The 53,127-nt window shown below is 65.8% G+C and carries 61 protein-coding genes (2 of these 61 only partly in view); 26 read left to right on the forward strand and 35 right to left on the reverse strand.

What is annotated here, in order from left to right; all coding sequences use genetic code 11:
- The 10 genes from PD284_RS06570 to tauA form a co-directional block, all read right to left on the reverse strand.
- Positions 1-807, reverse strand: partial view of an FGGY-family carbohydrate kinase gene (locus PD284_RS06570; protein WP_274627414.1) — the 5' portion only. 693 nt of this gene lie to the left of the window's left edge; the window shows 807 of its 1,500 coding nt (coding positions 1-807); the start codon lies at positions 805-807; the stop codon falls past the left edge of the window.
- Between the two features lie 200 nt (positions 808-1,007).
- Positions 1,008-1,247: a DUF2188 domain-containing protein gene (locus PD284_RS06575; protein WP_274630557.1), complete on the reverse strand. Its 240-nt coding sequence runs from the start codon at positions 1,245-1,247 to the stop codon at positions 1,008-1,010.
- A 333-nt stretch (positions 1,248-1,580) separates the two neighbouring features.
- Positions 1,581-2,573, reverse strand: a complete 993-nt coding sequence (gene pta, locus PD284_RS06580; RefSeq protein ID WP_274627415.1) for a phosphate acetyltransferase — start codon at positions 2,571-2,573, stop codon at positions 1,581-1,583.
- Positions 2,573-2,716, reverse strand: coding sequence for a hypothetical protein (locus PD284_RS06585; protein WP_274627416.1), 144 nt, complete (start codon positions 2,714-2,716; stop codon positions 2,573-2,575). Before PD284_RS06585 ends, pta begins: the two co-directional genes overlap by 1 nt.
- A gap of 68 nt (positions 2,717-2,784) precedes the next feature.
- Positions 2,785-4,560, reverse strand: a complete 1,776-nt coding sequence (gene xsc / locus PD284_RS06590) for a sulfoacetaldehyde acetyltransferase (protein WP_274627417.1) — start codon at positions 4,558-4,560, stop codon at positions 2,785-2,787.
- Positions 4,561-4,603: 43 nt separating this feature from the next.
- A complete protein-coding gene (locus PD284_RS06595) occupies positions 4,604-6,004 on the reverse strand; it encodes an FAD-dependent oxidoreductase (protein WP_274627418.1) in 1,401 nt (466 codons plus the stop codon).
- Between the two features lie 25 nt (positions 6,005-6,029).
- A complete protein-coding gene (locus PD284_RS06600) occupies positions 6,030-6,416 on the reverse strand; it encodes a nuclear transport factor 2 family protein (RefSeq protein ID WP_274627419.1) in 387 nt (128 codons plus the stop codon).
- Positions 6,417-6,554: 138 nt separating this feature from the next.
- The gene (locus PD284_RS06605; RefSeq protein WP_274627420.1) at positions 6,555-7,382 is read right to left on the reverse strand and encodes an ABC transporter permease subunit; all 828 of its coding nucleotides are present in this window, start codon (positions 7,380-7,382) and stop codon (positions 6,555-6,557) included.
- Entirely contained in the window at positions 7,375-8,187 is an 813-nt protein-coding gene (locus tag PD284_RS06610; protein ID WP_274627421.1) for a taurine ABC transporter ATP-binding protein, read from the reverse strand. Before PD284_RS06610 ends, PD284_RS06605 begins: the two co-directional genes overlap by 8 nt.
- A gap of 77 nt (positions 8,188-8,264) precedes the next feature.
- The gene (gene tauA / locus PD284_RS06615) at positions 8,265-9,284 is read right to left on the reverse strand and encodes a taurine ABC transporter substrate-binding protein (protein WP_274627422.1); all 1,020 of its coding nucleotides are present in this window, start codon (positions 9,282-9,284) and stop codon (positions 8,265-8,267) included.
- 155 nt (positions 9,285-9,439) lie between these two features.
- Between tauA and pdxR the strand changes: the two genes are divergently transcribed.
- Positions 9,440-10,942 carry a MocR-like pyridoxine biosynthesis transcription factor PdxR gene (pdxR, locus tag PD284_RS06620; protein ID WP_274630558.1) on the forward strand — a complete coding sequence of 501 codons (1,503 nt, stop codon included), beginning with the start codon at positions 9,440-9,442 and terminating at the stop codon, positions 10,940-10,942.
- A gap of 180 nt (positions 10,943-11,122) precedes the next feature.
- On the opposite strand, the gene PD284_RS06625 is transcribed toward pdxR, so the two are convergent.
- Together PD284_RS06625 and PD284_RS06630 are read right to left on the reverse strand one after the other, a co-directional pair.
- Positions 11,123-11,392 (reverse strand): DUF2934 domain-containing protein, encoded by a 270-nt coding sequence (locus PD284_RS06625; RefSeq protein WP_274627423.1) that lies wholly within the window; start codon positions 11,390-11,392, stop codon positions 11,123-11,125.
- 77 nt (positions 11,393-11,469) lie between these two features.
- A complete protein-coding gene (locus PD284_RS06630) occupies positions 11,470-11,742 on the reverse strand; it encodes a DUF982 domain-containing protein (RefSeq protein ID WP_274627424.1) in 273 nt (90 codons plus the stop codon).
- A 131-nt stretch (positions 11,743-11,873) separates the two neighbouring features.
- Between PD284_RS06630 and ku the strand changes: the two genes are divergently transcribed.
- The 3 genes from ku (at position 11,874) to PD284_RS06645 (ending at position 14,527) form a co-directional block, all read left to right on the forward strand.
- Positions 11,874-12,695, forward strand: coding sequence for a non-homologous end joining protein Ku (ku, locus tag PD284_RS06635; protein WP_274627425.1), 822 nt, complete (start codon positions 11,874-11,876; stop codon positions 12,693-12,695).
- 117 nt (positions 12,696-12,812) lie between these two features.
- A complete protein-coding gene (locus tag PD284_RS06640) occupies positions 12,813-13,154 on the forward strand; it encodes a winged helix-turn-helix domain-containing protein (protein ID WP_274627426.1) in 342 nt (113 codons plus the stop codon).
- Positions 13,155-13,285: 131 nt separating this feature from the next.
- Positions 13,286-14,527, forward strand: coding sequence for an MFS transporter (locus tag PD284_RS06645; RefSeq protein ID WP_274630559.1), 1,242 nt, complete (start codon positions 13,286-13,288; stop codon positions 14,525-14,527).
- Between the two features lie 22 nt (positions 14,528-14,549).
- Here the strand turns inward: PD284_RS06645 and PD284_RS06650 are convergent, their stop codons facing one another.
- From PD284_RS06650 to hemC, 7 genes are all read right to left on the reverse strand, one after another.
- Positions 14,550-15,470, reverse strand: coding sequence for an adenylate/guanylate cyclase domain-containing protein (locus tag PD284_RS06650; protein ID WP_274627427.1), 921 nt, complete (start codon positions 15,468-15,470; stop codon positions 14,550-14,552).
- Positions 15,471-15,599: 129 nt separating this feature from the next.
- Positions 15,600-16,307: a glutamine amidotransferase gene (locus PD284_RS06655; protein ID WP_274627428.1), complete on the reverse strand. Its 708-nt coding sequence runs from the start codon at positions 16,305-16,307 to the stop codon at positions 15,600-15,602.
- 10 nt (positions 16,308-16,317) lie between these two features.
- Positions 16,318-16,782 (reverse strand): tellurite resistance TerB family protein, encoded by a 465-nt coding sequence (locus tag PD284_RS06660; protein ID WP_274627429.1) that lies wholly within the window; start codon positions 16,780-16,782, stop codon positions 16,318-16,320.
- A 99-nt stretch (positions 16,783-16,881) separates the two neighbouring features.
- Positions 16,882-18,543: a heme biosynthesis protein HemY gene (locus PD284_RS06665; protein ID WP_274627430.1), complete on the reverse strand. Its 1,662-nt coding sequence runs from the start codon at positions 18,541-18,543 to the stop codon at positions 16,882-16,884.
- Positions 18,544-18,553: 10 nt separating this feature from the next.
- Positions 18,554-20,080 (reverse strand): COG4223 family protein, encoded by a 1,527-nt coding sequence (locus PD284_RS06670; protein WP_274627431.1) that lies wholly within the window; start codon positions 20,078-20,080, stop codon positions 18,554-18,556.
- 85 nt (positions 20,081-20,165) lie between these two features.
- Positions 20,166-20,894, reverse strand: coding sequence for a uroporphyrinogen-III synthase (locus tag PD284_RS06675; protein WP_274627432.1), 729 nt, complete (start codon positions 20,892-20,894; stop codon positions 20,166-20,168).
- Entirely contained in the window at positions 20,894-21,835 is a 942-nt protein-coding gene (hemC, locus tag PD284_RS06680) for a hydroxymethylbilane synthase (protein ID WP_274627433.1), read from the reverse strand. Before hemC ends, PD284_RS06675 begins: the two co-directional genes overlap by 1 nt.
- Before the next feature lie 97 nt (positions 21,836-21,932).
- On the opposite strand from hemC, the gene tsaD reads away from it, so the two are divergent.
- Genes tsaD through PD284_RS06705 form a run of 5 tightly spaced genes read left to right on the forward strand, consistent with a single transcriptional unit; the run spans position 21,933 to position 25,453 of the window.
- Positions 21,933-23,027 carry a tRNA (adenosine(37)-N6)-threonylcarbamoyltransferase complex transferase subunit TsaD gene (gene tsaD / locus PD284_RS06685; RefSeq protein ID WP_274627434.1) on the forward strand — a complete coding sequence of 365 codons (1,095 nt, stop codon included), beginning with the start codon at positions 21,933-21,935 and terminating at the stop codon, positions 23,025-23,027.
- A complete protein-coding gene (locus tag PD284_RS06690; RefSeq protein WP_274627435.1) occupies positions 23,024-24,013 on the forward strand; it encodes an NAD(P)H-dependent glycerol-3-phosphate dehydrogenase in 990 nt (329 codons plus the stop codon). Before tsaD ends, PD284_RS06690 begins: the two co-directional genes overlap by 4 nt.
- 45 nt (positions 24,014-24,058) lie before the next feature.
- Positions 24,059-24,355, forward strand: coding sequence for a YciI-like protein (locus tag PD284_RS06695; RefSeq protein ID WP_274627436.1), 297 nt, complete (start codon positions 24,059-24,061; stop codon positions 24,353-24,355).
- Positions 24,356-24,368: 13 nt separating this feature from the next.
- Positions 24,369-24,800 carry an EVE domain-containing protein gene (locus PD284_RS06700; RefSeq protein WP_274627437.1) on the forward strand — a complete coding sequence of 144 codons (432 nt, stop codon included), beginning with the start codon at positions 24,369-24,371 and terminating at the stop codon, positions 24,798-24,800.
- A complete protein-coding gene (locus tag PD284_RS06705) occupies positions 24,797-25,453 on the forward strand; it encodes a class I SAM-dependent methyltransferase (protein ID WP_274627438.1) in 657 nt (218 codons plus the stop codon). Before PD284_RS06700 ends, PD284_RS06705 begins: the two co-directional genes overlap by 4 nt.
- A gap of 9 nt (positions 25,454-25,462) precedes the next feature.
- Here the strand turns inward: PD284_RS06705 and gcvA are convergent, their stop codons facing one another.
- A complete protein-coding gene (gene gcvA, locus PD284_RS06710) occupies positions 25,463-26,401 on the reverse strand; it encodes a transcriptional regulator GcvA (protein WP_274627439.1) in 939 nt (312 codons plus the stop codon).
- A gap of 150 nt (positions 26,402-26,551) precedes the next feature.
- On the opposite strand from gcvA, the gene PD284_RS06715 reads away from it, so the two are divergent.
- On the forward strand, positions 26,552-26,746 hold the full coding sequence (locus PD284_RS06715; protein ID WP_274627440.1) for a hypothetical protein: 195 nt from the start codon (positions 26,552-26,554) through the stop codon (positions 26,744-26,746).
- Positions 26,747-26,986: 240 nt separating this feature from the next.
- Here the strand turns inward: PD284_RS06715 and PD284_RS06720 are convergent, their stop codons facing one another.
- The gene (locus tag PD284_RS06720) at positions 26,987-27,508 is read right to left on the reverse strand and encodes a L,D-transpeptidase family protein (RefSeq protein ID WP_274627441.1); all 522 of its coding nucleotides are present in this window, start codon (positions 27,506-27,508) and stop codon (positions 26,987-26,989) included.
- 157 nt (positions 27,509-27,665) lie between these two features.
- Between PD284_RS06720 and PD284_RS06725 the strand changes: the two genes are divergently transcribed.
- Together PD284_RS06725 and PD284_RS06730 are read left to right on the forward strand one after the other, a co-directional pair.
- Complete coding sequence (locus PD284_RS06725) at positions 27,666-28,349, forward strand: response regulator transcription factor (protein ID WP_274627442.1); 684 nt, start codon at positions 27,666-27,668, stop codon at positions 28,347-28,349.
- Between the two features lie 316 nt (positions 28,350-28,665).
- Positions 28,666-29,121, forward strand: a complete 456-nt coding sequence (locus PD284_RS06730; protein ID WP_274627443.1) for a cyclic nucleotide-binding domain-containing protein — start codon at positions 28,666-28,668, stop codon at positions 29,119-29,121.
- A gap of 64 nt (positions 29,122-29,185) precedes the next feature.
- Here PD284_RS06730 and rpmE read toward each other — a convergent pair whose 3' ends face one another.
- Positions 29,186-29,407: a 50S ribosomal protein L31 gene (rpmE, locus tag PD284_RS06735; RefSeq protein WP_274627444.1), complete on the reverse strand. Its 222-nt coding sequence runs from the start codon at positions 29,405-29,407 to the stop codon at positions 29,186-29,188.
- Positions 29,408-29,601: 194 nt separating this feature from the next.
- Between rpmE and PD284_RS06740 the strand changes: the two genes are divergently transcribed.
- Positions 29,602-31,407, forward strand: a complete 1,806-nt coding sequence (locus PD284_RS06740) for an ABC transporter transmembrane domain-containing protein (RefSeq protein ID WP_274627445.1) — start codon at positions 29,602-29,604, stop codon at positions 31,405-31,407.
- On the opposite strand, the gene PD284_RS06745 is transcribed toward PD284_RS06740, so the two are convergent.
- The 6 genes from PD284_RS06745 to PD284_RS06770 form a co-directional block, all read right to left on the reverse strand.
- Complete coding sequence (locus PD284_RS06745; RefSeq protein ID WP_274627446.1) at positions 31,388-31,840, reverse strand: type II toxin-antitoxin system VapC family toxin; 453 nt, start codon at positions 31,838-31,840, stop codon at positions 31,388-31,390. The genes PD284_RS06740 and PD284_RS06745 overlap by 20 nt on opposite strands.
- A 6-nt stretch (positions 31,841-31,846) precedes the next feature.
- Entirely contained in the window at positions 31,847-32,116 is a 270-nt protein-coding gene (locus tag PD284_RS06750; RefSeq protein WP_274627447.1) for a hypothetical protein, read from the reverse strand.
- A 122-nt stretch (positions 32,117-32,238) separates the two neighbouring features.
- Entirely contained in the window at positions 32,239-33,387 is a 1,149-nt protein-coding gene (locus PD284_RS06755) for an amidohydrolase (protein ID WP_274627448.1), read from the reverse strand.
- Positions 33,388-33,389: 2 nt separating this feature from the next.
- The gene (locus PD284_RS06760) at positions 33,390-35,042 is read right to left on the reverse strand and encodes an FAD-binding dehydrogenase (protein WP_274627449.1); all 1,653 of its coding nucleotides are present in this window, start codon (positions 35,040-35,042) and stop codon (positions 33,390-33,392) included.
- Between the two features lie 38 nt (positions 35,043-35,080).
- Entirely contained in the window at positions 35,081-36,100 is a 1,020-nt protein-coding gene (locus PD284_RS06765; RefSeq protein ID WP_274627450.1) for a 2-dehydropantoate 2-reductase, read from the reverse strand.
- A 111-nt stretch (positions 36,101-36,211) separates the two neighbouring features.
- Entirely contained in the window at positions 36,212-37,699 is a 1,488-nt protein-coding gene (locus tag PD284_RS06770) for a carboxypeptidase M32 (RefSeq protein ID WP_274630560.1), read from the reverse strand.
- A gap of 268 nt (positions 37,700-37,967) precedes the next feature.
- Here PD284_RS06770 and msrB point away from each other — a divergent pair, with 268 nt between their 5' ends.
- Both msrB and msrA read left to right on the forward strand, forming a co-directional pair.
- Positions 37,968-38,459, forward strand: coding sequence for a peptide-methionine (R)-S-oxide reductase MsrB (gene msrB, locus PD284_RS06775; protein ID WP_274627451.1), 492 nt, complete (start codon positions 37,968-37,970; stop codon positions 38,457-38,459).
- A gap of 51 nt (positions 38,460-38,510) precedes the next feature.
- Positions 38,511-39,236, forward strand: coding sequence for a peptide-methionine (S)-S-oxide reductase MsrA (gene msrA / locus PD284_RS06780; protein WP_274627452.1), 726 nt, complete (start codon positions 38,511-38,513; stop codon positions 39,234-39,236).
- 23 nt (positions 39,237-39,259) lie between these two features.
- On the opposite strand, the gene PD284_RS06785 is transcribed toward msrA, so the two are convergent.
- The 7 genes from PD284_RS06785 to PD284_RS06815 all read right to left on the reverse strand — a co-directional run bounded on the left by PD284_RS06785 (position 39,260) and on the right by PD284_RS06815 (position 45,588).
- Positions 39,260-40,291, reverse strand: coding sequence for a peptidoglycan -binding protein (locus tag PD284_RS06785; RefSeq protein WP_274627453.1), 1,032 nt, complete (start codon positions 40,289-40,291; stop codon positions 39,260-39,262).
- Between the two features lies 1 nt (position 40,292).
- Positions 40,293-41,315, reverse strand: a complete 1,023-nt coding sequence (locus PD284_RS06790) for a MotA/TolQ/ExbB proton channel family protein (RefSeq protein ID WP_274627454.1) — start codon at positions 41,313-41,315, stop codon at positions 40,293-40,295.
- A 153-nt stretch (positions 41,316-41,468) separates the two neighbouring features.
- On the reverse strand, positions 41,469-42,158 hold the full coding sequence (gene trhA, locus PD284_RS06795) for a PAQR family membrane homeostasis protein TrhA (protein WP_274627455.1): 690 nt from the start codon (positions 42,156-42,158) through the stop codon (positions 41,469-41,471).
- Positions 42,159-42,326: 168 nt separating this feature from the next.
- Positions 42,327-43,127 (reverse strand): inositol monophosphatase family protein, encoded by an 801-nt coding sequence (locus PD284_RS06800; RefSeq protein WP_274627456.1) that lies wholly within the window; start codon positions 43,125-43,127, stop codon positions 42,327-42,329.
- A gap of 18 nt (positions 43,128-43,145) precedes the next feature.
- Positions 43,146-43,712 (reverse strand): elongation factor P, encoded by a 567-nt coding sequence (gene efp, locus PD284_RS06805; protein WP_274627457.1) that lies wholly within the window; start codon positions 43,710-43,712, stop codon positions 43,146-43,148.
- A gap of 91 nt (positions 43,713-43,803) precedes the next feature.
- Positions 43,804-44,904, reverse strand: a complete 1,101-nt coding sequence (locus PD284_RS06810; RefSeq protein WP_274627458.1) for a tetratricopeptide repeat protein — start codon at positions 44,902-44,904, stop codon at positions 43,804-43,806.
- Positions 44,905-44,931: 27 nt separating this feature from the next.
- Positions 44,932-45,588 (reverse strand): thiamine phosphate synthase, encoded by a 657-nt coding sequence (locus PD284_RS06815; RefSeq protein WP_274627459.1) that lies wholly within the window; start codon positions 45,586-45,588, stop codon positions 44,932-44,934.
- A 200-nt stretch (positions 45,589-45,788) separates the two neighbouring features.
- Between PD284_RS06815 and PD284_RS06820 the strand changes: the two genes are divergently transcribed.
- From PD284_RS06820 to ruvB, 11 genes are all read left to right on the forward strand, one after another.
- The gene (locus PD284_RS06820; protein ID WP_274627460.1) at positions 45,789-46,565 is read left to right on the forward strand and encodes a sulfite exporter TauE/SafE family protein; all 777 of its coding nucleotides are present in this window, start codon (positions 45,789-45,791) and stop codon (positions 46,563-46,565) included.
- 75 nt (positions 46,566-46,640) lie between these two features.
- Positions 46,641-48,281, forward strand: a complete 1,641-nt coding sequence (locus tag PD284_RS06825) for an acyl-CoA synthetase (RefSeq protein WP_274627461.1) — start codon at positions 46,641-46,643, stop codon at positions 48,279-48,281.
- 176 nt (positions 48,282-48,457) lie between these two features.
- A complete protein-coding gene (locus PD284_RS06830; RefSeq protein ID WP_274627462.1) occupies positions 48,458-48,907 on the forward strand; it encodes a heme-copper oxidase family protein in 450 nt (149 codons plus the stop codon).
- A 342-nt stretch (positions 48,908-49,249) separates the two neighbouring features.
- Positions 49,250-49,768, forward strand: coding sequence for a protease adaptor protein RcdA (rcdA, locus tag PD284_RS06835; protein ID WP_274627463.1), 519 nt, complete (start codon positions 49,250-49,252; stop codon positions 49,766-49,768).
- Between the two features lie 74 nt (positions 49,769-49,842).
- Entirely contained in the window at positions 49,843-50,349 is a 507-nt protein-coding gene (gene ruvC, locus PD284_RS06840; RefSeq protein ID WP_274627464.1) for a crossover junction endodeoxyribonuclease RuvC, read from the forward strand.
- A 71-nt stretch (positions 50,350-50,420) separates the two neighbouring features.
- Positions 50,421-50,669, forward strand: a complete 249-nt coding sequence (locus PD284_RS06845) for an AbrB/MazE/SpoVT family DNA-binding domain-containing protein (protein ID WP_274627465.1) — start codon at positions 50,421-50,423, stop codon at positions 50,667-50,669.
- Complete coding sequence (locus PD284_RS06850) at positions 50,669-51,082, forward strand: type II toxin-antitoxin system VapC family toxin (RefSeq protein WP_274627466.1); 414 nt, start codon at positions 50,669-50,671, stop codon at positions 51,080-51,082. The genes PD284_RS06845 and PD284_RS06850 overlap by 1 nt, the downstream gene beginning before the upstream one ends.
- A gap of 10 nt (positions 51,083-51,092) precedes the next feature.
- On the forward strand, positions 51,093-51,713 hold the full coding sequence (gene ruvA / locus PD284_RS06855; RefSeq protein ID WP_274627467.1) for a Holliday junction branch migration protein RuvA: 621 nt from the start codon (positions 51,093-51,095) through the stop codon (positions 51,711-51,713).
- Between the two features lie 70 nt (positions 51,714-51,783).
- The gene (locus tag PD284_RS06860) at positions 51,784-52,059 is read left to right on the forward strand and encodes an AbrB/MazE/SpoVT family DNA-binding domain-containing protein (protein ID WP_274627468.1); all 276 of its coding nucleotides are present in this window, start codon (positions 51,784-51,786) and stop codon (positions 52,057-52,059) included.
- Positions 52,060-52,064: 5 nt separating this feature from the next.
- Positions 52,065-52,454, forward strand: a complete 390-nt coding sequence (locus PD284_RS06865) for a PIN domain-containing protein (RefSeq protein WP_274627469.1) — start codon at positions 52,065-52,067, stop codon at positions 52,452-52,454.
- A gap of 103 nt (positions 52,455-52,557) precedes the next feature.
- A protein-coding gene (gene ruvB / locus PD284_RS06870; RefSeq protein ID WP_274627470.1) for a Holliday junction branch migration DNA helicase RuvB crosses the window boundary here: on the forward strand, positions 52,558-53,127 show its 5' portion. The gene runs 468 nt beyond the window's last position; the window shows 570 of its 1,038 coding nt (coding positions 1-570); its start codon is at positions 52,558-52,560; its stop codon lies beyond the right edge, outside the window.

A 53,127-nucleotide genomic window follows, 5' to 3' on the forward strand; every position in this document is an offset into this window, starting at 1 on the left:
GATGCAGGTGGTGCCGAGCACGATGAGGGCGGTTCCGGCCTGAAGGGCGCTGGCGCCGACGATGGTCGACGGCACGTCGCCGGCGCCGATGGCGACTGACGTGCCTTCCGCGAGGCCGAGTTCGGCCGCTGCGGCGGCGGTCAGATGGCCTGCAAGGGCCTCGGAATCCTCGGCCGGCGGCAGCTTGCCGGCGACGGCCGCCAGCCCGAACAGCTTCAGCATCTCGGCGCTGCGGTCGCGACGGCGCGCGTCACCGGGCGCGACGGCCGCCTCGGTCCGGTCCGCTGACGCGATGCCGGTCAGCTTCATGCGCAAAAAGTCCTTGTAGCTGAAGATGTGCGCGGCAGCGCCGAAGATGTCAGGTTCGTTCTCCCGCAGCCAGGCGGCGACGGGCAGCGTGCAACCCTGCTGCATGACGCAGCCGTCGGCGCGGAAGATGCGGCTGTAGAAGTCCGGGTCGGCAGCCAGCCGCTCGTCCAGCATCTCCTGCGTGCGGCTGTCCTCCCAGTTGATGCCGGGGCGAAGCGCATTGCCCTCGGCATCGACCAGCCATGCGCCGACCATCGCCGCGGATATGCCGATCGCCGCGATCTGGTCCGGGCGCACGCGGGCCTCGGCCATGACACCGCGGATGGCGGACCTCGCCGCGTGCCATGCGCCGTCCGGATCGACCTCGCACCAGCCTGTGCGCGGTCGGCTCAGTTCTACCCGCTCGGCAGCGCGAGCGGTTTCGGTTCCGTTGAAGTCGAAGAGCGCGGCCTTGGTCAGCGTCGAGCCGGCATCGATGCCGAGGAGATAGCGTTGCATGCGGATCCGTCAGGAGAAGGCCACCGACGGAGTGCCCGGTCCGATCCCATGCGATTTTCACGCGAACGGTGGAAGGCAGCCGCAGGAGGCGGGCAACAGAGAGGGCACTTCTGCCCAATCAGCGACATCGATGCAAGATCAGCAGACCGGAGGAGCGCAAGCCCAGTGCAATGGCGGAGCGCAGGTGGCCGCGGCCCCGATCAGCCCTTCACGTCCGTGGCGGGACGGTCGCCGCCGGGCGCGACCTCCTCGTGCCAGGAGCCGTCCTCCGTCTGAAACTCGATCTGCTCGGTAGCTCCGCCGAGCTGCTGCTCGGCAGCGGCTGCCTCCGCGGCACGGCGTGCTGCGTCGTGCGTGCCGAACGTCTCGGAAAAGACGTCGCCGACCTTGTAGGCCCATCCGCCGTCGTGCTCGACGATCTCGTAGGTGACTTCAGCCATGCTCACCTCCTGCATTGTCGTGGAAACGCCGAAACGCCGGTAGCGTTCCGCAAGGTCCACATGCCGGCTAGCGCCGAGCGCGATCACCCCGCCATTCGGTCGGCGCGCCAGCCGCTCCAAAAACGTGCCGTTCTTGCGGCGATTCCGATGCGGGAAGTCTGCGATCGTCTTGTCCGTCTTGTCGTTGCCGACACAGCCGCCGGATTCTCCAGTCACCATCGTTGTTCGATCAAGGGACGGATCGACAAGGATAGCATTCCGCGACCATCTGAGACACCCCGTCAAAGCGAGCCTCTGATAGTCAACGTCGCGGACTTGGCGCGACCTGGCGGTTCAGTTCGCCTGGACCACCGTAACCGCAATCATATGGAAGATGTCATCGGCGGTGCAGCCGCGGGAGAGATCGTTGGCCGGCTTGGCAAGGCCTTGCAGGATAGGTCCGATGGCCTCCGCCCCGCCGATCCGCTGGGCGATCTTATAGCCGATGTTGGCGGCGTCGAGATTGGGAAAGACGAAGACGTTGGCCTCGCCATGCAGCGCCGAGTTGGGGGCCTTGGCGGCGCTTACCGCCTCGACGAAGGCGGTGTCGAACTGCAACTCGCCGTCGATGACCAGATCAGGGTCCGCGCTACGCACCATGCGGGTTGCCTCGGCCACCTTCGAGACGCGCTCATGAGCGGCGCTGCCATTAGTCGAGAACGACAGCATCGCCACCTTCGCCGCGCCGCCGGCCAGCGCTTCGTAGGAACGGGCAGACATGCGGGCGATGTCGGCGAGGCCGGCGGCGTCGGGATCGACCACCAGACCGCAGTCGGCAAAGACGAAGGCGCCCTTCTTCACGTGGTGCGGCTGGCACAGCATCATCAGGAAGAAGCTCGACACCAGCCCGACGCCCGGGGCGCGGCCGATGCACTGCAACGCCGCACGCACCGTGTCGGCCGTGGTGGCGACCGCGCCGCCGACTGTGCCGTCGGCTTCGCCCTCGCGCACCATCATCGCGGCGAACATGAGCGGAGAGCGCACCGCCTCGGCAGCCGCAATCTCATCGACGCCCTTTGTCCTGCGCAGCTCGTGATAGGCCATGGCCAGGCGTGGCGTCAGCGGCGAGTTGACGGGGTCCTCGATGGCGATGGGTATGCCGGACGACCCGGCAGACGCGAGCCTCTGCTCGATGATCTCGTGGCGTCCGACGAGTATGATCTCTGCAACGCCCTCGCGCACGGTGCGCAGGGCTGCCTCGACGACACGGGGGTCCTCGCCCTCGGGCAGCACGATGCGGCGCGGCGAGGTCTTGGCGGCAAGCAGAATGCGCTCGAGCGGTTTCATCAGGCGTGCCCCAGATAGTAGATGCCGGCGAGGACGAGGAAGCCGATGAAGCTCGTCTCGGTGACGATGAGGGCGACCCCGCCGCCGACGTCGAGCACGCGGCGTTCCTCGGTGTTGAAGCGTTGGGGCGCGGCGATGTTCATCAGTTCAGTCCCGGATCACCATGCTTTGGTCCGCCCGCCCGGCGGACCGGGCAGGCGTGGGTTCGAGGTCAGGCGCGCTGCTGCGGCCGCATGTCGGCGCGATCAATGCCTGCCACAGGCACCGGCTTCTTCATGGCGTCGCGGCGGAAGGGCTCGCCCAGTTCCTGGTTGAGGATGACTTCAACGAAGGTGGTGATGCCCTTGGCCTGGTCGTCGATGGCCTTGGCCAGCGCCTCGGTCAGCTTGGCCGTGGTGTCGACGACGACGCCCTTCAGGCCGCAGCCCTCGGCCACCTTGGCGTAGCTGAGGTTGGGGTTGAGCTCGGTTCCGACGAAGTTGTTGGCGTACCAGAGCGTCGTGTTCCGCTTCTCCGCGCCCCACTGGTAGTTTCGGAAGATCACCATGGTGATCGCCGGCCAGCCCTCGCGGCCGATGGCGCCCATCTCGTTCATCGAGATGCCGAAGGCGCCGTCGCCGGCGAAGCCCACTACCGGCACGTCGGGGCAGCCGATCTTGGCGCCGACGATCGACGGGAAGCCATAGCCGCAGGGGCCGAACATGCCCGGCGCCAGATATTTCCGGCCCTGTTCGAAACTCGGATAGGCATTGCCGATGGCGCAGTTGTTGCCGATGTCGGTGGAGATGATCGCTTCCTTGGGCAGCGCGGCCTGGATCGCCCGCCAGGCCTGGCGCGGCGACATGCGGTCGGCCTCGCGCAGGCGGGCGGTGGCGTTCCACTCGGTGCCCGGATCGTCGTCCTCATGGTCCATCGACGACAGCTGCTGCAGCCAGGCCGAGCGGGTCTGGTGGATTGCCGCCTTGCGCTGCTCGCGGCCATCGTTGCCGGCCGACGGGGTCAGTTGCTCCAGGATCTGGCGGGCCACCTGCTTCGCATCCCCGCAGATGCCGACTGAGACCTTCTTGGTCAAGCCGATGCGGTCGGCATTGATGTCGACCTGGATGATCGCGGCGCTCTTCGGCCAGTAGTCGATGCCGTAGCCCGGCAGGGTCGAGAACGGATTGAGGCGCGTGCCGAGCGCCAGAACGACATCGGCCTTGGCGATCAGCTCCATCGCCGCCTTCGAGCCGTTGTAGCCGAGCGGACCGACGGCCAGGCGGTGGCTTCCGGGGAAGGCGTCGTTGTGCTGGTAGCCGCAGCAGACCGGCGCATCGAGCCGCTCGGCCAGCGCCATGGATTCCTGGATGGCATTGCCGATGACGACGCCGGCGCCGTTGAGGATCACCGGAAATTTGGCTTCCGACAAAAGGCGTGCGGCCTCGCTGATGGCCTGGGGCCCGCCGGCCGGGCGCTCGAAGCGTACGATTGAGGGCAGGTCCACGTCGATGACTTGGGTCCAGAAGTCGCGCGGGACGTTGATCTGCGCGGGTGCGCAGCCGCGCCAGGCTTTTTCGATGACGCGGTTCAGCACCTCGGGAATCCGCGAGGGGTCACGCACCTCTTCCTGGTAGCAGACCATCTCCTCGAACATCGCCATCTGGTCGACTTCCTGGAACCCGCCCTGGCCAATGGTCTTGTTGGCCGCCTGCGGCGTGACCATCAGCAATGGCGTGTGGTTCCAGTAGGCCGTCTTCATGGCGGTGATGAAGCCGGTCACGCCGGGGCCGTTCTGGCCGATGGCCATCGACATGGCGCCGGTGGCGCGGCTGAAGCCATCGGCCATCATGCCGGCATTGGTCTCATGGGCGCAGTCCCAGAACTTGATGCCGGCCTTCGGGAACAGGTCCGACACCGGCATCATGGCCGAGCCGATAATGCCGAAGGCGTGCTCGATGCCGTGCATCTGCAGGACTTTGACGAATGCTTCTTCGGTCGTCATCTTCATTTTCTTGGTTCCTTTCGATACGGACGGTCCGGCCTTGGGAGGCTTAGAGGATCTCATCCTTGAGGTAATACCAGCGGTACATTCCCCACTGGCCGAGGCGCCTGAATGGCGTCAGCAGGCCATGGCTGGGCAGAGGGGAGGTGAAGATCGGCAGGTCGAGGGCGCCGCCCTTGCCGGCCACCATCTGGGCCATGCGACGGCCCGCCTGTGCCGAATACATGACGCCGTTGCCGCCGTAGCCCATGGCGTAGAACAGCCTCTGCTTCGGATCGGGCTGGAATATGCGCGGCATCATGTCGTGGCTGACATCCACCCAGCCCCACCAGGAATAATCGACCTCGATGCCGCGCAGAACGGGAAATTTCCGGTGCAGTCCGGCGAGCAACAGGTCGAGATGCTTCGGATTGACGGCGTCGCGGCCGGTGATGGCGCTACGACTGCCGATCTGAACGCGGCCGTCGGGCAGCATGCGGTAGTAGTGGCGCAGCGTGCGCGTGTCGGTGAGCGGGATCAGCGTCTTGAAGTTCAGCTCCTGGCGCTCACCGGGGGTGAGCGGGCGCGTGACAATCGAATTGGACAGGATCGGCATCAGCCGGTGGCGCGTCAGTTCGTGCAGGCCGGGCGAGGTGTATCCAGCCGTGGCGATACAGACCGTCCGAGCTCTCACGATGCCGCCTGGCGTGCGCAGGTGGTGGACGCCGCCCTTGAGCTCGCTATCCAGAACCGGGCTCGAGGTGTGCACTTTCGCCCCCAGCTTACGGGCGAGCCGGAGGTACCCGAATGCGAGCTTGGCGGCGTGGATGCCCATGCCGTCGGGCTCGTACATCGCGCCCTTGGCCTCGGCGTCACGGACGAAGTCGTTGTGCACCTCGTCGCGACCGACCATGCGGGCGCGATAGCCGAACACCTCGTTGAGCAGGCGAGTTTCCTTCTCCAGCGCCGGTAGCACCTTTTCGCGGTGGACGATGTAGAGATGGCCGCCGTCCTGCGGATCGCAATCGATCTCCGGCTCGCGGATCAGGCCGCGGAACAAGTCGAACGCTTCCGAAATCTCGCTGTGCAGCTTCCTGGCGACGTCGACCCCCCAGCGCTCGATCCATTGCGAACGCTTGAGCCGCCCGGCCGAGATCTGCGCCTGGCCGCCGTTACGGGTCGAACAGCCCCAGGCGACCCCGTTGGCTTCCAGCACGGTCGCCTTGATGCCGTGTTCCCGGGCAAGGTGGATTGCGCAGGAAAGGCCCGTGTAGCCCGAGCCGACGATTGCGACGTCGACATCGATGTCGTGCAGGACGGGACCATCATCCTCGGGCTCGGCGCCGGCGGTGGCGATCCAGTAGGTCGGGGCATAATCCTTCCCGTCGCCGGGGTGGGGTGCATGCACCGGGTCATAGGCTGGATCGAACGGCCTGCGCTGTGCCTTGGGCCTGACAAGCTGCTGTTCCATTTTCGTGGGTCCCCCCTGAATGCGCTCAGGCGCCGGCCGCGATCAGCGGCCGGTTCTTGCGGAAGGCCTGCTTGCGCACGATCTTGCCGTCACTGAGCGTGAACAGATCGCAGCCCTCCGCCTCGACGCGGGTGCCGTCGGCGTTGGTGCCAGTGAACGTCCATTCCGACACCGCGCGGTCGCCGTGCACGAAGTGGCTGTGATGTGCCCAGTGAGCATCGGGCATCGCCTTCCAGACGCCGCTGAAGGCGTTGGCGATCGCCTCTGCGCTTTCGAAGCGGACACCGTAGGCCTCCGGGCCGCCGACCGCGTTGAAGACGCAAGTGTCGGCGAAGAAGCTCATCACGCCGTCGATGTCGTGCCTGTTGAAGGCGTCGAACAGTCGGGCAAGGTCGTCGGCGATTAGCGCCATGGTGTGGTCCTCGTATTTTCCGGGCGGCAGGCATGGCTCCGCCGTTGCCGGGCAGGCCGGCCGATTGAACAGTCGTCAGGTGGGTTGCGGGGCCGCCCTAGTCGGGCGGCGCTGTTGCCGGGTGGCCGGGCGCCGTCATCAGATCTTGCCCTTCCACGGGATCAGGATCTTCTCCAGGTAACGGAGCAGCAGGTCGAAGGCGAAGGCGAAGATGCCGATGACGATGATGCCCATGATGACGGTGTCGCTGGCGAGGTATTCGGCGGCGTTCAGCACCATGAAGCCGAGACCCCGGTGTGCGGCCACCATTTCGGCGGCGACCAGCGTGGTCCAGCCGACGCCGATGCCGATGCGCATGCCGGTGAAGATCTCGGGAAGCGCCGCCTTGAGAATGACCTGGGTGATGACCTGCATGCGGGTCGCGCCCATGGCATAGGCGGCGTGGATTTGCTCGATCGAGACCGACCGGACACCGGCGCGTGCGGCAATCGCCATCGGGGCGAAGATCGCCAGATAGATCAGGAACACCTTCGGGAATTCGCCGATGCCGAGCCAGATGATGATCAGGGGCAGATAGGCGAGCGGTGGCAGCGGTCGGTAGAACTCGATGATCGGGTCGAACAGTCCCCGCACCGTACGGTTGACGCCCATCAGGATGCCGACCGGGACTGCCGTTATCAGCGCCAGCGCGAAGGCGCCGAGCACGCGGCCAAGGCTGGACAGCGTGTGCTGGGTCAAGGTGGAGTTGGAGACGCCCTCGGTCATGGCGGCGACGAACTTGTCCCACACGGCGAGTGGCGAGGGCAGGAACAACGGCTTGACCCAGCCCATTTCGGTGATCAGCAGCCACAGTCCGAACAGCACGAGCGCGGTGACCAGGCTGATATGACCGCTCATCCCGTCGCCGGGCGCTCCGTAGATCTTGCCCGGGCGCACGGGCCTGGCCCTCGACAGGCGCTCAAGCATGGAGGAATTTCGGGCTTCCGGACTGCCGCTCGTCGCCATAGATGATGCCGAGGATCTGTTCGCGCATGTCGATGAAATCGCGGCTGGACTTGATTGCACGGGCATTGCCCTCCTCGAGGAAGCGCCGGTTGAAGTCGAGTTCGTAGGTGTGGGTGATGCGGCCCGGACGCGGCGACATGACGATCAGCCGGGAGCCCAGAAACAGGGCTTCCTCGACACTGTGGGTGATGAAGAAGAACATCTTGTTGGTGAGCTGCCAGACCTTGAGCAGGAGCTCCTGGATGGTCTCGCGGGTCAGCGCGTCGAGCGCCGCCATCGGCTCGTCCATCAACAGCATCGCCGGGTCGCAGGTCAGTGCACGAGCGATGCCGACGCGCTGCTGCATGCCGCCCGACAGGTGATAGATCATGTGGCGGTGAAAATCCTGCAGACCGACCAGCGCCAGGTTCTTGGTGGCGAGTTCGCGCCGCTCCGCCTTGTCTACGCCGCGCAGCTTCAGCCCGAATTCGGTGTTGTCGATGACGTTGAGCCAGGGCAGCAATGCGTGTTTCTGGAACACCACGCCGCGATCAGCGCCGGGGCCGACGACCTGACGTCCGCCGAGTGTGATGTCGCCCGCGGTCGGGGACATGAAGCCGGCCATCAAGTTCAGCAGCGTGGTCTTGCCGCAGCCGGAGGCGCCGAGCGCGACGACGAAATCGCCGCTATTGATCTCGAGGTTCACGCCCTTGAGCGCAATGACCGCCTGGTCCGTGTAAAGGCCTGGGTAGGTTAGGCTGACATTGCTGACGTTGAGGGTTTCCATCGCGCCGCGCCTTTCGGATATTTCGCTGGGAAGAGAGGCAGCCGCCGGCACGCGCACCGGCCGGCGGCGCGCCTGGATTACTTCGACGCCTCCTTGGCATAGCTACTGTTGACGAAAGGCGCGTAGTCGTCGAGCGCCTTATCGATCTGCTTCTGCGCGACGAGGAACTTGGCGCTTTCGTTCAACGCCTTGATGGCGCCGCCACCTAGCCAGGTCTCGGACGCCTGCTCGTCCGCATTGGGGAACGACAGAAGGTTCAAAGCCTCGACAGCGCCGGCGCCATCGCCGCCGATCAACTTGACGATGCCCTGCACTTGCGGGGAGTCCGCCGTCCAGCTTGCCTTGTTCTTGTTGTAGTCGGCGTAGGATTCTGCCAACACCTTGGTGAAGGCGGTCATGAACTTCTGATTGTCGGCGGCCCATTTCTTGTCGGCGACGATACCGTCGAAGGTCGGCACGGAGGCCGCGCCGATGGACTCGGAATCGGCGATGGTCTTGCCGTCCTTGAGCAGTTCGGTCAGCGCCGGCGGCCAGACATAGGCCGCGTCGATGTCGCCGCGTTGCCATGCGGCAAGGATCTGCGGCGGCTTCATGTTGAGGATGTTGACCTCACGCGGATCGACCTTCCACACCTGCTCGAGACCGACCAGGAGGTGGAAGTGCGAGGTCGAGACGAAGGGGACGCCGACATTCTTGCCCTTCAGGTCCTCCGGCTTCTCGATGCCCGAGCCGTTGCGCACGGCGAGCGCTTCCGACTTGCCGATGTTGTCGAGGATCCAGAACAGTTCGAGGTCGACGCCGCGGGTGGCCGCGGCGGTGGTGCCGGTCGAGCCGATCACACCGATCGGCACGTTGCCGGAGGCGAGAGCGGTCGAGATGTCGCCGCCCGAGCTGAACTGGCGCCAGTCGATGGTGTAGCCGGCCTCCTTCGCGGCTGCATCGAAACGACCGTCGGCGATGGCCGTGACGAACGGTCCGACGATCTGCTGGTAGCCGACGACAACGGTCGTCTCGGCATAGGCGAAGCCGGCTGCGAATATACCTGCCGTTAACGATACCGCGCCGGCCAAGTTCTTGAAATGCTTGAATTCAATCATGGTTACCCTCTTTGTTTTGGTAGCTTCCGGTTAGTCCGGGAACTTGCCGACTTTGGCGTCGGTCTTGGTTCTGGCTCATAGGGTTAGAGGAGAGCCCCCGATTGCCTTATATCCAGATTGGAAGTTGAATGACTCCAGTTCGACGACAGGCGGTCATGGCGCACCCGACGGTTTCAGAGACAGTGTTCTTCCTCGACCGCTCCAGCCGGGTCGGTTTGCAGGCGCAGATCCGAGAGACTGTGGTTTCTGCGGTCCTCGCTGGCCGCATCCAGCCGGGTGCGCAACTGCCTTCGACGCGCAAGCTCGCCGCCTATCTCAACATCTCGCGGATCACGGTGACGCTCGCCTACCAGGAGCTGGCGTCGCAGGGCTATGTCGAGGCGGCGAGCCGTAGCGCCTACCGCATTTCCGACAATCCGCCGACCGGGCTGCTGCCGGCCGAGGCGCCGCAGGCGTCAGGCGACGTCGTCGACTGGTCGGCCAAGCTGCGGTCGAACTTCATTGTCGCCAAGCCGATGCGCAAGCCGCTGGACTGGCGGCGCTATCCCTATCCGTTCCTCTATGGCCAGATGGACACCTCGCTGTTCGATCTCACGGCGTGGCGCGACTGCGCCCGGCGTGCGCTCGCGCGCGAGGATTTCGAGCTGATGGCCGGCGACTTCGCTGCCGCGGATGACGTGCGACTGGTCGACTACATCTCCTCACGCACCCTGCCGAGCCGCGGCATCAGGGCAAGTCACGACGAGATCCTGGTCACGGTCGGCGCCCAGAACGCGCTTTGGATCGTGACCCAGCTGTTGCTGCGCCAGGGTGCGCATGCTGTCTGCGAGAATCCTTGTCATCCCGATATGAGCGCCTCGCTGATGCTGAGCGGGGCGCGGGTGACCGCGATCGACGTCGACAAGGAGGGCCTGCCGCCAGAAGCCATCCCTGCACAGGTCGACGCGGTTTTCGTCACGCCCAGCCATCACTCCCCGACAGGAGCAACCATGCCGATCGAGCGCCGGATGCGGTTGCTGGAGGCCGCCGCCGAGAAGGACTTCATCATCATCGAGGACGACTATGAGTTCGAGATGAGCTTCCTCGCGCCGCCGTCTCCGGCACTGAAGGCGTTCGATCGCAGCGGCCGGGTTTTCTATATCGGCAGTTTCTCCAAGTCGCTCTTCCCCGGACTGAGGCTCGGCTACCTCGTGGCTCCCGCGCCTGTCATCCGCGAGGCGCGTGCCTTACGCGCCCTGATGTTGCGCCATCCGCCCGGCCACCTGCAGCGCACGGCCGCCTATTTCCTGGCGCTCGGCCACCATGACGCGGTGCTGCATCGCATGCGCGGCGAGTACCACAAGCGCCACATCGTCATGGCCGGGGCGCTGAAGCGCGAGGGCTTCACCATCGCGGGATCGTCGGCCTTCGGCGGCACGTCCTTCTGGATCGAGGGGCCGAAGGGGCTCGACGCGGACCTGTTGATGGCCGAACTCAGGCAGGACGGCGTGCTGATCGAATCCGGCTCGCCATTCTTCCCCGACGACGATGGTCCGTGCCGCTTCTTCCGAATGGGCTATTCGTCGATCCCGCGCGGCAATATCGATGAGGGAGTCGTGCGAACGGCGGCACGCATCAGGCATCTGATGACGGAAGGGCCGGACAGTCAGGGACGATGAATGGCAGCCGAATTTCCAATGGACCTCATTTGCCCCGACGGACGTCGATGTCACGGTGCGAGCGCAGGACCGCAATGGTTCGCCAACGCGGCGCCCATCGAGATGGCGTTCAAAGAACTCGAGGCGCCGCGGCAGCTTCTTCGACGCGGCAGGATATAAGGCTACCGAAACGCGACCGCGTCAGACTTTGGGCTTTGCGGTGCGTTTTGCCTTCGCCGGAGCGGCCGCCGACGCCTTGGAGGCTGCTGCCATCCTGGGCGCGCGCGATCTCTTCACGGCGGGCGGGTCGGGTGGCGCCTGCTCACCGGGCTGGCGACCCTCGGCGGCCATTTCTACCTCCACCTGTCGCGTCGCTTCCGACCAATGGCGCTCGTGGCTGCCGTGCGAGCGGCCTTCGCGCTCCCAAAGCTCGTAGGCGCGCGCGCGAATCCTCTTTTCCTTGTCGGGCATCTATCCTCCTTGAGCGCCGGGGCGCAGTTCATCAGCGGGATCGACGTCCGACACTTTCCACCCAATCGGGTTTTCGCTCAAGAGCCCGGGTCCGGGTCGCCGCTCTCCCCGACAAGCGCGCCCGCATGGGCGCACAGATCGGCAAAAGCCGCCCGCGCCTCCTCGACGCTGGCCTTGCCTTCGAGGGCGGCATTCACAACCTCCAGTGCAGACTGATAGAATGGCCCCCGTCGGGCGTGCGGCCAGTCGATCAGGACCTCGCACGCGCCCTCGACGGAGCGGACGTCGCGAAGCGTGTTGCTGTCGCCCGCCTGCACGCGGACAGGCCTTTCGAACATATGTTTTGTCATGCGCCTCAAACCAAAGCTTCCGCGATCCCGTCGGTATCGCCCGCGAACAATGCTGTCGTGGGCGCTCTGGTTCCGCTTCCTGGAACGGTTAAGCTCCTAGCCCGTTGTCCGGGCTGTCCCTGGAGGATGAGATGGCAGCACCCCGCGCGGCCTGGAAGGGCTACGTCAAATTCGGCTCGGTGGCATTCGGCGTTAAGCTGATCGGCGCCATATCCGAGGCCGACAAGATCCATTTCCGCATCCTGAACCGCAAGACGCGGGAGCCGGTGAAGTCGGCCTATGTCGACGAGAAGACCGGCAAGATCGTCAGCGCAGAGGATCAGGTGAAAGGCTACGAACTCAGCAATGGCGACATGCTCGAGATCGAGCCCGACGACATCAAGGCGCTCAAGCCGGTGTCGGAGCACACGCTCGCAATCAGTGAGTTCGTCGATCAGGACGAGATCGACCAGCGCTACCTGGAGAAACCCTATTACCTGATCCCGGCGGATCGTGCGTCGTCGGAGAGTTATGCGCTCTTCCGCGATGCGCTGAAGAAGAAGGGCGCCGCAGCGCGCTCCAGCGTGGTCCTCTACCAGCGTGGGCGCGAGGTTGTCATCGGGCCGAGCGGCAAGGGGCTGGTCCTAACGACGCTTCGCAACAACAACGAGGTCGTCTCGGAGAAGTCTGCGTTCGACGGGCTGAAAGAGACGAAGGTCGACCCGGAAATGGCGGAGATCGCCGGCCTGATCATCGAGAAGAAGCAGGGCAAGTTCGATCCCTCGAAGTTCGAGGATACCTACGAGAACGCCCTGATCGAGATGATCCGGGCCAAGCAACAGGGCAAGGCCCCGCCCAAGCCGGCGCCGAAGCCGAAGGAAAACGTGGTCAATCTCGCCGACGTGCTGCGAAAGAGCCTTGAGAAGGAGGGCGTGAAGGCTCCGGCCCGGCAGAAAGAGCGGAAGCGGGCATAGGACCATGCGCTTGTCCAGCGGCCCGGGCGTTAGCGCGGGGAGGCTGCAAACGGGATTCGCGCTTGCTTCGCGGGCGATCTGTGACCATCCTCGCGCCCTCATACGCAGGATCGCCAGATGCCCTCTCTCAGTCTCAGGATCAACCTCGACCCGGAAGGGCGTCTGGGTCCCGGCAAGATCGATCTACTGGAGCAGATCGCCGCCTTCGGGTCCATCTCGGCGGCGGCGCGCGGCATGGAGATGTCGTACAAGCGCGCGTGGGACCTCGTCGAGGAGATGAACAGGCTGTTCCCGAAGCCGCTCGTCTCCGCCAAGACGGGTGGCAGGCGAGGGGGAGGGGCCGAACTCACGCCGGCCGGACTGGCGGTCGTGGCGCGTTTCAGGGCGATCGAACGAGCCGCATCGGCGGTCGCCGAACCGCACCTGCGCGCCCTGCAGCAGGAGATCGCCCAGGACTGACCCCCGGCCGCGGATAGCCCGGACGACCCAAACGTTGGTCCACGGTCAAATTCCGGCGCAGATTGCACAGAAGTCGGCTAATGGCGGACAGGACTTCCCCGCCGCAGCCTCTCCAGCCCTCTCTCGCGCCGATGCCGAACTCCAGGAAAATCTCTCCAGATCAACGCTACGCCGCGTTCCGCCACAGCGCGTTCCTGCGCTTCTGGATCGCCCGCTTCTTCACCACCTTCGCGACGCAGGTGATGTCGGTGGCGGTTGGCTGGCAGATCTACGATCTGACGCGCGATCCCTTCGATCTCGGACTGGTCGGCGTCATCCAGTTCGCGCCGGCGCTGTTGCTCGTCCTCGTCACCGGCGCCGTTGCCGACCGGTTCGGCCGCCGGCTGATCATGGGGCTCGCAGGGCTGCTGGAGACGTGCTGCGCCCTTGCTCTCTTCCTGCTCACCCTGCACGGATTGACTGCGCCGCTGCCAATCTTTGCCGTGCTTGCCGTGTTCGGCGTGGCGCGCGCCTTCTTCGGCCCGGCCTCCGCCTCGCTGGTGGCAAATCTCGTTCCACCGGAAACCTTCGCCAACGCAGTGGCCTGGAACTCGACAGCATGGCAGACGGCGACCATCGTGGGTCCCGTTGCCGGCGGCCTGCTCTACGGCGTCGCGCCGGAAGCAGCCTATGCAACCGCGGTCGTGATGCTGTCCGTGGCCTCGATCCTCATCTTCTCCATCCCGAAGCCGAGACAGCGCAGCGAGGCCGAAAAACCCTCGCTGTCGACCATGTTCGCCGGCTTCCGCTACATCTGGGGCGAAAAGGTCGTGCTCGGCGCGATCTCGCTCGACCTTTTCGCGGTGCTGCTCTCCGGTGCGATTGCGCTGATGCCTGTCTATGCCCGCGACATACTCGAACTTGGGCCGTGGGGGCTCGGCCTGTTGCGCGCCGCGCCCGGCATCGGCGCGATCACCGTCGCCATCTGGCTCACAGGCCATCCGATCCGTGACCACGCCGGGGTCGTCATGCTGTTCTTCGTCGGGCTCTTCGGCGCGGTGACCGTGGTGTTCGGCCTGTCCACCGTGCCGTGGCTGTCGATTGTGGCCCTAGCGCTGCTCGGAGCCACCGACATGGTGAGCGTCTATATCCGCCAGACGCTGATCCAGCTGTGGACGCCGGACCGGGTGAGGGGCCGGGTCAATGCGGTGAACATGGTTTTCGTCGGCGCGTCGAACGAACTCGGGGAGTTTCGCGCCGGCACGATGGCGGCCCTGATCGGCACCGTGCCGGCGGTGGTGATCGGCGGCATCGGAGCCGTTGCGGTCGCCGGTCTGTGGGCGACGATGTTCCCGGCACTGCGCAAGGTCAGGCATCTCGACGGCAGGGTGTGAGGCGGAGCCGAGGCGATCCGGGCTAAACCCTGAGCCGCTTTGGCGCAAAGACCTCCACCGCCTCGGCGTGCCCCTTGATAGGATGGCTGCCGCAGCGCTCGAAAAGGTCGTGCCCCTCGGCCCAGTCCTCGATGAACGCAGCACTGGCCAGCGCAGGACGGTCCACGACGCGGGTCAGCGCCTCGACGCTGAATGCCACGTTCACGGCATCGCCGAGCGCGGTGTTGGTCTCCTTGCCCATCGAGCCGATGGCCGCTTCGCCGACATGCAGGCCGATGCGGCAGTCGAGCGTGATGCCGTATTCGTCGCGCAGCAGTTGGCGGGTCGGCGAGCAGGCCCAGATCTCGACCGCCCGCAGGGCCTCGGCGGCGTGAAGGGCCTTGAGGCGGATGGCGGGTTCGGTGCCGTGCCAGTAGGCGAAGACGCAATCGCCGATGAACTTGTCGATCGAGGCCCCGAACTCGCGCAGCACCGCGCGGCAATCGGCATACCACTCGCGCAGCAGGTCGGCGACCTGCTCGGCGCTCAGCAGGGCGCTGATCTGGGTGAAGCCCTTGAGATCGGCGACGAACATGGTCATCGCTTGCGTGGCGACCGGAGCGTGGAGAAGCTGCGACATGGTCGTGTTCGGGCTTGCCGGCCCCGTCGTCCGCGTGGCCCCGATCCCGGAGGTGAAGATCAGCACGCAGTCGGCCAGGCGAATGCGGTCTCCGTCGGCCAGCACGCGGGCGGAGGTGAGGGCGACCTCGTTGACGTAGCTGCCGTTCGCACTGCCGAGGTCGATGAGCCAGTAGTGCGCGCCGTCCTTGCGTATGGTGGCGTGCTGGCGCGAGACGCCCGCATCGGACAGGCGAATGGTCACGCCCTCGCTGCGCCCGATGAGGGTGAAGTCCGCCAGCTCGAATGTGTTGCCTGTGATGACTTCCCGCAGAAGGGCTGACATGCGGCTGCCCCTATTGTCAGGCGTAGCGCTGCAAAGCTGTCGTCACATGTGGTCTGCGGCGCGCATCATGCACCGCAAGCCGGTGCACGGTCCAGCGCTTTGTGGGGCGAGGGTCCGTCCGCGGGCGGTCTACCGCTGCGGGCGGCCGAAGATGACTTCGAGAAATTCGACCAGCCAGCGCTTCAGGTGCATGTCCCACACGAGGCGGCCGCCGAGGTGGTCGCGGCCGGGTTGCGCGCCCGGCAGCTCGAAACGTTGGGCCCCGCGCACCACCCAGCGCTGCATCATCACGCGCGTCAGTTCGGCGTGGAACTGGATGCCCCACGCATTGTCGCCGTAGCGAAAGGCCTGGTTGGGGTAGGCGTCGGCCGTGGCGAGCAGCGTCGCGTCCCTGGGCAGGGAGAAGCCCTCGCGATGGAACTGATAGACCATCTCGGGCCAGTGCATCAGCGCCTTGCCCTCATCGGTGGCCTGAAGTCCGTACCAGCCGATCTCGACGAGGCCCTGGTGATGCCCCTCGACCTTGCCGCCCAGATGATTGACCAGCATCTGCGCGCCCAGGCAGATGCCGAGGAAGGGGCGGTTCTCCTTGAGCGGGACCGCCAGCCATTCGGTCTCGCGCTTGACGAAATCGTCGGGATCGTTGGCGCTCATGGGACCGCCGAACACGACTGCGCCCGCGTGATGCTCGAGCGTCTCCGGCAGCGGATCACCCAGTGGCGGGCGGCGTATGTCGAGATCGAAGCCGCTCTCGACGAGCAGATGGCCGACCCGTCCCGGGGACGAGGTCTCCTGATGTAGAATGGTCAGGATCCTTGGTCGTTCGGCTCGCGGCATGCGTCTGTGGTCAGTTGACGGAGTTCGATCCCGTTCGCCGCTGCGCCGATTGGCGCGCTGCGATGCGGTCGCGGCCGCCGACACCAATCAGTTCGGCAACACGCCACAGCGTGTTGTCCTCAAGCTCGTGGAGTTCGCCGTCCGCGTAGCAGACTTCCCACATCAGGCGGATGAAATCCACCCGCTCCTCCTCGTCGAGGTGGCGCTTGAGGACGCTGGTGAAGGCATAAAAATCGATGGCCTCGTTGTCCGCCTTCTCGCCGGCCAACAGCAGACGCTCCAGCGCCGGGCCGTCGAGCCCGTAGGCGTCGGCCAGCAGCGTCTTGATCCGCTCGCGCTCGACATCCTGGCGGACACCGTCGGCGTCCATGACGTGGAACAGCAACGCTGCGGCGGCAATTCGGCAATCGTCACCCGGATCCTTGCCGGCCGAATGGGGAAGGTCCCTCAGAAAGGTGAGTAGTCGTTCCAACATGCGATTGCCCTTGCGCCGGCGTGTCCGGCGGCCGATGCCCAATTTGCCTACACTTAGGAGGAACGCCGGCGAAATGCGAATTTTTCGTCGGCGACGCGTTCAAAAGAGCCTGAACTTCCGCGGCGTGTTGTCGTTCGCCTCGGCCGAATCGACACCCGGATCGTCGGGAGGGCGCGCGGGCTCAAACCCCACTGCCCGGGGCAAGTTGTCGGCGGCGTCTGGCGGCACCGGCATCGCGGTGGTGTCGGCGGCGGCCTGCATTGCCGGCGCAGCCGGCGTCTGCGAGGGCTGCACGGGTCCCAACCGGCCGGTCTCGTCAAGCGTGTCCGGGGCTTCCCGTGGGCCGGCAGTTGGCGTTGCGCCGGCAGTGGCCGGAGTCGGTACTGGGGAAACTGGCTCGACCGGCTCGAGCGCCTGGACGGGCAGGGCCGGAGTACGGGCCCGTTCATCGTCCTGTTCGATGAGCTGGCCGAGCCTTTCAACTGGAACCTTCCACTCGAAGGCGTCGAGACGGCCGGTGACCGGCGAGGTCGCCGCCCAGCGGTCGGAAACATAACCGTCGGCCACCCAGGCGGGATCGCGCGGCGCGCGCACCGCCTTTGCCAGCCATTGCCGGATGCGGCCCTGGTCGCCGCTTTCCGCTTCCTCGATGTCCGCCAGCAGAAGGTATGCCCGCTCCTGCGGGTGAAGCCTGACGGCCGAAGCGGCCTCGGCGCGCGCCAGCTTGAAATCACCCGCATCGAGCGCCGCACGAGCGACGGCCAGCGCTGATTCCGCGTTGTTCTGGCGCAGGGACTGCAGCTTCTTCGCGCGCTGCAGCCGGTCGCCGACCGCATCGCCCGGACGCGCGTGGATGTAGAGGTCGGCGATCTCGGGATGCGGCTCGGCCTTCCACGCCGCCTCAAGGATCCTGGCGCCCTTGCGGACGTCGTTCTGGGCGAAATACGCCTTGGCCGCGGCGATTGCGGCAGGCGCAAAGTAGGGCTGCAGCCGGTTCGCCTCGATGGCAGCGGCCCGCGCCGCGTTGCGGTCTGTCTCGGCGAGCGCCATGGCCTTGGCGGTCAGCAGCACGGCGCGGCGGCGGGCGGCCGCGTCCTTGTCCACCTGCTTGGACGACCGCTGCGCGTCGACCAGGCGCAGAGCGCCATCCCAGTCGCCGCGCTCGGCCTTGTCGTCGAGCGTCGCCTCTGCCGCCCAGCCCAGCTGCGGCGCCAGTTCGGCGGCCCGCGCCGCGTAGTGCCGCGACACGTCGCGTTCGCCGAGCCGTTCGGCTTCGAGGTAGAGACCGCGCAGGCCGAGCAGCCGCATCTCCGGGTCGTCGAGCATAGCCTCGAACTTCTTGCGGGCAGCCTCGTGGTCGCCTTCAAGGATCGAGGCCTGCGCCTCGAGGAGATGGATGAGCGGTTCCTGGTCCGAATTGATCAGCTTCGCCGCCTGCTTGTTCATGTTGCGGGCGAGCACCGCGTCGCCGGCTCCGGCGGCGATCATCCCGGTGGAAAGCGCCTGGTAGCCGCGGTCGCGGCGGCGCACCCGGAAGTAGCGGGCGACCAGATACGGGCTGTTCCAGACGATCTTCGTCAGCCACCAGACGATCATGACGGTTGCGACGACCGCGGCGATGGCGACGGCCGCCACCATCAGGCTCACCTGGTACTGGTAGCCATCGAAGGAGATGACCATGTCGCCCGGGCGATCGGCGAGCCAGGCGAAGCCGAGGCCGAGCCCGAAGACGACGAGGAGAAAGAAGAGAATACGGATCATTCTTCTCCCCTCACACGGTCTTCATTGCGTCGGCGATGGCCTGATCGACCAGCGTTTCGACATCGAGGCGGGCTTTTGTCCGGGCGGCGAACTCGCTTCCGGCCGTCTTGGCCGCATCGGGTAGCGTATCGTACTCGGCCAGCGCCTTGGCAAGGTCGCCCGCCTTCACGTCAGCCTCCATGCGGGCGACCGTCTCGGGCACGCCTTCGCCCGCGACCGCGCCTATGGGGCGCACGGTGACCAGGGACGATGCGCTTTCCCACAAACGGTCAAGGACGCCGGCGTTCGGATCCACCGGCTTGCCGGCGGCGATCATGGCGCCTGCCGCTGCATCCAGCTCGGAGGCCAGGGCTTCGCGGCTGGCGACGCCTTTCTCGGCATGGGCGCGCAGCGCCGTCAGCTGGGGCAGGTTCGGGCTGATCGCCGCCAGCGTTTCGAGCTCGGCGGCGAAAGGCTGGCCTCTGTCGACCGCACTCTTCAGCGAGGACGTGGCAATCGAGAGAGCGATCCGGGGCTGGTCGGCCTGCGCCTCCACCTTGCCCGTTAGGGCTGCCAGCGTCTGCTCGATCTGCGTAAGCTTGGCGTCGCCTGCGCGCACGGCATCCGTCACGGCCTTGGCACCGGCCTGAAGCTCAGCGATCTTCTGGTCGATCGGACCGAGATCGACGGGAGCGCCTGCGCCGCCCTGAGCGAGTTGGGAAATCTGCGCCTGCAGTTCGGCAACCTTGCCGTCGAGTGCCGCAAGCGCGGGATTTTCACCGGCATCGCCTGCATTTCGCAATGCGCCAAGGTCTCCGGCAAGCGCGTCGACCTTTCCCTGCAGGTCGGCAATGGCCTGCTGGACGCCCGAGGCGTCCGGGCCGGGCTGCTGGGACGCCATCTCCGAACGGAGCGCGGTCAACTCGGCGCGCAGGCCGTCCACTGCCGCCGCATCTCCCGCTCTGTTGCCCGGTGACGGCAGGAACCCGCCGTATTGAAGCACGCCGGCTCCGCCCAGCGCGATGACGCCGCCAACGATGCCGGCGGCGATGGTCGAGAAGGCGCTGCGCCGCGGCGCTTCCGCCGCCGGGGGCACGGTTCCGCCCGGCCTGCTTGAGGCGGCGGCCGAGGCGTTGCGACCGAAATCAGACGCTGCACTGGTGGAGGATTGCGCCCCCGCGCTCGTCTTCCCGCTCGTGGTCGGTTCGTCTGGTTTCGAGCTTGCCGCGGGCTTTTTTTCCGGCTCGCGCGACTTCGCGGCTTCCGCGCTGGCGTCGGCGGTCGGTTTGCCGTCGCCGCTGCCTGGGGAGGTGGCGAACGCTGCCGACGTGGCAAAGGCGGATTTCCCTGCCGATGCGCCGGCCGCTGGCGTCTCCGCCTCCGCCGTTTCCGGCGCAAAGTCTGCCTGGCTCGGCCGTTCCGATGCGGCGGCCGTCGCCTGCGCGGCGTCGGCGGCAGCCGTGTCCGCCGATTCGGAGGGAACCCGGGTCGCCTCGAGATCGATCGTCACCGGATCCTTGCGCGCCTTGGAGTGCCGCGTGCTGGGAGTTTTGACCATGTCCGTCTCCGCCGTACCTTCGTCGCGCAGTTTCCCCACCCCCAGCCTGCTCTACCACACCAGGCTTGGCCCAAAAAAGGCCGACCTACGAAGCCGCCGACGATATGTCGCGCAACGTTGAAAGCATCGAGGCTTCGGTAGGTTCCGGCGCGACCACGATCTCATGGCCTTCGCCGGCAAACACTGCGCCGACTCGCCGCGAGATGCAGACGAGACGCGCATGGGCGAGCGCCCGGTGTTCGGCAATCGAGTTGATCAGGCGGATGAAGGCGATCGCGGCCTCCGCCGAATAGAGCAGCACGAAGGGAACCGGCTGCGACCCGACATGCGCGTGAAACTCGTCGGGCGTGTAGTCGATGGCCAGCGTGTCGTAGGTTTCGATCGAGGTGACGAGGATACGCGCAACTGCAAGCGACGTCTCGAAAGTAGGCCGCCTGAGGCGACCGCAGAGATAGGCGATCCTCGCGCCTGCCCCCCGATCCATCGCGATCATGCGGGCCAGCGCGGGGGCATTGCCGCCGGAAACGCGGACATCCGCGAAGCCGCTGCGCCGCGCGGCGTCTCCGGTTTCCTCTCCGACTGCGAAACAGGGCAGATGGTTCACGGAAGCCAGCAGCGTGCTTGAAGCGTGACGCACCGCATTGGCGCTGGTGATGGCGACGGCGCTGACGCGCGGATCGCCGATGTCGGCCTGTTCGAGAGGTTCGATGCGCGTCAGGGGAAGGCGAACGGGCTCGAAACCGGCGGCAACGAGATTTCCTGCCGTGCGCGAAGCGCCCGGTTCCGGACGCGTGACGAGGACCCGGACGCCCATTACCCCCAACCGTCGAAGAAGCCGGGCCCGACTTTGGCGCGGAGCGTGTCGCCGGCGTTGCGGCCGATTTGTGCCGCGTCGCTTGCCGCACCCTCGCGAACGATCTCGTGCGCCTCGCGGCCGTCTACGCTGAGGATCATGCCGTGGAAGCTGAGCCTGTCGCCGTCGACGACCGCGTGGCCCGCAATCGGCATGCGGCAGGAGCCGTCGAGCGCGGCGAGGAAGGCGCGCTCGCAGGCGAGCGCCACTGCCGTCGGCCGGTGATTGATCGCCTCCACCATGGCGCGCGTGGCGGCATCGTCGCTGCGCGATTCGATGCAGATGGCCCCCTGGCCGGGCGCCGGCGGGAATTTGTCGAGCGGCATGACGTCGGTTGCGATGTGCTCCAGGCCGGTGCGCTTCAGCCCGGCCAGCGCCAGGATGGTGCCGGCGGCGACGCCCTCGTCGAGCTTGCGCAGCCTGGTCTGCACGTTGCCGCGATAGACGATCACCTTGAGGTCGGGCCGCATGCGGCGGATCAGGGCCTGGCGGCGGAGCGACGACGAACCGACGGTGGCGCCGTGGGGCAGCGCCTCGATGGTGGGCGCGGCGCGGCCAATGAAGGTGTCGCGCGGGTCCTCACGGGGCAGGAAGGAGGAAAGCTCGAGCCCGTCGGGCAGGATGGTCGGCATGTCCTTGGAGGAATGCACCGCAATGTCGATGCGGCCGTCGAGCAGGGCTTCCTCGAGTTCCTTCGTGAACAGGCCCTTGCCGCCGGCTTCGGACAGCGGGCGGTCCTGGATGCGGTCGCCCGTGGTGGTGATGGGCTCGATGACGAAAGCCTCTTCGGGAAGGCCGTGGGCGGCCATAAGGCGGGCGCGCGCCTCATGGGCCTGGGCCATCGCGAGGACGCTGGCGCGTGTGCCGATCCTCAGCATGTCCTTCGGTGCGACAGTTTGCATAATCTCATGTCCGTGCTAACCCCCGGCTCCAAAGCGGGGCCGTTGTCGCGGTCCTCCCTATAGGCGAAACAGCAGCCGGGCAATGATCGGACGGAAGATGGCAGGGATCAAGGTGCTTGGCATCGAGACCAGCTGCGACGAGACTGCGGCAAGCGTGGTCGCCGTGAAAGCCGGGGCCAGGCCTGAAATCCTGTCGAACGTCGTGCTGAGCCAGATCGAAGAGCATGCGGCATTTGGCGGCGTCGTGCCGGAGATCGCGGCGCGCGCCCATGTCGAGGCGCTCGACGGGATTGTCGAGGCCGCGCTCGCCGACGCGCATGTCGACCTGGCCAACATCGACGCGGTGGCCGCGACCGCCGGGCCGGGACTGGTCGGCGGCCTCATCGTCGGGTTGATGACCGCCAAGGCGATCGCGGCTGCGGCCGGCAAGCCGCTGATCGCGGTCAACCACCTCGAAGGCCATGCGCTGACGGCGCGGCTGACCGAAGGCGCCGAGTTTCCCTATCTCCTGCTGCTCGTCTCGGGCGGTCACACGCAGATCGTGCTGGTGCGCGGCGTCGGCGACTACGAGCGCTGGGCGACCACCATCGACGACGCGCTGGGCGAGGCCTTCGACAAGACTGCCAAGCTGATCGGCCTGCCGCATCCCGGCGGACCGAGCGTCGAGGCCGCCGCCAAGCGGGGCGACGCGTCCCGCTTCGCCTTCCCGCGGCCGATGAAGGGCGAACAGCGGCCCGATTTTTCGTTCTCCGGCCTGAAGACCGCGGTGCGGCAGGCAGCGACCGCGATCGCGCCGCTGTCCGACCAGGACGTGGCCGACATCTCGGCATCCTTCCAGGCCGCCGTCGCCGACGCGCTGGCCGACCGCGTGTCGCGCAGCCTCACCCGTTTCCATGCGGCCTATCCGGATATCGCCGCCCCGGCGCTGGTCGTGGCGGGCGGGGTCGCCTCCAATGCGCTGATCCGCGAAACGCTGCAAAAACTCTGCGCTGCGCACGGGTTTCGGCTGGTCGCACCGCCGCCGGCGCTGTGCACCGACAATGCAGCCATGATCGCCTGGGCGGGCATCGAACGGCTGCAGGCAGGCCTTTCCGACGAAGGGGCGATGGGCTTTGCGCCACGCTCGCGCTGGCCGCTGGACACCGCCTCCGCGCCGGTCGTCGGCTCCGGACGCCGGGGTGCCAAGGCATGAGTGCCCCGGGCAAGATCGCCGTGCTTGGCGGCGGCGCATGGGGGACGGCGCTCGCCCTTACCGCGCGCCGTGCGGGCCATCCCACGACGCTCTGGGCGCGCGACGAGGCGACGGTGGAGGGGCTGCGTTCCGGCGGCGGCAACGCCCGCTACCTTCCTGGCATCGCCCTCGATCCGGCTCCGGAAGCCACCTCAGACCTCGCCGAGGCGACCGAAGGCGCGATCTGCGTGCTGATGGTGACGCCGGCCCAGACGCTCCGGGTCGTTCTAGAACAGGCAGGTGGCTCGATCGCGCCGGGCGTTCCGCTGGTGCTCTGCGCGAAGGGCATCGAGCGAGACACGGGAGCCCTGCTTTCCGGAATTGCGCGCGAATTGATGCCGTCCAATCCGGTCGCAGCCCTCTCGGGGCCGAGTTTTGCGACGGACGTCGCGCGCGGGCTGCCGACCGCCGTCGTCGTGGCCGCCGAGGACGAGGTGCTTGCGGCCCGGCTGGCGCAGCTTTTGTCGACGCCGAGCTTCCGCTGCTATTCGACTGACGACCTGACCGGCGTGGAGGTTGGGGGGGCGCTGAAGAACGTGTTCGCCATCGCGGCGGGCGCGGTCATGGGGGCGGGCCTCGGCGCAAGCGCGCAGGCGGCGATGGTGACGCGCGGCTTCGTGGAACTGCGGCGCATCGCGAAATCCTACGGCGCGCGGCCTGAGACGCTGATGGGCCTTTCGGGCCTGGGCGACCTGATGCTGACCTGCGCCTCGTCCCAATCGCGCAACTTCGCCTACGGTGTCGCAATCGGCCGCGGCGAGACGCGGTCAGGGCTGCCGCTGGCCGAGGGCGTCGCGACAGCGGGGATCGCGGCGAGGGTCGCCAGGGAACGCGGCGTTGACGCCCCGATCATCGCGGCAGTCGACCAGCTTCTCGACGGTGCGATCACCGTCGGGGAGGCCGTGTCGGCGCTGATGACGCGGCCGTTGCGCAGCGAAGACGAATAGACAGAACGGCGGCGCTGGGGCCGCCTTCAAATGGAGCACTGGGACATGCTTTTCGCATTCATGGCCAAGGACAAGCCGGGACACCTGCAGACGCGCATGGACACGCGTCCCGATCATGTGAAATTCCTCAACGAGCTCAATGCGGCGGGCACGCTCAAGTTCGCCGGCCCGTTCCTCGACGACAAGGGCAGCCCTTGCGGAAGCCTCGTGGTGATCGAGGCCGACAGCGCCGAAGCCGCCAGGACGATCCTTGACGGCGACCCTTACGCCAAGGCCGGACTTTTCGCCTCGACCGAGGTCGTGGCGTGGAACTGGGTGTTCAACAATCCGGCAAGCGCCTGACCGGAGGCCGCAAATGTCGAAGAACTACTGGCTGTTCAAGTCGGAGCCCTCGGTCTTCTCCTTCGATCAGTTGAGGTCGAAGGGAGAAAAGGGCGAGCAGTGGGACGGCGTCCGCAACTATGCGGCGCGCAACAACATGCGCGCCATGCAGATCGGCGATCTCGGCTTCTTCTACCACTCCAACGAAGGGCTGGAGATCGTCGGCATCGCCGAGGTCTGCGCGCTGGCGCATCCGGATACCACCACCGACGACCCGCGCTGGGAGTGCGTCGACATCCGGGCCTACAAGCCGGTGCCGAAGCCGGTTTCGCTTGCCGACGTCAAGGCCAATCCGAAACTCTCGGAAATGGCGCTGGTGCGGCTGGGACGGCTTTCGGTGCAGCCGGTGACCCCTGACGAGTGGAAGGAAGTCTGCCGGATGGCGGAGCTCGTTCCTGCGCCTTGAACCGGCTCCAACCCGCCGAGGCAGAGCGCTTCATCCTCGCCAACACGTCGCTGACCGCGCCTCCGCATGTGCCGGAGGTGCGGCTGCACCTCGCCGACGAGGCGCATGAGCTGTGGCAGCGCACCGAGGAAGAACTGGCCGAGATCGGCCTGCCGCCGCCCTTCTGGGCATTTGCCTGGGCAGGCGGGCAGGGGCTGGCGCGATACCTGCTCGACCGTCCGGACAGCGTGCGCGGCAAGACAGCGCTCGACTTCGCGACCGGATCCGGGCTGGTGGGCATCGCCGCGGCGATGGCGGGCGCGGCCTCGGTGACGGCGGCCGACATCGACCCGTTCTGCGAGGCGGCGATCCGGCTCAACGCCGCGGCCAACTGCGTGACGCTGCAGCCGATGATCGCCGACCTGGTGGATACCGACGCCGGATGGGACGTGCTGCTGGCCGGCGACATTTTTTACCAGCGCGACATCGTGGACCGGCTGGTGCCCTGGTTCACGCGGCTCAGGCAGCGGGGCTGCGAGATCATCGTGGGCGATCCCGGCCGCGCCTACCTGCCGAAGGACCGGCTGGAGCAGCTCGCCGAATACCGGGTTCCGGTGACGCGCGCGCTCGAGGATGCGGAGGTCAAGCGGACGGTGGTCTGGCGCTTCCTGTAGCGCCTGCGCCTATGCTCCGAGCGTCGGGTCCATCTCCGGATTGTGGACCTCGCCCAGCAGCCATTCCCGGAACGCCACGATTCTCGGATCGCTCGCCGTCTCCTGCGGGTAGACGAGATGATAGGCGAATTCTTCCGACACCCTGATGCCGAGCTCGAAGGGACGTACGAGTCGCCCGGCCGACAAATCGTTGGCCACCATGGAGAAATCGCACAGCGCCACCACGTTGCCTTCGATCGCCGCCTGGATGACGTGCGAGGACTCCTTGAAGAGCACGCAGCGCTCGGGGTCGAAGTCCTCGACGCCGGCAGCCGCCATCCACATGCGCCAGTTCGGCCAGGTCACGCCCTGCCTGGACCACTCGATATGCACCAGCGTGTGCCGCAAGAGGTCGCGCGGCTCGGTGAGCGGCGGACCGGAGCTCAGCAGCCGCGGGCTGCAGACCGGGATAATGATGTTCTCGAACAACCGGTGCGCGGCGAGACCGGGATACTTGCCTGCGCCGAAGCGGATGGCGACGTCGATGTCGTCCTGGTCGAACTCGCGGACCTCGAAGGCGATGTCGAAACGCAGGTCGACACCGGGATGCGTCCTGCGGAAGCGCTCCAGCTTCGGCATCATCCATTTCGAGGCGAAGGTGGGATCAAGGCTGAGCTTTAGCTGCATCACCCCGCGCGACAACTTCCTGGCGCGGGTGACGGCGCGGGCAAGCGTCTGCAGAGCGTCGGTAGAGGCGTCGTGAAGCACGGCGCCGGCCTCCGTCAGCCGCATGGTGCGGCTGCTGCGGGTGAACAGCGCAACGCCCAGCTGCTCCTCGAATTCCTTGATCTGATGGCTCACGGCGGCCGGCGTCAGGCCGAGCTCGTCGGCCGCGCGGCTGAAGTTCAGATGGCGCGCCGCCGCCGTGAAGACCCGCAATGCCCGCGTTCCAGGAACATGTGACGACATGGCGATCTTCAAATTATTGTATCAGATAGAGTGAAAACTACTCGTTTTCCCGCGTTTCTTCAATCACCTAGTATTGGCGGCGTGAAAGAGGATTGAAAGGTCACGATCGTGTCCGCATTTACCGCATCGCCTCAGGAAAACGCCCGCCACGTGTCTTTTGCACGCAAGATGAGCGGATGGCTGCGCCTGCGCGGCGGTTGCAACGCGCCCATCAATCCGATCGAGTGCTTGAGCAACGAGCGGCTGCGGGACGTTGGCGTCAAAAGGCACCACGTCACATCCCAGATCGTGGCCGATCTCGCGAGGATCGACCTGCACCAACTGGGCTCGATGGGGTTGAGGTAGGGCGCCAACGCAACTGGCGCTGTACCTTCCACATTCGTCATCCTCGGGCGAAGCCGGAGCATAGCGAAGGCGAACATCCGAGGACCCATCCCATGACCGAGCAGCAATCGGCCAACGGTGCAGGTCTTGGACCGGCACTGTCGTTTTGACGTCATGGCATGGATCCTCGGGTCGCGCTTCGCTTCGCTTGCCCGAGGATGACGATGTTGGAAGGGCCGACGCGAGGCGCCGGCCGACCCTCTACCCCTTCACCGTCAGCACGGTCCGCGTCGACAGCCGCGGCAGGAGGCGCGCCATCACCTGCGAGGTGACCGCGACGCAGCCTTGCGTCGGCGTGAAGCCGGGGCGGGCGAGGTGGAAGAAGATCGCGCTGCCGCGGCCGCGCAGTCGCGGGCGGATATTCCAGTCGAGCACCAGGCAGGCGTCATAGAGGCGGTCGTCCCTGAGCATGCGCTCGTGGCTGACCGCATAGGGCATCCTGACCGGGCGATTGTAGTTGCGGTCGTTAGGGACCTCGCACCACCCAAGCGTCGGCGTAATGGGCTTGAGCTTCAAGCCCGACGAATGCGCCGCAAAATGGTCGCGGCGATGGTAGCCGCCGAGAATGCGCATGCGGGCGAGCGGCGTGCCGCCGTCGCCCTCACGCTTCTTCGCGGTCACGCCGCCGCGGCCAAGCGCGCAGGGAAACACGATCCCATCGACATTCATCAGCCCCTTGGTGCGGTCTCCGGGCCGGGTGCGCACCACGATATTGGCAATCATGCCGTGCGGGACTGGCCGGGACGGCTTGCGTTCACTATTTTTGGAGTATGATCGCACCGCCGAACAAATCGCCGTGAAAAGCTATCGGAGAACCGCAGGTTCCGCATAAAGGCGGCAGCGTCAACATGAATTTTCATTTGAGAACAACGGATTGCCAATGACCTCACGAACCATCCTGATTGTCGACGACGACGACGATCTGCGCAGCACGCTGGTCGAACAGTTGGCGCTCTACGAGGAGTTCGACGTGCTCCAGGAACCGAATGCGACAAAGGGCATCGCCACGGCGCGCAACGGATTGATCGACCTCCTGATCATGGATGTCGGCCTGCCCGACATGGACGGGCGCGAGGCGGTGAAGCTCTTGCGCAAGGGCGGCTACAAGGCGCCGATCATCATGCTGACGGGGCATGACACCGATTCCGACACCATCCTCGGCCTCGAGGCGGGCGCCAACGATTATGTGACCAAGCCGTTCCGCTTCGCGGTGCTGCTGGCGCGCATTCGTGCCCAGCTGCGCCAGCACGAGCAGAGCGAGGACGCAACCTTCACCGTCGGTCCTTACACTTTCAAGCCGAGCCAGAAGCTGTTGATCGACCAGCGCGGCAGCAAGATCAGGCTCACCGAGAAGGAGGCGTCGATCATCAAGTATCTCTACCGCGCCGATCACAAGGTGGTGACGCGCGACATCCTTTTGGAGGAGGTGTGGGGGTACAATTCCGGCGTCACCACGCACACGCTGGAGACGCATGTCTACCGCCTGCGCCAGAAGATCGAGCGCGATCCCTCCAACGCCGAGATCCTGGTGACCGAAAGCGGCGGCTACAAGCTGATCCCGTGAGGCGCGCCGGCACTGATCGGTGGCGCTCTTTTCGCGCCATCGATCATTGGTTCTCGCCATTGCCGGAGAATTCGGTATAGCCTCTTAACCATATTGCGCCAGATTGCTGCTGCCGAGGGGAAGAATCGGCAGCATGAACCGGGGACACGGACCATGATCCGCATTCAAAGGGTCTGTTCTGCTTCGGGGGCGGCGAGACGGGCTACGAATGAGGGCGGGAACGATCGCACGGATCGGCCCGCCGAAATTGCGTGCGGCCGCTCGGAACGCCCCTGCTTTCGCGCGCCCCGGCGCCGCCTCGATCGGGTCGCGGTCCATGGCGCTGGATGACGACGTCCGCATCCTGTCGGGCGTCAGGCTCTTCCAAGGCTTCTCGCCGGAGCAACTTCGGTTGCTGGCCTTCGGCGCCGAGGCGCTGCATCCTGCCGCGGGACGCATGCTGTATCATGAGGGCGCTGAGGCGGATTCGGCCTTTGTTGTGGTGTCGGGTCAGATTGGCCTCTACCGCGAACGCGACGGCGAGCGCGTGGAGATGGGCGTCGCCACGGCCGGCGCGCTGCTGGGTGAACTGGCGCTGATTGCCAGCACGCACTGGCTGACCAGCGCGGAGGTGCGCACCGAAGCCACCTTGATGCGGCTGCGCCGCAAGCATTTCCGGCGGATGCTGGAAGAATACCCCGATCTGGCCGCCCTGTTGCACACACGCATCGCCGAGGATCTGCAGGAGATGGTGAGGCGGATCGAGGGGCTGTCGCCGCGCATTGGAAGGTAAGGGCCTGGCCTCAGGCAAAGAAAAACCCCGCCGAAGCGGGGTTTTGTCGGGTCGCCGGAACGGCTCAGATGCCGAGGTTGGCGAACTTGTTCTTGAACTTCGACAGGCGGCCGCCACGGTCGACCAGCTGCTGCTGACCGCCGGTCCAGGCCGGGTGCGTGGTCGGGTCGATGTCGAGATTCAGCGTGTCGCCTTCCTTGCCGTACGTCGAGCGCGTCATGTACTCGGTGCCGTCGGTCATGACGATCTTGATCATGTGGTAGTCGGGATGGATCTTCTCTTTCATCGCTCAAATCCTGCAGTTGGGGTGCTGGGCCCGGTCACGCCACCCTGCGGCGATGTCACCCATGCTCAAAACTTGAAGGCCGCAGCGGATATCGCTACGGCTTCGAAGGTTGGCTGGCCTATACATCAGCCGAATTTCAAGCACAAGGGCCGCTTCCGGGGCAATTTCCCTGTCGAGCGCCACAGGACGTAAAGATGGCTGAAGTGCAGACGAACGAGGACCGTAGCCGGAGGCGGTCGCTCAAGCCACTGCGCAACCTGTTTCCTTATGTGATGCGGTATCGCGCCACGGCGATCGCCGCGGTCGTGTTCCTCCTGCTCTCCGCCGCCACCACGCTGTCGCTGCCGCTCGCGGTGCGCCGCATGATCGACCACGGCTTCTCGGCTGCGGATTCGACCTTCATCGCCAATTACTTCACCATGCTGGTGGGGATGGCGGCGCTGCTCGCCTTCGCTTCGGCCTGCCGCTACTACTTCGTCATTACGCTCGGCGAGCGCGTCGTGGCCGACATCAGGCGCGACGTGTTCGCGCATGTCGTCACGCTCTCGCCAGCCTTCTTCGACCGCTCGCTGTCTGGCGAGATCGTTTCCCGGCTGGCCGCCGACACCACGCAGATCAAGTCGGCGGTGGGAGCGACCGCGTCGCTGGCGCTGCGCAATTCCATCTTCAGCGTCGGCGCGCTCGGCATGATGATCTGGACGAGCCCGAAGCTTTCGGCGATCGCGATTGCCGCGATCCCGATCATCGTGCTGCCGCTGGTGGGCTTCGGCCGCAACGTGCGCAAGCGCTCCCGCCACGCGCAAGACATGCTGGCCGACGCGACCGCCTATGCCAGCGAGCAGATCGGCTCGGTGCGCACGCTTCAGGCCTTCACCAACGAGCCGCTGACGGTGAGCCGCTTCGCCTCGGCGGTCGAGAGCGCGTTCGCCACGGCGCGGGCCTCGACGCTGGCGCGGGCCGTGCTGACCTTCTTCGCCATCTTCACCATCTTCGCGTCGGTGGTGGGCGTTCTCTGGTTCGGGTCGCGCGACGTGCTCTCGGGCGCGATGACGGCGGGCACGCTGGGCCAGTACCTGATCTACGCGATCCTGGCGGCCGGATCGCTGGGATCGCTGTCGGAGGTCTGGGGGGACCTCAGCCTCGCGTCAGGGGCCGCCGAGCGGCTGACCGAACTTTTGGACGAGAAGTCCGACATTATCGCGCCGGCCCATCCGCGCGCGCTGCCGTCGCCGGCGCGCGGCGCGGTCGAGTTCCGCGACGTCTCCTTCTCCTATGCCGCCCAACCCGACCGATCGGCGCTGCATGGGCTGAGCTTCAGGATCGAGCCGGGCGAGACGGTGGCCATCGTCGGCCCCTCCGGCGCCGGCAAGACGACGATCTTCTCGCTGCTCCTGCGCTACTACGATCCGGTGTCGGGATCGGTGACCGTCGACGGCGTGGACCTCAGGGAGGCCGATCCGCGCGAGGCGCGCCGCCGCATGGCGGTGGTTCCGCAGGACGTCACCATCTTCGCCGCCAGCGTGGGCGACAACATAGCCTTTGGCCGACCCGGCGCGAATGAGGCGGACATCCGGCGGGCAGCCGAGACCGCGCATGCGGCGGATTTCATCCGTGAGTTGCCGGAGGGCTACCAGACGCCGGTCGGCGAACGTGGCACGATCCTTTCCGGCGGCCAGCGGCAGCGCATCGCGATCGCACGCGCGGTGCTGCGCGACGCGCCGATCCTGCTGCTCGACGAAGCGACCTCCGCGCTCGACGCCGAGAGCGAGATGCTGGTGCAGCAGGCGCTGGAAGAACTCATGCAGCACCGCACCACGCTGGTCATCGCGCACCGCCTGGCGACGGTGCTGAAGGCCGACCGCATCCTGGTCATGGACGAGGGGCGGATCGTCGAGGAAGGCACGCACCAGAGCCTTGTCGTCAAGGGCGGCATCTATGCGCGGCTGGCCAAGCTGCAGTTCGCCGACGGGGCCAGTGGGTTTACGAAGGCGGCGGAGTAGGGGCGGCCCTTTCCCAATCGCGGAGCATCAGAATGCTCCCAAGGCGCTGCGCCTTGTGGAAGTATTTTTGGTCGGCTGTGACGAGCGTCCTGCGCCGGCTCAAAGCCAGCGCGTGGTAGAGGCTGTCCTGGAGCGAAGGGGGACGCGAACCGCCGGTCGTGGTCGTCGCGATCATCTCGGCCTTCTTCCAGTCCGCCGCGGTCGGCTCCACGAGACGAAATCCGACCTGCCGCATAGCGCCGACCATCTCGAGGAAGACGTCGAACGCCACTTCGTAGTGGAGGGCAACCGAGAGGGTCTCCAGCATCACGATTGACGGTGCGATAGTGGAAATGCCGCATTCTGCAGAGGTGTTGACGAGGCATCGGGCAATCCCGCTGTCCTCCTCGTCGCGAAACAGCTTCACCAGAACGGATGCGTCCAGAACCAGCAAGGCGCGCTATGTCCGGTGCCGCTCGGTCAGGTATTCATTACGTTCCCTGCGCAACCGACGCAGCAGCTCGACGCTGTCTTCACCGCCGGTCGAACTACCTTTCGCCTTGTCCAGTATCTCGCGCAGACGATGCACCGCGTCGCGGCGGAGGGCATCCGCAATGGCCCGTTCAACGAACGCCGACCGCGCGCTCTTTGGCACCCGTTCATCGAGCGTTTCCTTGACGGCACCATCAATTGAATAGGTTGCGCGCTGTTTGGGACCGTCGATGCCCACGACATGGCTCCTTTTCATAAGAAGTAGTATGAAAACAGCTGCTCGGCAACAAGGACTGCGCCTCTGGGGTGATCCAAGGCGGCCGCCGCTGGGCTTGAAAAAGTGCGACGGCGGCGCAGTGCCTATCCCAGCATGTTCCGCACGACGCGCAGGAACACCTTGGCCCCGATCGGGATGAGGTCGTCGGGAAAATCGTAGTCGGGATTGTGAAGCGCAGGGTGCCGTTCGCCGGCGCCGAGGAAGAACATCGCCGACTTCGCCCCGTGTCCGAACGTGCCAAAGTCCTCGGATGCGACCATCGGCAATCCGCTCTCGTCGTGGGGCACGCCTTCGGCGTCGAGTGCTGCCCGCAGGTGGTCGACGGCCTCGGGGGCGTTCAGGCTGGCGACGAAGATCTCGTGATAGTCGATGGAGCAGGCAAGGCCGAATTCCGCGGCCGCATCGCGCGCCATGCCCTCCGCGGCGGCGACGAGGTCTGCCATGCGCTCGTCCTGACGCGTCCTGAGCGTCGCCCACACTTCGGCGCGACCGGGGGCGATGCCGAACACGGGTTCGCCCATGGTCGCGTGGGTGACGGTCGCCATGGCGAAATCGTCCGACGAAAAATCGCCGCCCCCGAGGCCCGCAAGCATGGGCATGAGCTTGCTGACGGCGGGCATGGGCGAGACGCCGGTATGCGGCAGGGACGAGTGGGCCGTCTTTCCGGTGAGCACGACCCTCATGCCGCGGGAAGCGCAGTTCACGACGCCCGCCTTCAGCCGAACGTGGCCCAGCGGCACGCCGGGAAGGTTATGCAGCGAGAAGGCGAAGTCGGGCGCGATTTCGTCATAGCGCGGGTCGGCGACCACGCCGGCGGCGCCCGCTCCCGTTTCCTCGGCCGGCTGGAACATCAGGACGACGCGCCCTTTCGCCGGACGCTGCCGGCCAAGCTGCCTCGCCACGGCCGCAAGGATGGTCGTGTGGCCCTCATGCCCGCACATATGCGACTTGCCGGGCACGAGGCTGCGATGCGGAAGGTCGGAGATCTCCTCGATGGGCAGCGCGTCAAGTTCGGAGCGCAGGAGCACGGTCGGTCCGGGCTCGCGTCCGTCATAGACGACGGCGACGCCGTGTCCGCCCAAACCGGTGAGGACTTTTTCCGGGTTGGTGTCGGCGATGAAACGTACGACCGCCGCGGCCGTCTCTGCTTCCTCGCCGGAGATTTCCGGCATCTGGTGGAGCCGACGCCGCCACGCGGTCAATTCCGCGATGTCGCTGTTCGATAGGTGCATTGTTACTTCGCTGCCTTTCGTCCTGCATTGCGGCCGGAAAAGATGCAGCCGCCGAGAAAAGTGCCTTCCAGTGCATTGTAGCCGTGATAGCCGCCGCCGCCAAAGCCCGCGACTTCGCCAGCGGCGTAAAGGCCAGGCACTGGCTCACCCGCTGCATCGAGAACCTGGCCGTCGAGATTGGTGTGGAGACCGCCAAGCGTCTTGCGGGTGAGGATGTTGAGACGCACGGCGATCAGCGGGCCGTTGGCGGGATCGAGGATGCGGTGCGGCTTGGCCGTACGCACGAGGCGGTCGCCGAGGTAGGAGCGAGCCCCGCGGATCGCGGTCACCTGGGCATCCTTGGAGAACGGATTTGCGATCTCTCGGTCCCGCGCCTCGATCTGCGCGCGAATGGCGGACGGATCGAGCAGGTCGTTGCCGGCGAGCCTGTTCATTTCCGCGACGAGTTCGCCGAGGTCGGACCGGACGATGAAGTCCGGGCCTTTCTCCATGAAGGCGCGAACGGGCGGGGGCGCGCCGGCCCCGCGGCGGCTCTTCAGCACGGCGAGCCAGCTCTTCGAGGTCATGTCCGGGTTCTGCTCGGAGCCTGACAGCGCGAACTCCTTCCTGATGATGGCGTGGGTGAGGATGAACCAGGAATAGTCGTGGCCGGTCGACAGGATGCGCTTCAGCGTGCCGAGCGTGTCGAAGCCGGGCATGAAGGGCGGCTCGAGCCGCCTTCCCAGCGCATCGAACCAGAGCGACGAGGGGCCGGGCAGGATGCGGATGCCGTGGTTCGGCCAGATCGGCGACCAGTTCTCGACGCCCTCCGTGTAGTGCCACATGCGGTCGGCATTGATGATCGCGGCGCCGGCCTGCTCGGCGATGCCGATCATGCGGCCGTCGACATGATGGGGCACGCCGGAAATCATCCGCTTCGGGGCCGGGCCAAGCCGCTCCACCGGCCAGTTCCTGCGCACCAGTTCGTGATCGCCGCCGATGCCGCCGGAGGTGACGAGCACGGCGTCTGCCCAGAACTCGAACTCGCCGGCCACGGTGCGGCTCGACTGCTGTCCGCGCTCGACGGTCGTCGGCTCAAGGACCTCGCCGGTGACGCCGGTGACGGCGCCGTTGGTCTTGATGAGCCGGCTCGCCCGGTGCCGGAATTTGAGCACGATGCGGCCGGCTTCGACATGGGCGCGGACACGCCGGATGAACGGCTCGAGCACGCCGGGACCGGTGCCCCAGATCAGGTGGAAGCGAGGGACCGAGTTGCCGTGGCCGGTCGCCAGCCCGCCGCCACGCTCGGCCCAGCCGACGACCGGGAACCAGCGCATGCCCATGGAGTGGAGCCAGCCGCGCATCTCGCCGGCGGCGAAGTCGACATAGGCCTCGGCAACTTTGCGCGGCCAGAAATCCTCGGCGCGGTCGAACTGCGCCGAACCCATCCAATCCTGCAGGGCCAGTTCGCGACTGTCCCGGATGCGCATGCGGCGCTGCTCGGGGCTGTCGACGAGGAAGAGGCCGCCGAGCGACCAGAATGCCTGCCCGCCGAGCGCGTTCTGGCCCTCCTGTTCGAGCAGGATGACGCGCTTGCCGGCGTCGCCGAGCTCTGCCGCGGCGACGAGGCCCGCAAGCCCGCCGCCGACGATGATGGCGTCCGCATGTTCGGCCAACGCATCCTCCCCCTCGTCCTCAAGGTGGAGTTTAGCGGCTAGCGGGCGGCGCGCAATTCCCGCAGAAGGTCATCGCCGCTCCAGCGCCGGCGCGGGCCGGCGACGGATTCGTGGATGAGCTCGACCAGCCGACGGTTGACGGAGGCCGGCACTCCGTTCCGTTCCGCCAGGCGCACGATCTCGCCGTTCAGCCAGTCGACGTCGGTCCTGCGGCCGCTGTCGAGCGCATCGATCATGGAGGAGCGGGCGGCAGGGTCGATCGCCAGCATGTTGCTGGCCAGCCGCAGGAACAGCCAGTCAGGCAATTCCAGAAGCCAGGGCACCAAGGAAGGCGGCAGCGGGGTGAGTTTGGCGGGGCGGATGCCGGCTGCCTTCATTGCCGCCAGCGCCTCGCGCTGCGCCAACGCCAGGCACCGCCGATAGGCGCGCTGCGACAGCTCCTCGCGCAAGGGGAGGGCGGAGAGGCCGCTGATGGCATTGTTGAGGTTGAGCAGGAGCTTGCCCCACTGGATCGGGCGGAACTCGGCGTGCTGGTGGAGAGGCAGGCCAGCGGCTTCGAAGGCTGCAAGGAACGGAGCGAGGGCGTCGCTCTTTTCCACGTCCAGCGCGCCGCCGCTCGCCTGCTTGAACGTGGAGCCGGGAAGCTGGACGACGTTGAACGGCACCATGCCGCCGAGCACGGTGCGGCCAGGGAGGGCCCTGCGCAGGATCTCCTCGTTGCCGATGCCGTTCTGGAAGCTGACGACGAGGGCCTTGCCCGGCGCGTATCGTGCGACCGAAGCTGCCGCCGCTTCCGTGTCGCCGGCCTTGACCGTGACCAGGACGAGGTCGGCGTCGCCCAGTGCGGCGGGGTCGGTGCGGTAATCGACCTCGCCTGGCGGCACGCGCCGGTCGGCGCCCAGATGGTCCGTGAGGCGCAGGCCTTCCGTGGCGACCTGCTTCGCCATGCGCTCGCGCCCGATGAAGCGCACCCGCGCTCCGGCAGCGGCGAGTCGGCCGCCGACATAGCAGCCGATGCTGCCGGCGCCGAAGACGGCGATGAGCGGCGCCTTTTCCATCGCGATTCCCCTCATCCGGCCTCATCGGGCTCAACCCGAGGCTCGACACATCGAGCCGCAGGCTGCCCTCTGGCGAGCCCGAGGTCAAATTCGGGCGGCCGGAGGCGGCGTTCAGAGCGCGCCGTACCGGGCCTTCAGATGCTCCATGAAATAGGTCGCGTTTAGCGGCTCGCCGGTCGCCCGCTCCATCAGCTCAGGGGTGGACCAGCGAGAGCCCTGCGACCAGATCCTTTCGCGCCGCCAGTCGTTGACGGTTTCGAACCTGCCTTCGGCGATCTCGTCGTTGACGCCGGGGTGATGTCTCGCAAGCGCGGCCCACTGCTGGGCCGCCATCATCGCGCCCAGCGTGTAGGAGGGGAAGTAGCCAAAAGCCGCGCCCGGCCAGTGCACGTCCTGCATCGGCCCGTCGGCCGGGTTGTCGATGGTGGTGAGCGTCAGATATTCCTTCATCTTGGCGTCCCACGCTTCGGGGATGTCGGTCGTCGTCATGCTGCCGGAGATCAGCTCACGCTCCAGCTCGAAGCGCAGGATGACGTGCAGCGGATAGGTCACCTCGTCCGCGTCGACACGGATGAGCCCGCGTGCGACGCGATGCACGTGCGGAAGGATGTCCTCGAGGCTCCAGGCCTCGCCGAGATGCGTCTCGACCATGGGGAGCGCCCAGCGCCAGAAGGCCGGATTGCGACCGAGCTGCTTCTCGACGAACAGGCTCTGGCTCTCGTGCACGGCCATGCCGCGCGCACGGCCGAGCGGCCAGTGAGCCCGTTTCTGCGGCAGGTTCTGTTCATAGAGCGCATGGCCGGTCTCGTGGAGCACGCCCATGAGGGAGGAAAGGAACTCCGTGGTGCGGTAGCGGGTGGTGATGCGCACGTCGGTCGGCACGCCGCCGCAGAACGGATGGTGCGACACGGACAGGCTGCCGTGGCCGACGTCGAAGCCGACCGCTTCCATCATCGCAAGGCCGAGCGCACGCTGACGCTCGACGGGATACTGGCCGGAAAGTGACCGCAAGGGCCGCTTCGCCTGGCGCTCCTCCTGCACGGCAAGCGCAAGCGGCACAAAATCCTTCAGGAAGGCCTTCAACTTGTCGAAGACCGGTGCGATGTCGGCTGCGCGGTTGCCCGGATCGTACTGTTCCATGAGGGCGTCGTAGGGATTGAGGCCGAGCTTCTCGGCCCTGAGGTCGGCTTCCTCGCGAACCAGCGCGACGACGCCGTCCAGCGCCGGCAGGAAGCCTCTCCAGTCGCGCTTCGACCGAAGCTCGCGCCAAAGCTGCTCGCAGCGCATGCGCGCGTTGGTCTGGCACTCGACGAACTCGGACGGCAGGCAGGTCATGTTGACGTACTGGCGCTCGAACTCGCGCAGCGCGGCGGACTGCTCGTCGTCAAGCGCTTCGCCGCGGGCAGCCTCGATCCAGTCGGCGATCTCGGGTGCAGTGGCCTGGCGGTGGTGCATCCCGGCCAGCACGGCCATCGCCTCGGCGCGCTTCTCGCCGCCGCCGACAGCCATGTGGGTCGCCTCGTCGGCGCCGAGGATTGAGAGGGCATGCTCCAGCGCTTCGAGCTTGCGGCAAAGTTCGTCGAGTTTCTGGAAGGACATGGGACCTCCGATAGGCAGTTCGGTCGGAGAGGACACGATGTCAGGCAGCTTGGCAAGCGCGGGGTCAGTTTCCATGGCGCGGCCTCCGTCGACAGGAAGATCCTCTTGGTGCTGCGCCTGCGAGATGCCATCGGCCGGCGACCGCTCGCGGGGTGAGGCGTGCGTTGCCGTCGTGGCTAACATTCGCGTGATCCGCCAGAGCCAGTGAAATAAACCGCATTCGGCGAGCGTACTCCTAGGCAGTGGACCATATGCGGAGGCCATGGCCATGCTCAGCCGACGATACTTCCTGCTTGGCGCCACCGGCAGTGCGGCGCTGGCGTCCGTATTGCTCATGCGTTCGTCGCCCGGCCGGGCCACCGGCGTATTCGCCGTAGCGCACACGGACGACGAGTGGAGAAAGCTGCTGACACCGGAACAGTATTCGGTGCTCCGCCAGGGAGGCACGGAGTATCCGTTCACCAGCCCGCTCAATTCCGAGCATCGAAAGGGCGTATTCGCCTGCGCAGGATGTACGCTTGAACTCTTCTCGTCGGACACCAAGTTCGACAGCGGCACCGGCTGGCCGAGCTTCTGGGCACCGCTGCACGGGGCGATCGGCACCGAACAGGACACGTCCTTCGGAATGGTTCGCAATGCTGTGCATTGCAGCCGCTGCGGCGGACATCTTGGCCACGTCTTCGATGACGGGCCAAAGCCCACCGGACTCAGATACTGCATCAACGGCGTTGCGATGACGTTCAAGGCCGCGGCCGCGTGAGCGTAGGATGCGCAAGCAACCTCGCCTTCTCAAGGAAAAGGGAGAACATCGATGAGCTTCCTGCTTCGCAAAGTTCGGCCTGCCCACGGGGCGTGGGCCACCATCATCGCGATAGGCATGCTGGCCTTCGGCGCGTCGACCGCAATGACCGAGGAAGGCATAGCCATCCCTGCGCCCAGCCTGGACGAGCCGGCAAGCCAAAGTGCGACGGAGACCGCCGTATTGGCCGGCGGGTGTTTCTGGGGCGTGCAGGGTGTCTTCCAACGCGTGCGCGGCGTGGAGAACGCAGTCTCCGGTTATGCCGGCGGTGCGCAGCAAACTGCCGTCTACGAAATCGTCGGCAGCGGCGCGACTGGTCACGCGGAGGCGGTCAAAATCAGCTACGATCCTCAGAAGATCAGCTACGGCAAGCTGCTGCAGGTCTATTTTTCGGTCGCTCACGATCCGACCCAGCTGAACCGCCAAGGTCCGGACAAAGGCACACAGTACCGCTCGACGATCTTCGCGCAGAACGCCGCGCAGGCGAAGATCGCGGAGGCGTATATCGCCCAACTCGAGAAGGCAAAGACGTTCAAGATGCCGATCGTGACGACGATCGAATCGGGAAAGGCGTTCTATGCCGCCGAGGACTATCATCAGGATTTCCTGACGCTGCACCCGGACTATCCGTACATCGTCTATGTCGATCTACCGAAGGTGGAGAACCTGAAGCGGCTGTTCCCGAAGCACTACAGTGACGACCCGGCACTGGTGTCGGAAGCGAGCGCCTCGAACTGACCACACGCCGGTTGGCCGCTAGACTAGCGCTCTGTCAGCTTCAGCTCGATGCGGCGGTTCTTGTTGCGGGCCTCGTCGGTGTCGGTCGCGTCGAGCGGCTGGTGCTCGCCGAAGCCTGCGGCGACCAGACGGTTGGCCGGCACGCCGTTGGCGATCAGGAATTTTACCACGGACGTTGCGCGGGCGGACGAGAGCTCCCAGTTGTCGCGGTAGCGGCCGGAGCCGGAGAGGGGGCGGTTGTCCGTGTGGCCGTCGACGCGCAGGACCCAGTTGATCTCCGGCGGGATCTCGCGCTGCAGCTCGATGATGGCTGCGGCGAGCTTCTTCATCTCCTGCTGCCCCGCCTCGTTGATCTGCTCGGAGCCGACGGGAAAAAGCACTTCCGACTGGAAGACAAAACGGTCGCCGACGATGCGGATGTTCTCGCGGTCGGACAGGATTTCGCGCAGGCGGCCGAAGAAGTCCGAGCGATAGCGGTTGAGCTCCTGCACACGCTGAGCCAGCGCCACGTTCAGGCGGCGGCCGAGATCGGCGATCTTGGTGTTCGATTCGCGGTCGCGCTCCTCGGAAACCTCGAGGGCGGATTCAAGGGCCCCGATCTGCTTGCGCAGCGCGGCGATCTGCTGGTTCAGGAGCTCGACCTGCGACAGCGCCCGCTGGCTGATCTGGCGCTCGCTGTCCAGTTCGCCGGTCAATGAGCCGATGCGCTGGCTGGCCTCGTCGCTGGCGCCGGCCCCGCGCGAGAGCAGTTGCTCGAGCCGGGACTTCTCGGATTCGGCCTCGCTGAGGGACGCCTGCAGGTTGGCGAGCTGGTCCTGGACGTCCTGGGTGTTGGTGCGCTCCAGCGCGAGCAACTGCGTCAGTTCGTTGATCTGCGAGTTGAGGCGCGTCAGCACCTCGTCCTTGCCGGAGATCTCGCGGCTGAGCAGGAACTGCGCCAGCACGAAGACCGACAGCAGGAACATGATGGCGAGCAGCAAGGTCGACAGCGCGTCGACGAAGCCCGGCCAGTAGTCGATGGAACGCTGGGAGCGCCGTCCCCTGGCTAGCGCCATCTCAGGAGCGCTCGCGTTGCTTCAAGGCCTCGGTCAGCCTGTCCAGCGTCGAGCGCATCGCCTTCTGCTCCTCAGCCTGGGCCTCGACCCAATCGCGCATCAGCTGCTGCTCGTTGCGCATGTTCTTCACCAAGCCCGAGATGCCGTCGGCGAGATTGGCCATGGCGGTCGCGACCCGCGGATTGGAGCCGCCGGTCTCCTGCAGGCTGTGCAGGCGCTCCGAAAGGATGCGGATCTCCTCCGCCGACTGCGCCTTGGAAGGGTCGACCATCAGCATGTCGGAGGAGAGGTCCGTGAGCGAGGAAAGCCAGTTCTCGAGTTCGGTATAGAAGCGCGTCTGCGCGCGCCCGGCCTGCAGGTCGAGGAAGCCCACCACCAGCGAGCCGGCGAGGCCGAACAGCGACGACGAGAATGCCGTGCCCATGCCCGAGAGCGGCGCCGAGAGCCCTGATTTCAGGCTGTTCAGGACGTCGTTGGCGTCGCCTGAGCCGGGATCGAGAGACTGGATCGTGTCGCCGATCGAGCCGATCGTCTGCAACAGGCCCCAGAAGGTGCCGAGCAGGCCGAGGAAAACGAGCAGCCCGACGAGATAGCGCGTGATGTCGCGTGTTTCGTCCAGGCGATTCGCAATCGAATCGAGGATGGTGCGCGTCGCGTTCGTCGAAAGGGAGGTGGCCGAGGCGCGGCTGAGCAGCGCCTTCATGGGCGCCAGCAGCACGGGTTCTGCGGATTGCGTGCCAGCCCGGAAGGAGTTGACCCAGCGTATCTCGCGGAAGAGCCGGACCACCTGCGCAAATGCGAGCAGGATGCCGACCGCCAGAACGCCGAGAATTATGCCGTTGAGGCCCGGATTGGTGACGAAAGCCGCGGAAATCTGCCTGTAGAGGATTGCGGCGATGAAGCCGGCGATGGCCAGGAAGATCAGCATCGACAGCAGGAAAAACTGCGGGCTGGAAAGCTTGCCGGGATCATAGATCTGTTCCTCGGCCGTCATCTCCGGTCCGGAACCTGCCACCACTGCCATCCGTTCGCCTCTCCGGCCGCCTGATACTTGCGCTGCGACTCTAAACGGAATTGTGACTAAATTGAAAGGCGCTTGGGCGCGGGGCCGCCATCGTTTCGTCCTTCCGTCCGCGCAATCGCGCCTCGGCGGGGGCAGCTTCGCCATAGCAGACGCTCAAAGCCGGTCGATCACCATGCAGTCGATGACGGCGGCCAGATGCAGCCCCGCGCCGGTGACGACAAAGCCGTGCCACAGAGCCGTCTGGAACTTCAGATTCTGCCAGATGAAGAAAATCACGCCGCACGAATAGACCACGCCGCCCGCGAGGATCAGCCAGAGAGTGGTCGCGGGCAGGCTGGACAGCAGCGTGGCGAAGATGGCGGCGCCGCTCCAGCCGATGCCCAGATAGAACACGATCGACAGCCGGTCGAAGCGACCCGGCAGGAAGAGCTTTGTCGCGATGCCCACGGCGGCTGCTCCCCAGACGAGCGCGAGCAGGGTCGCGGCGGTGCGCCGGTCGTCGAGCTGCGCCAGGAACGGCGTGTAGGTGCCGGCGATCAGCGCGTAGATGGCGGCATGGTCGAAACGGCGCAGGATCCATTTCGCCGGCGTCGGCGGCCAGAGATTGTAGGCGCAGGAGATCGAAAGCACGGTGAGCAGCGAGACCACATAGAAGACGGCCGCCACATACTCGCCGGTGGCGGTGTGGAAGGCCGCAACGGCAAGAAATGCCGAACCGGCCGCGATCGCCAGCACGATGCCGACCGCATGAACGACGCCATCTGCAATGAGTTCGGCGCGCGAGTAGGAATATCGCCCGAAATAGGGGGCGGACAGATCGCTATGTTGCTTCGTCCCCGGCATGATCCCTGATCGCATGTTCACATGACAATTCGATTGAGCGCCAGCCGCAAATTGCGAGCGGCATGGCGACCAATCGTCAGGAAATAGGGAACGGGCGCGGAACCGCAACCTCGCGCGATAGGGCGAGACGCCCGAGGGCCGGACAAAGTCCGGCCAATGCCCAAGCTGTCAGCGGGCGGGCAGGGGCTTCTTCAGCGTCTTGAGAAGCACGCCGTGGATGGCCTCGTTGCCGGCGACGATCGAGCCGTGGTCGAGCATCTTCTGGCCGCCCTCCATGTCGGAGACGAAGCCGCCGGCCTCGCGCACCAGCAGAATGCCGGCGCCGAGATCCCAGGGGTTCAGCGCGGCTTCCCAGAAGCCGTCCATGCGTCCCGCGGCCACATAGGCAAGATCGAGCGCGACGGAGCCGAGACGGCGGACGCCAGCCACTTCGCCCATGACATTGCGCAATTCGATCAGGAACTTGCCATGGTTCGGACGGCCGAGATGAGGGACGCCGGTGCCAACCACCGCATCGGTCAGCTTGGAGCGCGCCGCAACCCGGAGACGCCGGTCATTCAGGAAGGCGCCGCCGCCGCGCTCGGCAGTGAAGAGCTCGTCCATGGCCGGATTGTAAACGACGCCGGCGACGAGCTGGCCCTGCCGCTCCAGTGCGATCGAGATCGAGAAGATCGGGATGCCGTGGAGGAAGTTGGTGGTGCCGTCGAGCGGGTCGATCAGCCAGCGGTGCTGGCCGTCATCGCCTTCGACAGGCCCGCGTTCCTCCATGAGGAAGGAATAGCCAGGTCGCGCCCGGCTGAGCTCGTTGTAGAGGATCTCTTCGGCCTTGCGGTCGGCCTGGCTGACATAGTCGCCCGGCCCCTTGAGCGAGACCTGGAGGTTCTGCACCTCGCCGAAATCGCGCGACAGCGAGCGGCCCGCCTTGCGAGCCGCATCGACCATGACCTTCATAAGTGCGGAGTAAGCCATCCGAGCGACCCTGCGCGTCTAGTCTGCGCGACGCAGATAGGTGAGTTCGTTGGTGTCGACCAGCACGCGCTCGCCCGTTTCGATGAAAGGCGGGACGAGGATGCGGATGCCGTTCTCGAGAACCGCCGGCTTGTAGGAGGAAGCGGCCGTCTGGCCCCTTACGACGGGATCAGCCTCGACGATGGACAGGGTCACCTGGTCGGGCAGCGAGATGCCGATCGGCTTCTCCTCGTAAAGCTGGACCGTCACCATCATGCCGTCCTGCAGGAACGCGGCGCGCTCGCCCACGAATTCCTTCTGCAGTTCGAGTTGCTCGTAGGTTTCGGTGTCCATGAAGACGAGAGCGTCCCCCTGCTCGAAGAGATAGGAGAAATCCTTCTGTTCGAGGCGGACGCGCTCCACCGTCTCTGCCGAGCGGAAGCGCTCGTTGAGCTTGGTCCCGTTGAGGAGATTCTTCAGTTCGACCTGGTTGTAGGCGCCGCCCTTGCCGGGCTTCACCGCGTTCGTCTTCACCGCGACCCAGAGGCCGCCATCGTGCTCGATGACGTTGCCGGGACGGATTTCGTTGCCGTTGATCTTGGCCATAGTTGTTCTTCCGGAAGGAAAATTGTCGCCCAAAGGGGCCGATATCGGGGCTCCCAAGACCACAATTTGCCCGGAGAGGCAAGACCGGGCGTCAGCGCAGGCGGTTGGCCCGCTCCAGCGCCGCCTGCTTCTCCTCGTCGGTCAGGCCGTCCATGAAGTCGTCCATCTCTCGATCGATAAGGCCTGCGCGGCGCGCAAGGATGTACCACGCAGCCGCGAGGATGGAATCCGGCTCGGTGCCAAGACCCGCCATGTAGAGCTTGGCGAGGCGGTTCTGCGCGGCGACATTGCCGCTGTCGGCCGCCCGCTTCATCCAGTTGAAGCCGGAATCCAGATCTCTCGCACCGCCGCGGCCTTCGACGAGCCAGGTGCCGAGCTCGAGCTGCGCCGTGTCGTAGTTCTGGCGCGCCGCCAGCGTCAGCCATCTGCGCGCTTCCCTGAGGTCGGCCTTCTTGCCGCCGACCCCGTTGAGATAGACCTGCGCCATCGCATACTGGGCATCGGCGAGGCCGGCGCTTGCAGCGCGTTCGTAATAGGCCACGGCCTTCGTCATGCCGACTTCGCCGGTCTCGCGGTCGACAATCATCTGAGCGAGGTTGAACTGCGCCAGTCGGTTGCCCGCCTCCGCGGCGGCCTGCATCAGCGCATAGGCGGCCTTGAGGTCCTTGGCGACATATTTGCCGTCGATGAGCATCAGAGCGTACTGGAACTGCGCCTCGGGGACGCCCTGTTCGGCCGCCCGTGCATACCAGGTCGCGGCCGACTTGTCGTCGCGCTTCATGCCCAGGCCGCGCGACAGGATCTCGGCCACCAGGGTCTGGGCGGCCGGGTCGCCGTTCTGCGCGCGCGTCAGCGCCAGATTATAGGCCGTCTTGTAGAGCCCGCGCTGAAAAGCGCCGTAGGCGGCGTCGCCGGGTCTCTCGCCGAAACGCTGCGGATCGAGGCCGTCGTGCGGCTTTGCATCCGCCGGCGGTCGATTTTCATCCGCCTTCGGCGTCACGTCCCTAGGCTTCAGGATCTTGACGGGAGGCTCTCCGATCGCGTCGCGCGGTTCCATGGGCGCGCCGAAGCGGGAGGGATCGATCTGCAGCGGAGCCGCATCCGTGCGGGTTTCCTCTGGGCTCTCGGACGCGTTTGATGCCGCCGAGGCGGCGCCGGAGCTCACCGACAGGAGGCCGACGAGGGCCAGCATAGGGAATCCAAGCGCCGCCCGCATCGATCAGGCCTCGAAACGCGGTGCGCGCTCATCAAGCAGCGCGTTGGCGCGCTGGATTGCATCGCGCGGTTCGATACCGTCGCCGAAAACGGCGTTCGACAGCGCGACGAATTCGGCCCCGGTGGCCGCGACCTGGATAACGGAGTCGAGGTCGCTGCCGGCCATGACGATGCACGGGATCTCGATCATCTCGGCCCACCACTGGCCAAGAGCAAGGTTGCGGGAATGCGGCTCGGGGCGGGTGTCGTAGCCGAAGCGGCCGAAGAAGATGTAGTCGGGGCGGAGCTCGCCGAGTTCGAGCGCGTCGTCACGGGTCTTGGCGCCGCCGACGCCGACCATCATGCGCGCCTGCAGCCGCTCGATGTCGTTTGCGATCTCCGTGACGCCGGTCTCGAGGTGTACGCCATCCGCGCCGACGCGGCCCGCAATGCGTGTGTCGCCTTCGACGATCACGGCGAGGCCGGCTTCGTGCGCGATGGGAACCACGTGCTCACAGAAGTGCTGGAAGGAGGCGTCGTCGAGGCCGTTTGCGGGCAGCATCAGGGACGCCACGTCGCCGCCCTGAACCGCCTGGTGCAGCCGCGCGCCGAAACGCTCGGCGGACAGGCCGGCGGGTGCGATCAGGACAATACGGCAGCGGTTGGGATCAGCAGCAGTCATTCTTCAACAATCCAGTCCTTGGCCGCTATGCGGGCCGATCGTGTTGGCAATGGGGCATAAAGGAAAGGCGTCGGGTTGAACAGGCGCAGTCGCCATGGACCCGGGTCGAGGCGGCCGTTCCGGTGCGTAGCCAGTTTGCTGTCGCCTTGCGCGCGTTTTGCGGCTATGGCGGCGTCGAACGCCTCTGACTGCCTCAAGCCATGCCCACCTTGCTTTTCGATCCGCTTTTCTATGCGGCCGCCATTCCCGCTGTCGTGCTCGTGGGCCTGTCAAAGGGCGGCCTCGGCGGCGCGATGGGCTTTGCAGGCGTGCCGTTGATGGCGCTGGTGGTGTCGCCGGTGCAGGCGGCCGCCATTCTGTTGCCGATCCTTCTGCTCATGGACCTGGTCTCCTTGTGGACGTGGCGCGGCGTCTATGATCGCAGCCTGCTCCGCTCGATGATGCCCGGCTCGATTGTGGGCATCGGGATTGGCTGGATCACGGCCGCGATGGTAACCGCGCCGATGATCCGCTTCATCGTCGGAGCGGTGGCGATCGTGTTCGTCGGGCGCTGGGTGTTCATGAAAATCCGCGACAGGCTACCGCAACCGAAGAAGCCCAACCTCGTCGCTGCATCGATCTGGGGCACAGTGACCGGCTTCACCAGTTTCGTGGCCCATGTCGGCGGACCCCCCTTCCAGTTCTATGCGCTGCCGCTCAGGCTCGATCCGAAGGTGCTCACCGGGACCAGCGTGATCTTCTTCGCCATCACGAACGCGGTGAAGCTGGTGCCGTATTCCATGCTCGGCCAGTTCGACGCCACGAACCTGCTTGCCGCCGCGGTGCTGATGCCGCTGGCGCCGGTTGCGACGCTCGCCGGGGCCTGGGTGGTAAGGCGCCTGCGGCCCGAGACCTTCTACAACCTCTCCTACGCGACGGTTGGGTTGATTGCGATAAAGCTCGTCTATGACGGGGTGATCGACTGGCTGGCCCTGTGACCAGGCGTGATTAATACTAGCCCAAGGGCTGCCAGAGCCACTATGTGAACGGTGCCGTGCTAACCGGAGGATGACTTGGTCAATCCCTACGAAGAAAACCTCGACAAGAACGCCGCCAACTACCAGCCGCTGACGCCGCTCACCTATCTCGAGCGTGCGGCGAAGACATTCCCGGACCAGGTGGCGATCATCCACGGAAGCAGCCATGTCAGCTACCGCGATTTCTGGCGGCGCTCGCTGAAGCTCGCCTCGGCGCTGGCGACGCGCGGCATCGGCAAGGGCGACACGGTGACGGTGATGCTATCGAACACGCCGCCCATGCTGGAGGCGCATTTCGGCGTGCCCATGGTCAAGGCGGTGCTTCACAGTCTCAACACGCGGCTCGACGCGGCCATCATCGCCTTCCAGCTCGACCACGCGGATTCGAAGGTGCTGATCGTCGACCGCGAATTTTCAGGCGTCGTGAAGGAGGCGCTGGCGATCGCTAAGGCGAAGCCGCTGGTGATCGATTTCGACGATCCCGAGTATGGCTCCGACGCGCCGTATGCGAAGGGTGAGCGGATCGGCGAACTTGACTATGAGGACTTCGTCGCCTCGGGCGAGGAGGACTTCACCTGGGCTATGCCCGACGATGAGTGGGATGCGATCTCGCTGAACTATACGTCCGGCACCACCGGCAATCCCAAGGGTGTCGTCTATCACCATCGCGGCGCCGCGCTGATGGCCTACACGAACACCATCCACGCCGGCATGGGCAAGCATCCGGTCTATCTCTGGACGCTGCCGATGTTCCACTGCAACGGGTGGTGCTTCCCGTGGACGCTGGCCGTGCAGGCCGGCACGCATGTGTGCCTGCGCTGGGTGCGGGCCAAGGCGATGTACGACGCGATCGCGGATCACAGCGTCACGCACCTGTGCGGCGCGCCGGTGGTGATGTCGTCGTTGATCAACGCCAAGGACGAGGAGAAGAGGGAGTTCCCGCAGACGGTGACCTTCAACACGGCGGCCGCGCCGCCGCCGGAGGCGGTGCTGTCGGGGATGGGGGATGCCGGCTTCGCGGTAACGCATCTCTACGGCCTGACGGAAACCTACGGTCCGGCGGTCGTCAACGAATGGCACAGCGACTGGGACCAACTCGACAAGAACGCACGCGCTGCGAAGAAGGCGCGGCAGGGCGTTCGCTATGCCGCACTGGAAGACCTCACCGTCATGAACCCCGAGACGATGGAGAAGACGCCGGCCGATGGCGAGACCATCGGCGAGGTCATGTTCCGCGGCAACATCGTAATGAAGGGCTATTTGAAGAACGAGAAGGCCACGGACGAGGCGTTTGCCGGCGGATGGTTCCATTCGGGCGACCTCGGCGTCATGCATGCGGACGGGTACATCCAGCTCAAGGACCGTTCCAAGGACATCATCATCTCCGGCGGCGAGAATATCTCCTCGATCGAGGTCGAGGATGCGCTCTACAAGCATCCGGCCGTCGCCTCGTGCGGGGTGGTGGCGCGGCAGGACGACAAATGGGGCGAGGTGCCGGTCGCCTATGTCGAACTGAAGCCCGGCCGCACCGCAACCGAGACCGAGATCATCGAGCATTGCCGTACGCTGCTGGCGCGCTTCAAGTGTCCGAAGGCGGTGATCTTCGCCGAGATACCCAAGACGTCCACCGGCAAGATCCAGAAGTTCCGGTTGCGGGACATGGCAAAGGGCGGTTGAGGCAGGTCGCCACGCCCCTTCTGCAACCCCACGCCCCTTCTGTAACGATTGTATCGGCTACGCGTCCCGAGCGACACGGAGCCGAAACGATGCCGTGCCACACGTGACTTCCGGCCGGCGCCACGCAGCAAGCTTGCAGCGGCGCGAGGGGCCGTCAAAGGGGAGGGGTAGGAACAATGCACGGGGTTGCACGGAATTTCTTCATACTGGCGATCGTCTACGCGCTGTGCGGCATGGCGCTCGGGCTGTCCATGTCCATCACGCACGACCATACGCAGATGCCCGTCCACGCCCACACGATGGTGGCTGGATGGCTGATGTCGGCGGTGTTCGCCTTCTTCTATCACCTCGTGCCGGCCGCCAGCGCATCGCGTCTCGCGCTGGTTCATTTCTGGCTGACCACGGTGAGCGGCGTCTTGCTGCTGGTCGGCCTGTACTTCCTGCTGGCAGGCAATACGGCCATCGAGCCGGTCGTGGCCATCGGCTCGCTTGGTTTCTATGCGGGCATGATCCTGTTCGCCGTCATCGCCATTCCGGCGATGCGCAAGCCGATCCAATCCGGGGCAGGGGTGTATCCATACGAGACAGCTGCGGCCGCGCCGCTCAAAAATAGCGCGGCGCTTTAACCCCGCGTTAAGCCTTACGCGTGTTAACTGTGGGCATCCAGTGATCTGGATTCTTACCGAGTGGTGGAGCCACTCTGTTTGACGCCTCCCTGTTAAACTCCTGAGAGCCGCCCAATTCGCGGCTCTTTTTTTTGTTTCCGGGGCAAAACGCGGTCTTCAGGTCGGGAAAATCCCCTTCATCGCGTTAACCTTCTGTTAAACATATGCTTGCCTTCGAAGCAGGACCGGCGCATTTTTTGCTGGGCGCTGGCATAGAGTGCAATCGGCACCGGACTGACGACTCGGCGAGAGTCGGTCCGGCCGCGAGGGTTAGGGGCTTTCGGAGTTATGAGTGAGCTTTTCATGAGCGCCGGCAACACGGTCAAGCTGGCGGAACGGCGCGTCTTTTCCGATTCCTTCAAGCCGCTCTACAACGAGGGCATGGGTCTGGTGGAGCAGACGGCCGCCTATCTCGACGGTCCGGGCCGCGCCGAGGCGAAGAAGCTGTCGCGCATGGCGGCGACGCTCTATGCGGCGGAGTCGATGCGGCTGACCACGCGGCTGATGCAACTGGCGTCATGGCTGCTGCTGCAGCGGGCGGCCAACGCGGGCGAGATGACGCGCGAGCAGGTCGCTTCCGAAAAGTCCAAGGTGCGTCTGGACACGGCGTCGGCCAGCCAAGACGTCGCCGGCTGGATCGAATTGCCTGACGAGTTTCGTGACCTCGTGGCCCGTTCGCTGCGGCTGCAGACGCGTGTGCGCCATATGGACGACCAGATCTATGGTTCCGGGGACGCGCCGGCGCTGTCGCTGGCTGCCCACCGCACCAATGCGGTGTCGGAACAGATCAGGCTTCTCAACACCGCCTTCGCCCGGGGCTGACACGGGCTCCACCCGCATCTCCCGCGCCGTCGGGTCGCTGTGGTGAAGGATGCCGTCGACGGGTAGTGTCGGCCATGGCAGAAGCGATTCGCATCATCGGTATCGATCCCGGACTACGGCAGACCGGATGGGGCGTCGTCGAGACGCTCGGCAACTCGTTGCGCTTCATCGCTGCCGGCACAGTGTCGTCGGATGGCAAGGCGGAACTGGCGACGCGGCTTTGCCAGTTGCACGACGGGCTGGTCGAGGTCATCGACTTCCATCAGCCGCTGGAGGCCGCAGTGGAGCAGACCTTCGTCAATAAAGACGCGGTGGCGACGCTGAAGCTCGGGCAGGCGCGCGGCATCGCGATGCTGGTGCCTGCGCGCGCCGGCCTGGCCGTCGCGGAGTATGCGCCGAATGCGGTGAAGAAGGCGGTCGTCGGCGTCGGCCATGGCGACAAGCGGCAGATCCACATGATGGTGAAGGTGCTGATGCCGAAGGCGGTGTTCAACACGGAGCACGCCGCCGACGCGCTGGCGATCGCCATCTGCCACGCCCATCACCGACAGAGCGCAGCCCGGCTGGCACGGGTGGGCTGAGCCGCACCCAGTCGCGGATGTTCTTGACATGTTCCGCTCTGGCCCGTAGGTAATACTGCGGAGGTATTACCATGCGCGTGACGGAAAAAGGCCAGGTGACCATACCGAAGAACGTTCGTCGGCATCTCGATATCCGACCCGGAAGCGAGGTTGAATTCACCTTCGCCGGCGACGGAGCGCTGCTGAGGAAGGTCGAGGTTTCCAGCGAGGAGCGAAGCCGCGAGGTGCGCGAACTCCTTGATCACATACGCAAGCACAAGGGATCGATGAACTTGGCGGGCATGACCTCGGACGAGTTCTACAAGATGCTGCGCGACTGATGGGAACGCTGGTCGACACCAACGTTCTCGTCGATCTGTTCGACGTCGGGGGACAGTGGGAGGAATGGTCCGTAGCCCAGATAGCGGCGGCCCGCGAGGCAGGACCCATCGTGATCAATCCGCTGATCTATGCGGAAATGGCCGCAGGTTACGACTTCGAATCCGAGCTCGAGGCGAGCCTCTCTCCAACGCAGTTCCTGCGGGAGGATCTGCCGTGGAACGCGGCTTATCTGGCAGGCCGGGCGTTTGCCGTCTATCGCCGGTCGGGAGGCGTCAAGCGGTCTCCCTTGCCCGACTTCTACATAGGCGCCCATGCACTCGTCGGCGGCCATACCTTGTTGACCAGAGACAGAGGCCGCTACGCGTCTTACTTCCCGATGTTGCGGATCATTTCTCCGGACACGCATCCATGAGGACATTGGCATGATCGGCAAGCTGAAGGGCGTGATCGACGAGATCGGCGAGGACCATTGCATCGTCGACGTGCATGGCGTCGGCTACGTCGCCCATTGCTCGACGCGCACGCTGTCGCACCTGCCGGGAGAGGGCGTCGCGGTCACGCTGTTCATCGAGACCTATGTGCGCGAGGACATGATCCGCCTCTACGGCTTCGAGTCGGCGCTCGAGCGCGAATGGTTCCGGCTGTTGATGGGCAACGTCCAGGGGGTCGGCGCCAAGGTGGCGCTGGCGGTGCTGTCGACGCTGTCGCCGTCCGACCTCGCCAACGCCATCGCGCTGCGCGACATCGCCATGGTTTCCCGCGCGCCCGGCGTCGGCAAGAAGGTGGCGGAACGCATCGTCACCGAGCTGAAGAACAAAGCGCCCGCCTTCGCGGGCGAGGCGTCCGGCACGATCGGCCTGAAGCAGGAACTCGGCGAGGGCGTCGCACCCGCGCCGATCGCCGACGCGGTCTCGGCGCTGACCAATCTCGGCTACTCGCGTGACATCGCGGCGAACGCCATCGCCGCGGCGCTGAAGACGGCCGGCGAGGGGGCGGATTCGGCGAAGCTGATACGCCTCGGGCTGAAGGAGCTGGCGCGGTAATCATTGATAGCTGCAGGTATCCTTACTATTGTTATAGGTAAGGACGTTGTAGGAGGTAAGGATGGGCGTCTTGGCGACGATAACTGCCAAAGGGCAGATCACGCTGCCCAAAGAAGTGCGCGTCCGCCACGGATTAAAGCCCGGCGATTCCGTCGAGTTCGTCGAAGAGGATGGACGGACATATGTCCAACCGCGGAAGATACGGGCGATCGACCTCGCGGGAATTCTTGGAAGGCCGCCGTCGGGCGAAAGCCTGGCGATCGAAGATTTCGACGATGCGATCATGGATGCAGTTGCGGAAGACTGGGACGAGTTCGAGCGACGGAATCGGGAGTCGGAAACTTGATAGGCGTGGACACGAACGTGCTCCTGCGCCTGCTCATCGAGGAGGATTCCGAACAGTGCGCGCGATCCCGCGCGTTCTTCTCTCAGCGGACCGCCCGCGATCCGGCATTTGTCAGCAGCATCGTTCTCGCGGAACTGATCTGGCACTTGCGGCGCCGCTTTCGGTACACGAACGACACCATCTTGCGGGTGCTGGGGACAATGACGCAAAGCGCGGAGTTTCGGTTCGAGCATGGCGACAAACTGCGGGCATTCCTTGCGGAGCAGACGAGAACGCCATCCGACGTCGCCGACGCGATGATCGCCTGGTCCAGTCTTGCGGCGAACTGCGATCAGATCGTCACTTTCGACAAGCGCTCAGCCAAGAAGATCCCCTCCATGGAGTTGCTTGCGTGAGCGCAACAACATTGACATCGGCGACGCTCGGCGTCGCAACGATCATGAATTCATCCTCGGGTTTCCCTGCGGTTGCCTCCAGATTTCTTGCGCCGAGGCTCACGTGAGCCTTTCCCCGCGCCTCATCTCTTCCGAAAAGCGCGGCGAGGACGCCGACCAGACGCTCAGGCCGCAGACGCTGGACGACTTCGTCGGCCAGCAGGCGGCGCGCGCCAACCTGAAAGTGTTCATCGAGGCGGCCAAGGGCCGCGGCGAGGCGCTCGACCACGTGCTCTTCGTCGGCCCGCCGGGGCTCGGCAAGACGACGCTCGCCCAGATCATGGCGCGCGAGATGGGGGTGAACTTCCGCTCGACCTCCGGCCCGGTGATCGCCAAGGCGGGCGACCTTGCGGCGCTGCTGACCAATCTGGAGGAACGCGACGTCCTCTTCATCGACGAGATCCACCGCCTCAACCCGGCGGTCGAGGAAATCCTCTATCCGGCGATGGAAGATTTTCAGCTCGACCTCATCATCGGCGAGGGGCCGGCGGCGCGCTCGGTGAAGATCGACCTCGCCCGCTTCACGCTGGTGGCCGCGACCACGCGGCTGGGGCTGCTGACCAACCCGCTGCGAGACCGTTTCGGCATTCCGGTGCGGTTGAACTTCTACACGGTCGAGGAACTGGAACTGATC

The organism is Mesorhizobium shangrilense (genome assembly GCF_028826155.1).
In the GTDB taxonomy this organism is placed as follows: Bacteria; Pseudomonadota; Alphaproteobacteria; order Rhizobiales; family Rhizobiaceae; genus Arvimicrobium; species Arvimicrobium flavum.

What these genes read in the sequence shown, in the direction of transcription:
- PD284_RS06575 (WP_274630557.1), bottom strand. Translation starts at nt 1,247, where the DNA reads ATGGCTGAAGTCACCTACGAGATCGTCGAGCACGACGGCGGATGGGCC.
- pta (WP_274627415.1), bottom strand. Translation starts at nt 2,573, where the DNA reads ATGAAACCGCTCGAGCGCATTCTGCTTGCCGCCAAGACCTCGCCGCGC.
- PD284_RS06585 (WP_274627416.1), bottom strand. Translation starts at nt 2,716, where the DNA reads ATGAACATCGCCGCGCCCCAACGCTTCAACACCGAGGAACGCCGCGTG.
- xsc (WP_274627417.1), bottom strand. Translation starts at nt 4,560, where the DNA reads ATGAAGATGACGACCGAAGAAGCATTCGTCAAAGTCCTGCAGATGCAC.
- PD284_RS06595 (WP_274627418.1), bottom strand. Translation starts at nt 6,004, where the DNA reads ATGGAACAGCAGCTTGTCAGGCCCAAGGCACAGCGCAGGCCGTTCGAT.
- PD284_RS06600 (WP_274627419.1), bottom strand. Translation starts at nt 6,416, where the DNA reads ATGGCGCTAATCGCCGACGACCTTGCCCGACTGTTCGACGCCTTCAAC.
- PD284_RS06605 (WP_274627420.1), bottom strand. Translation starts at nt 7,382, where the DNA reads ATGCTTGAGCGCCTGTCGAGGGCCAGGCCCGTGCGCCCGGGCAAGATC.
- PD284_RS06610 (WP_274627421.1), bottom strand. Translation starts at nt 8,187, where the DNA reads ATGGAAACCCTCAACGTCAGCAATGTCAGCCTAACCTACCCAGGCCTT.
- tauA (WP_274627422.1), bottom strand. Translation starts at nt 9,284, where the DNA reads ATGATTGAATTCAAGCATTTCAAGAACTTGGCCGGCGCGGTATCGTTA.
- pdxR (WP_274630558.1), top strand. Translation starts at nt 9,440, where the DNA reads ATGGCGCACCCGACGGTTTCAGAGACAGTGTTCTTCCTCGACCGCTCC.
- PD284_RS06625 (WP_274627423.1), bottom strand. Translation starts at nt 11,392, where the DNA reads ATGCCCGACAAGGAAAAGAGGATTCGCGCGCGCGCCTACGAGCTTTGG.
- PD284_RS06630 (WP_274627424.1), bottom strand. Translation starts at nt 11,742, where the DNA reads ATGACAAAACATATGTTCGAAAGGCCTGTCCGCGTGCAGGCGGGCGAC.
- ku (WP_274627425.1), top strand. Translation starts at nt 11,874, where the DNA reads ATGGCAGCACCCCGCGCGGCCTGGAAGGGCTACGTCAAATTCGGCTCG.
- PD284_RS06640 (WP_274627426.1), top strand. Translation starts at nt 12,813, where the DNA reads ATGCCCTCTCTCAGTCTCAGGATCAACCTCGACCCGGAAGGGCGTCTG.
- PD284_RS06645 (WP_274630559.1), top strand. Translation starts at nt 13,286, where the DNA reads ATGCCGAACTCCAGGAAAATCTCTCCAGATCAACGCTACGCCGCGTTC.
- PD284_RS06650 (WP_274627427.1), bottom strand. Translation starts at nt 15,470, where the DNA reads ATGTCAGCCCTTCTGCGGGAAGTCATCACAGGCAACACATTCGAGCTG.
- PD284_RS06655 (WP_274627428.1), bottom strand. Translation starts at nt 16,307, where the DNA reads ATGCCGCGAGCCGAACGACCAAGGATCCTGACCATTCTACATCAGGAG.
- PD284_RS06660 (WP_274627429.1), bottom strand. Translation starts at nt 16,782, where the DNA reads ATGTTGGAACGACTACTCACCTTTCTGAGGGACCTTCCCCATTCGGCC.
- PD284_RS06665 (WP_274627430.1), bottom strand. Translation starts at nt 18,543, where the DNA reads ATGATCCGTATTCTCTTCTTTCTCCTCGTCGTCTTCGGGCTCGGCCTC.
- PD284_RS06670 (WP_274627431.1), bottom strand. Translation starts at nt 20,080, where the DNA reads ATGGTCAAAACTCCCAGCACGCGGCACTCCAAGGCGCGCAAGGATCCG.
- PD284_RS06675 (WP_274627432.1), bottom strand. Translation starts at nt 20,894, where the DNA reads ATGGGCGTCCGGGTCCTCGTCACGCGTCCGGAACCGGGCGCTTCGCGC.
- hemC (WP_274627433.1), bottom strand. Translation starts at nt 21,835, where the DNA reads ATGCAAACTGTCGCACCGAAGGACATGCTGAGGATCGGCACACGCGCC.
- tsaD (WP_274627434.1), top strand. Translation starts at nt 21,933, where the DNA reads ATGGCAGGGATCAAGGTGCTTGGCATCGAGACCAGCTGCGACGAGACT.
- PD284_RS06690 (WP_274627435.1), top strand. Translation starts at nt 23,024, where the DNA reads ATGAGTGCCCCGGGCAAGATCGCCGTGCTTGGCGGCGGCGCATGGGGG.
- PD284_RS06695 (WP_274627436.1), top strand. Translation starts at nt 24,059, where the DNA reads ATGCTTTTCGCATTCATGGCCAAGGACAAGCCGGGACACCTGCAGACG.
- PD284_RS06700 (WP_274627437.1), top strand. Translation starts at nt 24,369, where the DNA reads ATGTCGAAGAACTACTGGCTGTTCAAGTCGGAGCCCTCGGTCTTCTCC.
- gcvA (WP_274627439.1), bottom strand. Translation starts at nt 26,401, where the DNA reads ATGTCGTCACATGTTCCTGGAACGCGGGCATTGCGGGTCTTCACGGCG.
- PD284_RS06720 (WP_274627441.1), bottom strand. Translation starts at nt 27,508, where the DNA reads ATGATTGCCAATATCGTGGTGCGCACCCGGCCCGGAGACCGCACCAAG.
- PD284_RS06725 (WP_274627442.1), top strand. Translation starts at nt 27,666, where the DNA reads ATGACCTCACGAACCATCCTGATTGTCGACGACGACGACGATCTGCGC.
- PD284_RS06730 (WP_274627443.1), top strand. Translation starts at nt 28,666, where the DNA reads ATGGCGCTGGATGACGACGTCCGCATCCTGTCGGGCGTCAGGCTCTTC.
- rpmE (WP_274627444.1), bottom strand. Translation starts at nt 29,407, where the DNA reads ATGAAAGAGAAGATCCATCCCGACTACCACATGATCAAGATCGTCATG.
- PD284_RS06740 (WP_274627445.1), top strand. Translation starts at nt 29,602, where the DNA reads ATGGCTGAAGTGCAGACGAACGAGGACCGTAGCCGGAGGCGGTCGCTC.
- PD284_RS06755 (WP_274627448.1), bottom strand. Translation starts at nt 33,387, where the DNA reads ATGCACCTATCGAACAGCGACATCGCGGAATTGACCGCGTGGCGGCGT.
- PD284_RS06765 (WP_274627450.1), bottom strand. Translation starts at nt 36,100, where the DNA reads ATGGAAAAGGCGCCGCTCATCGCCGTCTTCGGCGCCGGCAGCATCGGC.
- PD284_RS06770 (WP_274630560.1), bottom strand. Translation starts at nt 37,699, where the DNA reads ATGTCCTTCCAGAAACTCGACGAACTTTGCCGCAAGCTCGAAGCGCTG.
- msrB (WP_274627451.1), top strand. Translation starts at nt 37,968, where the DNA reads ATGCTCAGCCGACGATACTTCCTGCTTGGCGCCACCGGCAGTGCGGCG.
- msrA (WP_274627452.1), top strand. Translation starts at nt 38,511, where the DNA reads ATGAGCTTCCTGCTTCGCAAAGTTCGGCCTGCCCACGGGGCGTGGGCC.
- PD284_RS06785 (WP_274627453.1), bottom strand. Translation starts at nt 40,291, where the DNA reads ATGGCGCTAGCCAGGGGACGGCGCTCCCAGCGTTCCATCGACTACTGG.
- PD284_RS06790 (WP_274627454.1), bottom strand. Translation starts at nt 41,315, where the DNA reads ATGGCAGTGGTGGCAGGTTCCGGACCGGAGATGACGGCCGAGGAACAG.
- trhA (WP_274627455.1), bottom strand. Translation starts at nt 42,158, where the DNA reads ATGCCGGGGACGAAGCAACATAGCGATCTGTCCGCCCCCTATTTCGGG.
- PD284_RS06800 (WP_274627456.1), bottom strand. Translation starts at nt 43,127, where the DNA reads ATGGCTTACTCCGCACTTATGAAGGTCATGGTCGATGCGGCTCGCAAG.
- efp (WP_274627457.1), bottom strand. Translation starts at nt 43,712, where the DNA reads ATGGCCAAGATCAACGGCAACGAAATCCGTCCCGGCAACGTCATCGAG.
- PD284_RS06810 (WP_274627458.1), bottom strand. Translation starts at nt 44,904, where the DNA reads ATGCTGGCCCTCGTCGGCCTCCTGTCGGTGAGCTCCGGCGCCGCCTCG.
- PD284_RS06815 (WP_274627459.1), bottom strand. Translation starts at nt 45,588, where the DNA reads ATGACTGCTGCTGATCCCAACCGCTGCCGTATTGTCCTGATCGCACCC.
- PD284_RS06820 (WP_274627460.1), top strand. Translation starts at nt 45,789, where the DNA reads ATGCCCACCTTGCTTTTCGATCCGCTTTTCTATGCGGCCGCCATTCCC.
- PD284_RS06830 (WP_274627462.1), top strand. Translation starts at nt 48,458, where the DNA reads ATGCACGGGGTTGCACGGAATTTCTTCATACTGGCGATCGTCTACGCG.
- rcdA (WP_274627463.1), top strand. Translation starts at nt 49,250, where the DNA reads ATGAGCGCCGGCAACACGGTCAAGCTGGCGGAACGGCGCGTCTTTTCC.
- ruvC (WP_274627464.1), top strand. Translation starts at nt 49,843, where the DNA reads ATGGCAGAAGCGATTCGCATCATCGGTATCGATCCCGGACTACGGCAG.
- PD284_RS06845 (WP_274627465.1), top strand. Translation starts at nt 50,421, where the DNA reads ATGCGCGTGACGGAAAAAGGCCAGGTGACCATACCGAAGAACGTTCGT.
- PD284_RS06850 (WP_274627466.1), top strand. Translation starts at nt 50,669, where the DNA reads ATGGGAACGCTGGTCGACACCAACGTTCTCGTCGATCTGTTCGACGTC.
- ruvA (WP_274627467.1), top strand. Translation starts at nt 51,093, where the DNA reads ATGATCGGCAAGCTGAAGGGCGTGATCGACGAGATCGGCGAGGACCAT.